The sequence below is a fragment of the Tabrizicola sp. genome (assembly GCF_034366665.1).
Lineage (GTDB): Bacteria > Pseudomonadota > Alphaproteobacteria > Rhodobacterales > Rhodobacteraceae > Tabrizicola.
Genome location: NZ_JAXMMF010000076.1, coordinates 1 through 43,350, shown reverse-complemented (window position 1 = coordinate 43,350; position 43,350 = coordinate 1). Strand labels below are relative to the sequence as shown.

General features: G+C 65.4%; 47 protein-coding genes, 1 tRNA gene and 1 pseudogene. 23 read left to right on the top strand and 26 right to left on the bottom strand.

What is annotated here, in order from left to right:
- The 5 genes from U1E69_RS10430 to U1E69_RS10410 form a co-directional block, all read left to right on the top strand.
- Window positions 1-689: sodium:solute symporter family transporter (locus U1E69_RS10430; protein ID WP_416200271.1), on the top strand; the 689-nt coding region annotated here is incomplete at its 5' end.
- A gap of 62 nt (window positions 690-751) precedes the next feature.
- Window positions 752-2,575 carry a DUF294 nucleotidyltransferase-like domain-containing protein gene (locus tag U1E69_RS10425; protein ID WP_322244314.1) on the top strand — a complete coding sequence of 608 codons (1,824 nt, stop codon included), beginning with the start codon at window positions 752-754 and terminating at the stop codon, window positions 2,573-2,575.
- A 7-nt stretch (window positions 2,576-2,582) separates the two neighbouring features.
- Window positions 2,583-3,101: a hypothetical protein gene (locus U1E69_RS10420; RefSeq protein WP_322244313.1), complete on the top strand. Its 519-nt coding sequence runs from the start codon at window positions 2,583-2,585 to the stop codon at window positions 3,099-3,101.
- Between the two features lie 2 nt (window positions 3,102-3,103).
- Window positions 3,104-3,484, top strand: a complete 381-nt coding sequence (locus tag U1E69_RS10415; protein WP_322244312.1) for a response regulator — start codon at window positions 3,104-3,106, stop codon at window positions 3,482-3,484.
- Window positions 3,485-3,488: 4 nt separating this feature from the next.
- Window positions 3,489-5,546: an exonuclease domain-containing protein gene (locus U1E69_RS10410; protein WP_322244311.1), complete on the top strand. Its 2,058-nt coding sequence runs from the start codon at window positions 3,489-3,491 to the stop codon at window positions 5,544-5,546.
- A 73-nt stretch (window positions 5,547-5,619) separates the two neighbouring features.
- On the opposite strand, the gene truA is transcribed toward U1E69_RS10410, so the two are convergent.
- Entirely contained in the window at window positions 5,620-6,393 is a 774-nt protein-coding gene (truA, locus tag U1E69_RS10405) for a tRNA pseudouridine(38-40) synthase TruA (protein ID WP_322244310.1), read from the bottom strand.
- Window positions 6,394-6,605: 212 nt separating this feature from the next.
- Here truA and U1E69_RS10400 point away from each other — a divergent pair, with 212 nt between their 5' ends.
- Genes U1E69_RS10400 through U1E69_RS10390 form a run of 3 tightly spaced genes read left to right on the top strand, consistent with a single transcriptional unit; the run spans window position 6,606 to window position 9,444 of the window.
- A complete protein-coding gene (locus tag U1E69_RS10400) occupies window positions 6,606-8,021 on the top strand; it encodes a YcjX family protein (RefSeq protein ID WP_322244309.1) in 1,416 nt (471 codons plus the stop codon).
- Window positions 8,018-8,464: a GNAT family N-acetyltransferase gene (locus tag U1E69_RS10395; RefSeq protein WP_322244308.1), complete on the top strand. Its 447-nt coding sequence runs from the start codon at window positions 8,018-8,020 to the stop codon at window positions 8,462-8,464. The genes U1E69_RS10400 and U1E69_RS10395 overlap by 4 nt, the downstream gene beginning before the upstream one ends.
- On the top strand, window positions 8,461-9,444 hold the full coding sequence (locus U1E69_RS10390) for a TIGR01620 family protein (protein ID WP_322244307.1): 984 nt from the start codon (window positions 8,461-8,463) through the stop codon (window positions 9,442-9,444). The genes U1E69_RS10395 and U1E69_RS10390 overlap by 4 nt, the downstream gene beginning before the upstream one ends.
- A gap of 152 nt (window positions 9,445-9,596) precedes the next feature.
- Here the strand turns inward: U1E69_RS10390 and U1E69_RS10385 are convergent, their stop codons facing one another.
- Both U1E69_RS10385 and pth read right to left on the bottom strand, forming a co-directional pair.
- Window positions 9,597-10,592: a DUF2332 domain-containing protein gene (locus tag U1E69_RS10385; protein WP_322244306.1), complete on the bottom strand. Its 996-nt coding sequence runs from the start codon at window positions 10,590-10,592 to the stop codon at window positions 9,597-9,599.
- Between the two features lie 32 nt (window positions 10,593-10,624).
- Window positions 10,625-11,299 carry an aminoacyl-tRNA hydrolase gene (gene pth / locus U1E69_RS10380; protein ID WP_322244305.1) on the bottom strand — a complete coding sequence of 225 codons (675 nt, stop codon included), beginning with the start codon at window positions 11,297-11,299 and terminating at the stop codon, window positions 10,625-10,627.
- 72 nt (window positions 11,300-11,371) lie between these two features.
- On the opposite strand from pth, the gene U1E69_RS10375 reads away from it, so the two are divergent.
- A complete protein-coding gene (locus U1E69_RS10375; protein ID WP_322244304.1) occupies window positions 11,372-12,055 on the top strand; it encodes an FkbM family methyltransferase in 684 nt (227 codons plus the stop codon).
- Here U1E69_RS10375 and U1E69_RS10370 read toward each other — a convergent pair.
- A complete protein-coding gene (locus U1E69_RS10370; protein WP_322244303.1) occupies window positions 12,032-12,619 on the bottom strand; it encodes an NAD(P)H-dependent oxidoreductase in 588 nt (195 codons plus the stop codon). The two genes, U1E69_RS10375 and U1E69_RS10370, sit on opposite strands and share 24 nt — an antisense overlap.
- A 76-nt stretch (window positions 12,620-12,695) precedes the next feature.
- Between U1E69_RS10370 and U1E69_RS10365 the strand changes: the two genes are divergently transcribed.
- On the top strand, window positions 12,696-13,286 hold the full coding sequence (locus tag U1E69_RS10365) for a TetR/AcrR family transcriptional regulator (RefSeq protein ID WP_322244302.1): 591 nt from the start codon (window positions 12,696-12,698) through the stop codon (window positions 13,284-13,286).
- 141 nt (window positions 13,287-13,427) lie between these two features.
- On the opposite strand, the gene U1E69_RS10360 is transcribed toward U1E69_RS10365, so the two are convergent.
- A complete protein-coding gene (locus U1E69_RS10360; RefSeq protein ID WP_322244301.1) occupies window positions 13,428-14,033 on the bottom strand; it encodes a 50S ribosomal protein L25/general stress protein Ctc in 606 nt (201 codons plus the stop codon).
- Between the two features lie 106 nt (window positions 14,034-14,139).
- On the bottom strand, window positions 14,140-14,502 hold the full coding sequence (locus U1E69_RS10355; RefSeq protein WP_322244300.1) for a DUF6404 family protein: 363 nt from the start codon (window positions 14,500-14,502) through the stop codon (window positions 14,140-14,142).
- A 159-nt stretch (window positions 14,503-14,661) separates the two neighbouring features.
- Between U1E69_RS10355 and U1E69_RS10350 the strand changes: the two genes are divergently transcribed.
- Window positions 14,662-15,807, top strand: coding sequence for an MFS transporter (locus tag U1E69_RS10350; RefSeq protein WP_322244299.1), 1,146 nt, complete (start codon window positions 14,662-14,664; stop codon window positions 15,805-15,807).
- Here U1E69_RS10350 and U1E69_RS10345 read toward each other — a convergent pair.
- Genes U1E69_RS10345 through U1E69_RS10325 form a run of 5 tightly spaced genes read right to left on the bottom strand, consistent with a single transcriptional unit; the run spans window position 15,795 to window position 20,716 of the window.
- Window positions 15,795-17,378 carry a 5-guanidino-2-oxopentanoate decarboxylase gene (locus U1E69_RS10345; RefSeq protein WP_322244298.1) on the bottom strand — a complete coding sequence of 528 codons (1,584 nt, stop codon included), beginning with the start codon at window positions 17,376-17,378 and terminating at the stop codon, window positions 15,795-15,797. The genes U1E69_RS10350 and U1E69_RS10345 overlap by 13 nt on opposite strands.
- On the bottom strand, window positions 17,375-18,562 hold the full coding sequence (locus U1E69_RS10340; protein WP_322244297.1) for a pyridoxal phosphate-dependent aminotransferase: 1,188 nt from the start codon (window positions 18,560-18,562) through the stop codon (window positions 17,375-17,377). Before U1E69_RS10340 ends, U1E69_RS10345 begins: the two co-directional genes overlap by 4 nt.
- Window positions 18,559-19,218 carry a TetR/AcrR family transcriptional regulator gene (locus U1E69_RS10335; RefSeq protein WP_322244296.1) on the bottom strand — a complete coding sequence of 220 codons (660 nt, stop codon included), beginning with the start codon at window positions 19,216-19,218 and terminating at the stop codon, window positions 18,559-18,561. Before U1E69_RS10335 ends, U1E69_RS10340 begins: the two co-directional genes overlap by 4 nt.
- 57 nt (window positions 19,219-19,275) lie before the next feature.
- A complete protein-coding gene (locus U1E69_RS10330) occupies window positions 19,276-20,166 on the bottom strand; it encodes a cation diffusion facilitator family transporter (RefSeq protein ID WP_322244295.1) in 891 nt (296 codons plus the stop codon).
- Window positions 20,156-20,716 carry an SH3 domain-containing protein gene (locus tag U1E69_RS10325; protein WP_322244294.1) on the bottom strand — a complete coding sequence of 187 codons (561 nt, stop codon included), beginning with the start codon at window positions 20,714-20,716 and terminating at the stop codon, window positions 20,156-20,158. Before U1E69_RS10325 ends, U1E69_RS10330 begins: the two co-directional genes overlap by 11 nt.
- A 129-nt stretch (window positions 20,717-20,845) precedes the next feature.
- On the opposite strand from U1E69_RS10325, the gene U1E69_RS10320 reads away from it, so the two are divergent.
- From U1E69_RS10320 to U1E69_RS10305, 4 genes are all read left to right on the top strand, one after another.
- Window positions 20,846-21,832, top strand: coding sequence for a D-glycerate dehydrogenase (locus tag U1E69_RS10320; RefSeq protein ID WP_322244293.1), 987 nt, complete (start codon window positions 20,846-20,848; stop codon window positions 21,830-21,832).
- Between the two features lie 151 nt (window positions 21,833-21,983).
- Window positions 21,984-22,220: a hypothetical protein gene (locus U1E69_RS10315; protein WP_322244292.1), complete on the top strand. Its 237-nt coding sequence runs from the start codon at window positions 21,984-21,986 to the stop codon at window positions 22,218-22,220.
- Between the two features lie 272 nt (window positions 22,221-22,492).
- Window positions 22,493-22,672 carry a hypothetical protein gene (locus tag U1E69_RS10310; protein WP_322244291.1) on the top strand — a complete coding sequence of 60 codons (180 nt, stop codon included), beginning with the start codon at window positions 22,493-22,495 and terminating at the stop codon, window positions 22,670-22,672.
- Window positions 22,673-22,898: 226 nt separating this feature from the next.
- A complete protein-coding gene (locus tag U1E69_RS10305) occupies window positions 22,899-23,111 on the top strand; it encodes a hypothetical protein (protein WP_322244290.1) in 213 nt (70 codons plus the stop codon).
- 65 nt (window positions 23,112-23,176) lie between these two features.
- Here U1E69_RS10305 and U1E69_RS10300 read toward each other — a convergent pair whose 3' ends face one another.
- Genes U1E69_RS10300 through U1E69_RS10275 form a run of 6 tightly spaced genes read right to left on the bottom strand, consistent with a single transcriptional unit; the run spans window position 23,177 to window position 28,317 of the window.
- Window positions 23,177-24,061 (bottom strand): MBL fold metallo-hydrolase, encoded by an 885-nt coding sequence (locus U1E69_RS10300; RefSeq protein ID WP_322244289.1) that lies wholly within the window; start codon window positions 24,059-24,061, stop codon window positions 23,177-23,179.
- A gap of 29 nt (window positions 24,062-24,090) precedes the next feature.
- Window positions 24,091-24,522 (bottom strand): DUF6691 family protein, encoded by a 432-nt coding sequence (locus U1E69_RS10295; RefSeq protein ID WP_322244288.1) that lies wholly within the window; start codon window positions 24,520-24,522, stop codon window positions 24,091-24,093.
- A complete protein-coding gene (locus U1E69_RS10290) occupies window positions 24,522-24,956 on the bottom strand; it encodes a YeeE/YedE family protein (protein ID WP_322244287.1) in 435 nt (144 codons plus the stop codon). Before U1E69_RS10290 ends, U1E69_RS10295 begins: the two co-directional genes overlap by 1 nt.
- 7 nt (window positions 24,957-24,963) lie before the next feature.
- A complete protein-coding gene (locus U1E69_RS10285; protein ID WP_322244286.1) occupies window positions 24,964-25,167 on the bottom strand; it encodes a DUF2892 domain-containing protein in 204 nt (67 codons plus the stop codon).
- A gap of 60 nt (window positions 25,168-25,227) precedes the next feature.
- Window positions 25,228-25,884 carry a Crp/Fnr family transcriptional regulator gene (locus U1E69_RS10280; RefSeq protein WP_322244285.1) on the bottom strand — a complete coding sequence of 219 codons (657 nt, stop codon included), beginning with the start codon at window positions 25,882-25,884 and terminating at the stop codon, window positions 25,228-25,230.
- Window positions 25,885-28,317 carry an FAD-dependent oxidoreductase gene (locus U1E69_RS10275; RefSeq protein ID WP_322244284.1) on the bottom strand — a complete coding sequence of 811 codons (2,433 nt, stop codon included), beginning with the start codon at window positions 28,315-28,317 and terminating at the stop codon, window positions 25,885-25,887.
- 167 nt (window positions 28,318-28,484) lie between these two features.
- Here U1E69_RS10275 and U1E69_RS10270 point away from each other — a divergent pair.
- Window positions 28,485-28,574, top strand: a tRNA-Ser gene (locus U1E69_RS10270).
- A 300-nt stretch (window positions 28,575-28,874) separates the two neighbouring features.
- On the opposite strand, the gene U1E69_RS10265 is transcribed toward U1E69_RS10270, so the two are convergent.
- The 8 genes from U1E69_RS10265 to U1E69_RS10230 form a co-directional block, all read right to left on the bottom strand.
- Window positions 28,875-31,679: a BPTD_3080 family restriction endonuclease gene (locus U1E69_RS10265; RefSeq protein WP_322244283.1), complete on the bottom strand. Its 2,805-nt coding sequence runs from the start codon at window positions 31,677-31,679 to the stop codon at window positions 28,875-28,877.
- Between the two features lie 10 nt (window positions 31,680-31,689).
- The gene (locus U1E69_RS10260) at window positions 31,690-32,673 is read right to left on the bottom strand and encodes a hypothetical protein (RefSeq protein ID WP_322244315.1); all 984 of its coding nucleotides are present in this window, start codon (window positions 32,671-32,673) and stop codon (window positions 31,690-31,692) included.
- Window positions 32,670-33,122 carry a DUF2924 domain-containing protein gene (locus tag U1E69_RS10255; RefSeq protein ID WP_322244282.1) on the bottom strand — a complete coding sequence of 151 codons (453 nt, stop codon included), beginning with the start codon at window positions 33,120-33,122 and terminating at the stop codon, window positions 32,670-32,672. The genes U1E69_RS10260 and U1E69_RS10255 overlap by 4 nt, the downstream gene beginning before the upstream one ends.
- Before the next feature lie 187 nt (window positions 33,123-33,309).
- Window positions 33,310-34,161: a phage/plasmid primase, P4 family gene (locus U1E69_RS10250; protein WP_322244281.1), complete on the bottom strand. Its 852-nt coding sequence runs from the start codon at window positions 34,159-34,161 to the stop codon at window positions 33,310-33,312.
- Complete coding sequence (locus U1E69_RS10245) at window positions 34,161-35,612, bottom strand: hypothetical protein (protein WP_322244280.1); 1,452 nt, start codon at window positions 35,610-35,612, stop codon at window positions 34,161-34,163. Before U1E69_RS10245 ends, U1E69_RS10250 begins: the two co-directional genes overlap by 1 nt.
- The gene (locus U1E69_RS10240; protein WP_322244279.1) at window positions 35,612-35,830 is read right to left on the bottom strand and encodes a hypothetical protein; all 219 of its coding nucleotides are present in this window, start codon (window positions 35,828-35,830) and stop codon (window positions 35,612-35,614) included. The genes U1E69_RS10245 and U1E69_RS10240 overlap by 1 nt, the downstream gene beginning before the upstream one ends.
- A 180-nt stretch (window positions 35,831-36,010) precedes the next feature.
- The gene (locus U1E69_RS10235) at window positions 36,011-37,870 is read right to left on the bottom strand and encodes a hypothetical protein (protein WP_322244278.1); all 1,860 of its coding nucleotides are present in this window, start codon (window positions 37,868-37,870) and stop codon (window positions 36,011-36,013) included.
- A complete protein-coding gene (locus tag U1E69_RS10230; protein WP_322244277.1) occupies window positions 37,863-38,645 on the bottom strand; it encodes a hypothetical protein in 783 nt (260 codons plus the stop codon). The genes U1E69_RS10235 and U1E69_RS10230 overlap by 8 nt, the downstream gene beginning before the upstream one ends.
- Before the next feature lie 635 nt (window positions 38,646-39,280).
- On the opposite strand from U1E69_RS10230, the gene U1E69_RS10225 reads away from it, so the two are divergent.
- The 7 genes from U1E69_RS10225 (at window position 39,281) to U1E69_RS10200 (ending at window position 43,242) form a co-directional block, all read left to right on the top strand.
- Window positions 39,281-40,528 (top strand): site-specific DNA-methyltransferase, encoded by a 1,248-nt coding sequence (locus U1E69_RS10225; RefSeq protein WP_322244276.1) that lies wholly within the window; start codon window positions 39,281-39,283, stop codon window positions 40,526-40,528.
- A 240-nt stretch (window positions 40,529-40,768) separates the two neighbouring features.
- Entirely contained in the window at window positions 40,769-40,954 is a 186-nt protein-coding gene (locus U1E69_RS10220) for a hypothetical protein (RefSeq protein WP_322244275.1), read from the top strand.
- Entirely contained in the window at window positions 40,912-41,127 is a 216-nt protein-coding gene (locus U1E69_RS22610) for a P27 family phage terminase small subunit (RefSeq protein WP_416200270.1), read from the top strand. The genes U1E69_RS10220 and U1E69_RS22610 overlap by 43 nt, the downstream gene beginning before the upstream one ends.
- Before the next feature lie 101 nt (window positions 41,128-41,228).
- Window positions 41,229-41,711, top strand: a complete 483-nt coding sequence (locus U1E69_RS10215; RefSeq protein WP_322244274.1) for a hypothetical protein — start codon at window positions 41,229-41,231, stop codon at window positions 41,709-41,711.
- Window positions 41,689-41,916, top strand: a complete 228-nt coding sequence (locus tag U1E69_RS10210; protein WP_322244273.1) for a hypothetical protein — start codon at window positions 41,689-41,691, stop codon at window positions 41,914-41,916. Before U1E69_RS10215 ends, U1E69_RS10210 begins: the two co-directional genes overlap by 23 nt.
- On the top strand, window positions 41,913-42,464 hold the full coding sequence (locus tag U1E69_RS10205; RefSeq protein WP_322244272.1) for a phage terminase small subunit P27 family: 552 nt from the start codon (window positions 41,913-41,915) through the stop codon (window positions 42,462-42,464). Before U1E69_RS10210 ends, U1E69_RS10205 begins: the two co-directional genes overlap by 4 nt.
- A gap of 85 nt (window positions 42,465-42,549) precedes the next feature.
- Complete coding sequence (locus tag U1E69_RS10200; RefSeq protein WP_322244271.1) at window positions 42,550-43,242, top strand: recombinase family protein; 693 nt, start codon at window positions 42,550-42,552, stop codon at window positions 43,240-43,242.
- On the opposite strand, the pseudogene U1E69_RS10195 reads toward U1E69_RS10200, so the two are convergent.
- Window positions 43,237-43,350: pseudogene (locus U1E69_RS10195) on the bottom strand (IS5/IS1182 family transposase); the annotation flags it as partial. The gene U1E69_RS10200 and the pseudogene U1E69_RS10195 overlap by 6 nt on opposite strands.

Sequence of the window (43,350 nt, the reverse complement as noted above, 5' to 3'; positions counted from 1 at the left end):
CTCTGGCAGCACAAGGCATCGTCGGCAACGAGCTGACCACCGTGAACAACGACATCATGGTGCTTGCCAACCCCGAGATCGCCAAGCTTCCGGGCTGGGTGATCGCGCTTGTCGCCGCCGGTGGTCTTGCCGCCGCGCTGTCGACGGCTGCGGGCCTTCTGCTGGCCATCTCTTCGGCCATCAGCCACGACCTGATCAAGGGTGCCTTGAACCCGAACATCAGCGAAAAGGGCGAGCTTCTGGCCGCGCGGATCTCGATGGCCTTCGCCATCGTCCTGGCGACCTGGCTTGGCTACAACCCGCCCGGCTTTGCCGCGCAGGTGGTGGCGCTGGCCTTCGGTCTGGCAGCCGCGACGATCTTCCCGGTGCTGATGATGGGGATCTTCTCGACCCGAGTCGGCAAGGAAGGCGCGATTGCCGGCATGCTGGTCGGTCTGATCACGACCTCGGTCTACATCTTCCTGTTCCTGGGCTGGTTCTTCATCCCCGGCACGAACGTGTACCCGAACACGCCTGACGCCCACTGGTTCGGCATCTCGCCGGCAGCGTTCGGCCCGATCGGTGCGATCCTGAACATTGCGACGGCCTACATCGTCTCGGCGATGACCAAGGCTCCGCCGCAGGAAGTGCAGGACCTGATCCAGTCGATCCGCGTGCCCAAGGGTGCCGGCAAGGCCCAGGCCCACTAAGACCCTTGCGCCCCCGGGACCAACCCGGGGGCGCATCCCTTTTTCACCGGACAACTGGGATCATGGATCAGGACAGCACCGCGCTTCTGGCCTTCCTGGAGACGGTCCACCCCTATGACAGCCTGCCGCGGGACGAGATGGCGCGGGTCGCCGCCTCTTTCAGCCGCAGACATTACGACGACGGCGCCGTGATCTATTCGGCGGGTCAGCCGATGACCGGCATCTTCCTGATCCTGGACGGCTCGGTCGAGGTGCTGGAGCCTTCCGGCGGCCTCGTCTCACTCCTCGGTCCCCGCAACAGTTTCGGCGAACGCGGGCTGATGCGCGACGGGATCGCGGTCACGACGGCGCGGGCGACCGAGGGGGCGGAAATCCTGATGCTGCCCGAGGCAGAGTTCCGCCGCCTGATCGCGACCTACCCGGCCTTTGAACGCTTCTTCCACCGCGGTCGCCAGCATGAAAACCGCGAGGCCGACATTTCGACCCGCAAGGTCGGCGACCTGATCGCGCGCGCGCCTATTGCGGTCGGTCCCGACACCCCGATCCGCGAGGCGGCACAGAAGATGCGGGAGGCGCATATCTCGTGCCTGGCGATCACCGAGGGCGGGCGGCTGGTCGGCATCGTCACCGCGCGGGACTTCGTGAACAAGGTGCTGGCGCTTGGGCTGGACCCTGCGGCCCCTGTCAGCACGGTGATGGCTGCCGACCCGATGGTGCTGACGCCCGAGTCGCTGGGATCGGACGTGCTGAACCGCATGCTGGAGCACCGCATCGGGCATCTGCCGGTGGTGGACGACGGCAAGCTGGTGGGCATGATCACCCAGACCGACCTTGTGCGGTTCCAGGCGGTGTCCTCGGCGCTTTTGGTCCGCGATGCGGCGACGGCCGGGACAGTGGCGGAACTGGCCGAGAACACGGCGCGCATCCCGCGGCTGCTGGTGCAGCTGGTCGGCGGCGGGTCCGCGCATGAGGTGGCGACACGGCTGATCACCGACATCGCCGATACGGTGACCCGTCGCCTGCTGGCGATGGCCGAGGCCGAACTGGGGCCGGCTCCGGTGCCGTACCTCTGGCTCGCTTGCGGAAGCCAAGGGCGGCAGGAACAGACGGGTGTCAGCGATCAGGACAACTGCCTGATGATCGACGATGCCGCGAGCGAGGCCGACATGGCCTATTTCGCGCGCCTGGCGAAGATCGTCTCGGACGGGCTGAACGCCTGCGGCTATGTCTACTGCCCCGGCGACATGATGGCCACGAACCCGCAATGGTGCCAACCGGTCCGGGTCTGGCGCGAGTATTTCCGCAAATGGGTGGCGACCCCCGACCCGATGGCGCAGATGCTGGCCTCGGTGATGTTCGACCTGCGCCCCATCGGCGGAACCGCCAGCCTTTACAGCGATCTGCAGGCCGAAGTGCTGGAGATGGCCGCCAAGAACTCGATCTTCGTGGCGCACATGATTTCCAACAGCCTGAAGCATTACCCGCCGCTCGGGCTGTTGCGCGGCTTTGCCACGATCCGGTCGGGCGAACACAAGAACCACATCGACCTGAAGATGAACGGCGTGGTTCCCGTGGTGGACCTGGGCCGGATCTACGCCCTGATCGGCCAGTTGCCGGCGGTGAACACCCGCGCCCGGCTGGACGCGGCGGCCGAAGCGGGGGTCATCAGCCCCAGCGGTGCGCGTGACCTGATCGAGGCTTACGACCTGATCGCTGAAACCCGCCTGGAACATCAGGCGCGGCGGGTGAAGGCGGGCGAGCGTCCCGACAACTTCATCGCGCCTTCGGAACTGTCGGACTTTGAACGGAGCCACCTGCGCGACGCCTTCGTTGTCGTCCGGACCATGCAATCCGCCGTGGGATCGTCCCGCGGCGCCAGAAGTTGAGACCCAAATGGCCCTTGAACTCCTCGGTTCGTTCTTCGTCGCCCTGACGCTTGGCCTTCTGGTCTGGGCGCTACGCAAAAAGTTTGCCGCGATCCCGGCCTGGGCCACACCCGCCGTGGCCGGCGCCGGGCTGATCGCGACGGCGATCTACATGGAATACAGCTGGTTCAACCGCGTCGCTGCGGCCCTGCCTGCGCAGTTCGTGGTGGCCAACCCCGAAACCGCCACCTCGCCGCTGCGACCCTGGACCTTCGCCGTGCCGGTGGTGAACCGCTTCACCGCGCTGGACGGCTCCAAACTCGCCCGCCACCCCGAGCGGGACGATCTGGTCGTCGCCCCGGTGTTCGGCTTTGCCCGCTGGCAGAACCCGCAAACCGCCCTGATGGTCTTCGACTGCATCGGCAAGCGCCGCGTGCCGGTGACCGAAGGCATGGCGATCGACGCGAACGGCACCCTGACCGGCGCTGACTGGCTGGTGCTGGAAACCCCGGATGGCCTGCAACAGGCCGCCTGCAAGGAGGGCTAGGGATGGACCGCAAGCCGCGTATCCTTGTCGTCGAGGACGAGGACAACATCGCCGTCGCACTTGACTACCTGATGACGCGCGAAGGCTATGACCACGACCGTGTGGCCAGCGGTGCCGACGCGCTGCCGCGCATCCGCGACACCCACCCGGACCTTGTCCTTCTGGACGTCATGCTGCCCGAGGTCTCGGGCTACGAGATCTGCGAAGGCATCCGCACCGACCCCTCGCTGTCGGACGTGAAGGTCCTGATGATGACCGCCCGCGGGTCCACCATCGAACGGCGCAAGGGGCTGGCGCTGGGGGCTGACGGGTTCATCTCGAAACCCTTTGAACTGAAGGACTTGCGCGACGAGGTGCGGCGACTTCTGGCGCCCGGGGTCTAGGGGGATGCTGACCCGCCTTTCCCTTCGCCTGCGGGTCTTCCTGATCTTCGCGGGCCTCGCCGCCGCGATCCTGATGGCCACGGGCCTTGGCCTCTGGCTGGGCTACAGCCGCCTGGGTCAGCCTGGTATCGGCCAAGGCTTCGTCCAGGCCGGGGTCCTGGCGGGCTTTGCGGCCCTGGGGCTGGTGGCCGCGGTCTGGTACCTTTTCGACCTGAACGTGGCCAAGCCCATCGAGACCCTTTCGGGTGCCCTGCGCGCCCGCGCCCATTCCGATGTGACCGCCGGGATGGATGCCGCCATCGCGCGCTATCTGGGCGATCTTGCCCCCGCCGCCCAGGCCGCCGCGCAAAGCCTGGCCGAGACCCGGTCGGCCCTGGCCGAAGCCGTCGCGCGTGAGACGTTGCGTCTGGGTTCGGAGAAGGCCCGGCTGGAGGCGCTTCTGTCCGATGTCCCGGTCGGCGTGGTCCTGTGTTCCGCCGACCATGCGCTGGTCTTCTACAACGGTCCCGCCGCCGATATCATCGGCACCAACCGGGGGCTGGAGGCGGGCCTTGACCGCAAGCTCTTCGACTACCTTCACGCAGCCCCCCTGCGGCTGGCGCACGAACGCCTGATCGCCACCGGCGATCCCGACGCGGTGTCGGACCTTCTCTGCACCACCACGACAGGCGCGCGCGTGCTGGCCGCCCGGATGCGTCTTCTGGGCGACGGGGGCACGCAAGGCTATGTGCTGACGCTGCGCGACATAACCGGCGACATGGTCGCAGATGCCCGGCGCGAGGCGATGCTGGAAGGCGCGCTCGACAGCCTGCGCCGCCCGTCCGCAGCTCTGGCGACGCTGGTCGGCGTGATGCCCGACGACGCCTTGCCCGCACCGATGCAAGGCGCGCTGCGGGAAGAGGTCGCTCGGCTGAGCCAGGCCGTGACCCGCTTCGGCGCTGCCCGGGACGAGGCCCTGTCCGAAACCGGCGCTCTGCCGCAGACCCGCGCCTATGACCTGGCGCAAGGGCTTGTCGCCCGCCTGGGCGCGCAAGGGATCACCATCACGACAGAAACCGCCGACCTGATCCTGCGCTGCAACGGCTATGAGATCCTGACGCTTCTGGAACATCTTGCCCGCCACCTGTCGGACCGCGCGACCCTGCACCTGACCATCGAGGAAGAGGACACCGGTGCCGCGATCCGCCTCTCGTGGACCGGCCCGCGCGTGGGCGTGGGCGAGCTGGACGGCTGGCTGGCCTTCCCCCTGTCCGACGACAGCGACCGCCCGGCGCGCAGCGTCCTTGCCGCACATGCGACCGAGATCTGGCCCGAGACACTGGGCGACGGTCGCCCCGCCCTCTGCCTGCCAATCCGCCAGGCGCGCCGCGCCGTCGCCCGCCCGAAGCCGGTGGCGCGCAAGGTGGTCTACGACTTCGACCTTCTGTCCCCCGCCCGTACCGACAAGCTGGCCGACACCCGCCTCGACCGCCTGACGTACGTGGTCTTCGACAGCGAGACGACGGGCCTCAACCCCCGCCAGGGCGACGAAATCGTGCAGCTTGCCGCCGTCCGCATCGTCAATGGCAGAAGGGTCGAGGGCGAGGTCTTCGACACTTTGGTCAACCCTGGCCGCGCCATTCCCGCTGTCTCGACTGAAGTGCATGGCATCACCGACGCGATGGTCGCCGACGCGCCGCCCGTCGCCGATGTGGTCCGCCGCTTCCACAAGTTCGCGGAAGGCGCGGTGCTGATCGCCCATAATGCGCCCTTCGACATGGAGTTCCTGCGCCGGGTCGAAGGACAGCTTGGCCTGACATTCGACATGCCGGTGCTGGACACGGTCCTTTTGTCGGCGGTGGTCTACGGCCAGCACGAGGTCCACAGTCTTGACGCGCTATCGCACCGGCTGGGGATCACCATCCCCGAAGAGGACCGTCACACCGCGCTGGGCGACACCGTCGCCACGGCGGATGCGTTCCTGAAGCTGATGCCGATGCTGGCAGGCCGCGGTCTTGACACTTTCGGCGCTGTCCTGACCGAGGTGCGCAAGCACGGGCGGCTCCTAAAGGACCTGAACTGACGCCTCCTCGTTCGACTGCGTCGCCTCGTCGGGGCGCGCACCCTGCGAGGAGGGACGAAGTCACCGACGAGCGTTACCCCGCGAAGGGGTCCACCGGATAGCTGACCCCCACCAGATAAAGCCCCTGCGGCGGGCTTACGGGGCCACAGGCGGCCCGGTCCCGCGCCTCCAGCGCCGCGCGAACGTCTTCCGGCGCCCAGGCCCCGGCCCCGACGCGCTCCAGCGTGCCGACGATCGACCGCACCTGGTTGTGCAGAAAGCTGCGGGCGGCAAGGTCGAACCGGTATTCCACGCCACCGGGATAGGGGCGTTCGGTGATCTCGATCCGGTCCAGCGTCTTCACCGGGCTTTTCGCCTGGCACAGGGTCGACCGGAAGGTGGTGAAGTCGTGATGCCCGACCAGCTCTGCAGCACCCGCCCGCATCGCGTCGACGTCCAGCCGGTTCAGCACCTGCCAGACCAGACCCCGGTCATGCGTGACCGGCGCGCGGCGGGCGACAAGGCGGAAGCTATAGCGCCGCCCGATGGCCGAGAAGCGGGCGTGAAAGTCGTCGGGCACCCGCGCGCAGGCCAGCACCGCCACCGGATCGGGCCGCAGATGCGCGTTCAGGGCCGCGGCAAGCCGGAACGGGTCCCAGTCCTTGGTCAGGTCCCCATGCGCCACCTGCGCGGTGGCATGGACGCCCGCATCGGTACGCCCGGCTGCGGCAATGGTGTGGGGGCCGGGTTCAAGTTTTCCCAGCGCGCGCTCCACTGCCGCTTGCACCGAGGGCAACCCCTGCGCCTGCCGCTGCCAGCCCGCAAAGGGGCCGCCGTCATATTCGATCTGCAGGGCATAGCGGGGCATGGCTTTCCCTATCCCGGAATCATGCTTCCGCGCAATCCTCGCCCAATCCCGAATGTGCAAGGCCAAGTAATTGATTTCATGGGCCATCGAATTCTGCCCGCGCCTGGGAAGCGCAAGCGTAGGGTGGGCAATATTGCCCACCCACCCCACCCGCCTTCCATTCCCGCCCGGCCCGCCCTATCTTCGCCCCCACGCAGGAAAGGAACGCGGACGTGGCATTCTCCGGACTGACGGACGGGATCACCCGCGGGATCGAAGGTGCCGGGGCCAGCCTCTCCGAGACCCTCTTCGACACCACGCTTCGCCTTGGCGTGACCGGCCTCTCCCGCGCGGGCAAGACCGTGTTCATCACGGCCCTTGTCGCGAACCTTCTGAACCGGGGCCGGATGCCGCAGCTGAAGGCCCAGGCCCAGGGCCGCATCCAGGCGGTCTACCTGCAGCCCCAGCCCGACGTGACGCTGCCCCGCTTCGACTATGAGGCGCACCTTGCCGCCCTGACCGGCGACAGCCCGCGCTGGCCCGCCTCGACCCGCGCAATCAGCGAGCTTCGTCTCTCCTTTCGCGTCCAGCCGGCCGGGTTCCTTTCCTCGTGGCGCGGGCCCCGGACGCTGCACCTCGACATCGTCGATTACCCCGGTGAGTGGCTGCTGGACCTCTCTCTCCTTGACCAGAGCTATGACGCCTGGTCCGAAGCCACCCTCGCGCGGCTGGAACGGCGCGCCGAGGCCGCCCCCTACCTTGCCCTTGCCCGCGCCGAGGACGGCGCCCTGCGGCTGGACGAGGCCAGGGCCCGCCAACTGGCCGAGACCTTCACCGCCTACCTGACCGCCGCGCGCGACCTGGGCCGGGTCGACGTGACGCCGGGTCGGTTCCTTCTGCCCGGCGATCTTGCCGGGTCCCCTGTCCTGACCTTTGCGCCCCTGCCGAAACCGGCATCGACCGGCCGGAACAGCCTTTGGCGCGAGATGGAAAACCGGTACGAGGCCTACAAGATACGCGTCGTACGCCCCTTTTTCCGTGACCATTTCTCCCGGATCGACCGGCAGGTCGTGCTGGCCGATGTCCTCGGCGCGATCCACCAGGGGCCGCGTGCGGTCGAGGACCTGCGGCGGGTGATGGCCGAGGTTCTGTCAGGCTTCCGGCCTGGGCGGAACACCTGGCTGTCGGGCCTTTTCGGCGCACACCGGGTCGAGCGTATCCTCTTCGCAGCCACCAAGGCCGACCACCTGCACCACGAACAGCATCCCGCCCTGACCGCGATCACCGCCTCGCTTCTGGCCGAGGCGAAGCAGCGCGCCGACTTTTCCGGCGCGCGGACCGAGGCGATGTCGCTGGCCAGCTTGCGGGCAACGGTGGAGGAGGTTGTGACGCGGGACGGGGTGGAGGTGCCTGCCGTGCGTGGAGTGCTGCAGTCGACGGCCAAGCCCGCGCTGATGTATCCCGGCGCGCTTCCGTCCGACCCGTCGCGCCTGTTGTCCCCGGCGCGGGAGGGGGCGGAGGCGTGGCTGGATGCGGACTACCACCTCATGACCTTCGCTCCGGCGCGGCTGACCCTGCGGCCGGGGGAAGGCCCGCCGCATATCCGGCTGGACCGGGCCGTGGAATTTCTGATCGGAGACCAGTTGTGACCGGCTGGAGCATCGCGGATGCCGATGAAAGTGACGTGTGCGCTTTGGCCCGGATCATCGGTGACTGGGTCCACGAAACAGACTGGATGCCGGTTTTGCATACCCCCGAGGATGACGAGGTATTTGTCGCAGCACTGCCTGGTACCCACAAAGTCCGGGTTGCGCGACGCGGCGCAGATCGGCTGGGCTTTCTCGCGCGGCGAAGCGGCCATGTTCAGGCGCTGCATGTTGCGGCCGGATCGCGTGGACTGGGCATCGGAAAGGCCTTGCTGCATGAGGTCATAGAGGTTGAACCCACCGTCGAACTTTGGACGTTTCAGGCGAATCTGCGCGCTTTGACCTTCTACCGCCGCGAAGGGTTTCAGGAGGCGGAAAGGACTGACGGTTCCGGCACCGATGAAGGTCTGCCCGACGTCCGCCTGATCTGGAGACACAAGACATGAGCCGCCCGCCGAAGCCGTTCCTGGAAGAGATGGAGGAGGCGCTCGATCCCTCGCTCGCGCCGCCGGTGCCGGATGCCTTGCCCGAGGGGCAGGCGATGCAGGCGGTGGCGGCCCTGTCCCAGCGCAGGGGGACGGCCCTGACGCGGTTCGCGGTCTGGGCCTTCGGGGCGCTTTTCACCTTCGCGCTGTCGGTCGCGGCCTATGATTTCGTCACCGGGCTTCTGGCGCGGAACGTGGTGCTGGGTTGGGCGGCTTTCGCGCTGGTCGTGGTGGCCGTCGCGGCGGCTTTGGTGCTGGCGTTGCGCGAATGGGGGGCCTTCCTGCGGCTGGGGCGGCTGGACGGCTTGCGGGCGCGGGCGGTCGAGGCGCGGGCCACTTCGGACCTGAAGGAGGCGCGGCGGGTGGTGGCCGGTCTGGTCTCGCTTTACGGCGCGCGGGGCGATACGGCCTGGGGCCGGGCGCGGCTGGCGGAACGCGAGGCCGAGGTGATGGACGCCGACGCCCTTTTGGCGCTGGCAGAGCGGGAATTGCTGGCGACGCTGGATGCCGAGGCGCGGCTGGTGATCGAGGCCGCTGCCCGGCAAGTGGCGACGGTGACGGCACTGGTGCCTCTGGCGCTGGCGGATGTGGCGACGGCGGCGGTGGCGAACCTGCGGATGATCCGGCGGATTGCCGAGATCTATGGCGGGCGGTCGGGGAGCTTTGGCAGCCTGAAGCTCCTCCGCCGGGTGTTTGGGTCGCTGGTGGCGGCGGGGGCTTTGGCGCTGACCGACGACATGATCGGGTCCGTGGCGGGGGGCGGAGTGCTGTCCAAGCTGTCGCGCCGGTTCGGCGAAGGCGTGGTCAATGGCGCGCTGACCGCCCGGGTCGGGGTGGCGGCGATGGAGCTGTGCCGCCCGATGCCGTTTGCAGCGCTGGAACGGCCAGCGGTGTCATCGCTGGTCAGCCGGGCGCTGACGGGACTGGTGTCGCGCGGGTAGGGGCGGTTTTCAAATTGAGCGCCTTGCGGCGCAAGCCTTTTGTCTCGCCCTTTGCGCGTGAAGAACGCGCAAAGGGCTCGGGCGAGCCTCCGGCGGGGATATTTGTGGCCAGGTGAAAGGGCTTTCGCTCCGGACCCTTGCCGTGTCTTGCGTCACGCCGCGGGAGCGGTCCAGTCGACCCAGCGGCCGTGGAAATCGGCGCGGCCAAAGGGGATGGTTTCGCCCCGTGGCCAGAGGGTCAGGGTCAGCCCGGCGCCGGGGGATTGGTCGTCGGCTTCCATCGACAGGCAGGCGATGGGGCTGGTTTCGCCTGAGGACTGCAGTGCGGCGCGTACGCGGGTCCGCGTGGCGGTCGGGAAGTATTGCCAGGCGACGGTGTGGAAGACGAGGTGCAGGGCGCCGTCATGGCGGGTTTGCAGGCGGCTGTCCAGCCAATCGGCGGCATCGGCCTGGTCGACCGGGGGTCGGAGCCGGGCGGCAAGGTCCAGTGCTGTGCGGGTCCGGGCGATGCGGTCGGTCTGGTCGGCCCAGATATAGGCCAGAAGGCGCAGGCGGTCGGTCGTGGGATCGAGGGGGTTCAGGTCGGTGCCCCGGCGGTCGAGGATCGTGGGGGCGGCCCTGGGCGGCAGTGCGCCGGTCCAGTCGGGGGTGAGGGTGAGGACGGCGTCCGCGGGGCCGAAGGTCTGGCCCTCGGCGGTCATGGCGTAGTGGTCCCAAAGCAGATTGAGGCCTGCGCTGGCACCGAGTTCGCTAAGGACCAGCGGCAAGCCATAGCGCGTGGTCAGCCAATGCGCGGCGGCGATCAGAACGGCGGAGCGGCCGACCTCGTTCGTCTGGGGCGCGGATGCGAGCCAGTCGAGGAGAAAGGCGGGGTGGCGGGCGATGGCGGAAAGGGCTGCGGCGGTGGGGTCAGTCAGGGGGGCGGCGTAGGCGGCCGCAAGGTCTGGATCGGTGCCGCTTAGGACAAGAGCGTGCAGCCCGGCGGCAAGCCGGAGAGGGACGGCGTCCCCCATCGACGAGGGGTCGCCGGCCCAGGTCAGCACGCGGTCGGCGACTGGGTCTCCGGGGCGAAGCGCCGCGGCCAGACCGGCCATCAGCTTTGCCATCAGGGGCGAGCCAAGGGCAGCTCCGGCCCGGGCCTGTCCCATGAAAGCGTCGCGGACTGCCTGGTGCGGAGCCGTCAGCGGAACTTGTCCAGCAGCCTTTGCATCGGGCTGCGGGCATCTTCCGACGGTTGCGGGGCGGGCGCGGGCGGTTCGGGCTTTTCCTTTGTTGTCGAGGACCGGGGCGGCGCGGTGCGCAAGGCGACGGCGTTCATGAACTTCTGGCCATCGCCTGCGGCCAGCGCCTCGGCCCCGTCCGAGATGCCGTGGAGGAGGTCCTCCAGCCAGTCGGCGTCGGCCTTGGCGAAGTCGTGCAGCACATAGTCCGCGACGGCGTCCTTGTGGCCGGGGTGGCCGATCCCAAGGCGGACGCGGGCGTAAGCGTCGCCGAGGTGGCCGTGGATCGACCTCAGGCCATTGTGGCCGGCATGGCCTCCGCCCTGCTTCAGGCGCAGTTTGCCGGGGGCGAGGTCAAGCTCGTCATGGAAGACGGTCAGGTCGGCGAGGGGCAGCTTCCAGAAGGCGACGGCGGCTTGCACCGATTGGCCAGAGAGGTTCATGAAGGTCTCGGGTTTCAGGAGGGCGACCTTTTCGGTGCCGAGGCGGCCTTCGCTGACGAGGCCCTGAAAGGCCTTGCGCCAGGGGGTGAAGCCGTGGTCAGCGGCGATGCGGTCCAGCGCCATGAAGCCGATGTTGTGCCGATTCCCTTGATATTTCGCGCCGGGATTGCCGAGGCCGACCCAGAGTTTCATCCTTTGCTCTCCCCATGCGCGTTGGGTGGGGTATAGCTTTCGCGGGGGATCGAGACAACCAATGGGACCCGGATGCGCAGCTTCACCCTTCGCGGCCTGACGCTTTACCTGCCAGAGGCGGCGTTGAAGGGCAATCTGGAGCGGGCGCTGTCGTCGGGCCGCTACGAGAACCACGAGGCGGATGCGCTGCTGTTGCATCTGCGGCCGGGGGACCGGCTTTTGGACCTTGGCGCAGGGCTGGGGTTCATCTGTGCGGTGGCGGCCAGGGTGCTGGGGGACGCGGCGGTTGCGGGCGTCGAGGCGGGGCCGGAGACAGTAAGGCTGGCACGCAAGAACCTGGCGGCGAACGGGTTTCCTGGCGTCAAGGTCATGCGCGGGGCGGTGGTGGGGGTGGGCGAGGGTGAGGTGGAGTTCGGCCAGCGCCCGGCCTTCTGGGCCAGCGCGCTGAAGGGGCCGGAGGGTTGGCCGGAAAATGCCGACGTCATCCAGGTTCCGGCGCGGCCGATCGGGAAGTTGCTGGCGAGGTTCGCCCCCTCGGTGATCTGCTGCGATATCGAGGGGGGCGAGTTGGACGTCCTGGTTCAGCCCCTGCCGGGTGTGCGGCTGGTGGTGGTCGAGACGCATCCTTTGGTCTATGGGGCCGAGGGGGTGGCCCGGATCACCGCAGCGCTTGAAGCTCAGGGCTTTGTGCCGGCCGACGGGGCGAAGAAGGATACGCTGGCCTTCCTTCGATCAGGCGGCACGGGCGCCGAGTAGGCGGGTGTCCTCCAGCCAGCGGGCGCGAATCCGAGGGGTGCTGTGCTCGACCGGGGAGTAATGGGTGTGACGGACCGGCTTCAGGCCGACAAAGGACAGGATCTGGCGCTGCACCTGACGTTTCAGCGCCTGGCCATACATCAGCCAGAAGGCCCAGGACGGGGTGTCGGAGGTCAGCATGAAATGCGCGGTGCGGCCGGACAGGAGCGGTATTGGCAGACCCATGCGGCGCTGGCGCGGGTCAAAGGCGAAGCCCGGCAGGAGAGTGCGGTCGAAAAGACCCTTGGCTTTGGCAGGCAATCCGCCCCACCACATCGGCGTGATCAGCACGACGTGTTCGGCCCAGAGCAGGTCTTCGCGGAAGGCTTCAAGGTCGGGCTCCAGCGCTGGGGCGTTGCGGAAGCCGGCGTGGCCGAAGTCGGGGTCGAAGGACATCTCGGACAGCCGCGCGATGCGGACCTCGTGGCCCGCAGCCTGCGCCCCGTCGCGATAGGCTTGCGCAAGGGCGGCGCTGAGTGACAGTCTGGCAGGGTGCAGATCGACGACAAGGATGCGGCGGGACATGGGGGCTCCATAAAATGACTAAGGTCAGTTTTATGCAAAAAATGACCATAGTCAATAAATTTGGCGAGGGCTCTCGGTGACGCGGAAAGTGCAGGCGCGCAGGCTGGCGACGCGGGACCGGCTGCTGGCAGCGGGGCGGGAGATCGTCCTTTCGTCAGGGCTGTCGGGGCTGCGGACCGAAGACGTGGTGCAGCGCGCGGGGACGGCGAAGGGCACGTTTTTTGCGCATTTCGTCGACCGGGATCATTTTCTGGCAGCGCTTCTGGCGGAAAGCCTGGGGGCAGAGCTTGCGGGTCTGACGGCTCCGCAGGATCGCGAGGAGGTGATGCGCTGCCTCGATCGGGTCTATCGCCTTTTTGCGGCGGATGCCGAAACGGTGGCGCTGCTTGCGCGGTTCAGCGGTCCTGCGGGCGCGGGGATGGGGCTGGACCAGCTGATCTGTCTGGTGGTCGAGCGACTGTCCGAGGGTGTGGCACGAATGCAGGCGCGGGGAGAGGTTGGTTCACGCCGCGCACCAGAGGTCCTGGCCGAGGCGTTGATGGCGCAGATCTTCCACGCGGCGGCTTCGGCACAATGCGGGCTGCAGGGCGATGCCGGGGCGGTCAGGGCCCGAGCGGACCAGTTGCTGGTGGACATGGCCGAGGCTCTGCTCTGGCCGGAAGGCTAGGGACTGCTCCTCGTGCGACTTCGTCTTCTCGTCGCGGGGGAGGCGCCGCAGCGAGGAGTGACGAAGTCATCGACGAGCGGTTCCCCAAAAGCAGACGGGGGGCCCGAAGACCCCCCGTGCAATAGCAATCGTCACGTGCCGTCAGGCGGTGGCGGGTTCGTCTTCGACCGCGGCGAGGCCTGCCGGAGCGGCCACGTTCGCGATCACGAAGTTCCGGGCGATGGTCGGCTTGGCGCCGGCCGGAAGTTCGATGTCGTCGATGTGGATGACGTCGCCGATCTTCTTGCCGGTCAGGTCGACCGTGATGTGATCGGGAATGTCACCGGCGGTGACTTCCAGTTCGACTTCGTGACGCACCACAGTCAGGGTGCCGCCACGCTTGAGGCCAGGCGACGCTTCGTGGTTCACGAATTCCACGTGGATGAACAGCTCGATCCGGCTGTCGTCGTGGATGCGCATGAAGTCGACATGCGTCGGCATGTCCTTGACCACGTCGCGCTGGACGCCCCGGCACACGACGTGAACGTCGGGCTGGCCTTCAACCTTGAGGTTGAAGAGCGTCTGCAGGAAACGACCCTGCCGGAGCTTGGTCAGGAGGTAGTTGAATTTCATCTTGATCGCGACCGGCTCGGTGCCGTCGCCATAGATGATGCCAGGTACGTAGCCGTCACGACGGGCTTGACGGGCGGCCCCCTTGCCTGTCCCCGTCCGTACCTCGGCGGTAAGATCGATGATCTCGCGTGCCATAGGGTCTCTCCAATAAATAAGTCCGCCATCCTCCAAGGGTGCATGGCGCGACCGGGGGGCTATAGCGACGAATCGGTGGGAAGGGAAGCGCGAAGTTCCCGTGCCGTCAGAGGTCGCGCCAGGCAGGCAGATCGGCCCGAAGGGCCTGGAACCGGATCACGATGGCGGTGAGCATTCCCGCCACCACGCCGAAGGCAATGCTGCCCGAGACGCCAAGGTTCTGCAAAAGGCGGACAGGCCGGGCCGCGCTGTCGATGGACATGGCAAGCCAGTGGAAGCACAGGATGACGGCGCTGAGGCCAAGGGTCAGGAAGATCACCAGCCCCGGGACGGACATGTAATGCAGAGGACGCACCGGCAGGCCCAGCTTGGCTAGACTGCGCAGGAAGGGAGGAAAGCTGCCCGAGATCCCCGCCTCGCTTGCCAGGCCAAGCGCGCGCTGAAGCTTCAAACGATGATCTGAATTCATCATGCACCTCTTGTTGTGTCGTGCCGAAGCTATCCATCCTGATGGTGGCATGATTTTGACCCGGAGCTGTCGCTTTCGGTCAGGCACAAGGTCGCGGGTGGACTGGATGTGGGCGGCCCGGCGGGCTAGCTGTCATCTTCCCGTCCCCGGAGCCACGCGATGATCCCCCTCCAGACCCTGTCCGTCGCGCGCCCCGCCATCGGGGCCTTTGCGGCGATGGGCGTGCTGTGGGGGACCTTCGCGGCGGTGCTGCCGGACCTGAAGACGATGCTGGGGGTCGATGAAGCGCAACTGGGGCTTCTGATTTTCATGACGCCCATCGCGGCGATCAGCGCCATGCTGGTGGCCCCGGCCTTCGGCGCGGCGATGGGGCGGGCGGCGCTGCCGCTGGCGGTCCTTTTGATGGCGTTGGCCTTCATGCTGCCGGGGCAGGCCTCGGTCTGGTGGCTCTTTCCGCTGGCGATGGCCTGTGCGGGGGCGGCGACCGGGCTGACGGATGTCCTGATGAACGCGCGAGTGTCGGCGATCGAGACGCAACGCGGCTTGCACCTGATGAACCTGGCCCATGCCGCCTATTCCTTTGGCTATGCGGGCGGTGCGATCCTGACCGGCGTCTTGCGGGGCGCAGGCTGGGGGCCGGACTGGGTCATGGGGACGATGGCGGCCGTGGGGGTCCTCTGCGCCGCGCTGACCATTGAACGGGACGGGCGGATCGACGGGCTGCGCAAGCCCAAGGACGGGACCGCAGTGCCGTTGGGTCTTGTGCCAGTGATCGGCGGAGGGATCGTCCTGATCGCCTTCATGACCGAGAACGCGGCCGAGAACTGGTCGGCCCTGCACATCGAGAAGACCCTGGGTGGCAGCCCCGAGGAAGGCGCGCTGGGCCCGGCGATGCTGGCCCTGACGATGGGCTTTGCGCGGCTGGGCGGGCAGTGGCTGGCCGGGCGGGTGGATGCCTTCACCATCCTGCGGGCGGGTGCGGTCATTGCGGCTGTGGGCGCGCTGGTCGTGGCACAGGCCCCAAGCCCCTTCGTCGCCTATCTGGGCTTCTTCGTCATGGGCATCGGCGCTTCAGTGCTGGCGCCGACAGCGTTCTCGCTGGTCGGGCAGATGAGCGCCGACGAAGCCCGCGCGCGGGCCGTCGCGCGGGCGACGCTTCTGGGGTACTTCGGCTACTTCGTCGGGCCGCCCCTGCTGGGGGTGCTGGCGGGGACCTTCGGCTTGCGCTTCGCCTTCGTCTGGGCGGCCTGCCTTGTCGCGATGGTCTTTGTCCTGGCGCCGATCCTGAAGCGTCAGCGGGCCTGAACCTCCAGGAAGCGCGGGCCGTCGTGCGGCGTGATCAGAAGCTCGCCCAGCTGGTCGGGGTCGGGGGGGACGCTGGCGAAGACCATGTCGCAGGCCATCGCGAAGTGCTCCATGTCAAGGGGCGAGGGGTGGCAGCCGAGGATCGGGTCGACCTTGGCCTGACGCAGCGCATCCTCGATCTCGCGGAAGCCGGCGTTGTTCCAGACGACGTAGGTGATGGGCAGTTTCTCGTCGACGGCGGTGCGCAGTTCGCCGGGGCTGAACTGCAACCCGCCGTCGCCGATCAGGCAGACCACCGGCACGCCGGGCGCGGCAATGGCAGCGCCGATCGCGGCACCCGGGGCATAGCCAAGCGCGCCATAGCCGGTGGCGGCGTTGAACCAGCCGCGCGGGCGGTCGTGATCGTAGTAAAGGTTCGCGGCATAGACCGGCTGGGTGCTGTCGCAGACGATGATCGCGTTCGGCATGGCGTCGCGGATCACCTCGACCATGTCGAGCCGGGCGGGCATGCCTTCGTCCAGCGCCGCAATCTCGGCCCGTGCGGCCTGACGGACCGCCGCGGCCCGGGCGGCACCGTCGCGGTTGGCGCGGATCGTCATCGGCATCAGCGCGGCCATCATCGCGCCGGCGTCGGCCTTGACCGGCATCTTGGCGGGGTGGCGGGCCAGCTGTTCGGCGCAGATGTCGATGCGGATCATGTCCGACAGGTTCGGCACGCGACCGTTGGCATACATGTCATAGTCGGTCGGCCCAAGCTCGGTGCCGATGGCCAGGATCTGGTCGGCGTCGGCGATGAACTTGCGGACCGAGGTCAGGCTGGGCGAGGCGGGGATGGTCAGCCTATGGCCGAACATCGCGCCGCGGGCATTGACGGTCTGGATCACCGGGGCGTCGAGGGATTCGGCCAGCTTCTGCAGGGGTTCCTCGGCCCCGCGGGTGCCGCCACCGGCCAGGATGACCACGCGCTCGGCTGCGTTCAGCGCGGCGGCGATGCTGCGCAGGCGGCCAAGCGGCAGGGGCACGGCGCTGCCCGAGACGACGGGGGGGGGCAATTCCGGGCAGGGCTGGCCCATCATGTTGGTGGAAATCTGGATATGCGCGGGGCCGGGGCGGCCTGCGGTCATCGCGGCGAAGGCACGGTCCAGGACCTCGCCCAGCTTCTTGGGGTCGGTGACGGTTTCGGTATGGCACAGCGTGGCGACCATCGCGCCCTGGTCGGGAAGTTCGTGCAACCGGCCAAGACCCTTGCCCAAAGTGTCGCTGCGGCCAAGGCCGGAGATCACCAGCATCGGCACGCTGTCCGCCTTGGCCTGCGCCATGGCGGTCAGGGTGTTGGTCAGGCCGGGGCCGGTGATGACGAAAGCGGCCGCGGACTTGCCGGACACGCGGGCATAGCCGTCGGCCATGAAGCCCGCGCCCTGTTCGTGGCGGGTGGTGACGTGGCGGATCTTGCCCTGGGCGGCGGCAAGGCCACGGTAAAGCTCGATTGTGTGGACGCCGGGGATGCCGAAGACGGTGTCGATGCCGCGGGCGATCAGGCCCTCGACCAGACGGATGCCGACGGTGGTCATGCTGCGTTCCCCAGGATGCTGGCCGCATGGGCGGCGATGCGATTGGCGGCTTCCCGCGTGCGGTCGTCGGGTTGGGTGAGCGACAGGCGGAGCCAGCCGGACAGTCCCGCGCCGAAGCTTTCGCCAGGCATGACGGCGACCTTCTGCTGGTCGAGAAGGCCGTAGGCGAAGGCTTCGCCGGAGAGGCCCGTGGCGCGGACGTCGATCAGGGCGAACATGCCCGCTTCGGGGCGGTGGACGTAAAGCCCGTTCACCCCGGACAGGGTATCCGCGATGATCCCGGCGCGACGCGAGAAGCGCTCGGCCATGCCAGCGGCGACGGGCGAAGGTTCGGAAACTGCAAGCTGGGTGGCATCCGCAAGAAAGGGCTGCGAGCCAAAAAGCATGGTTTCTGAAAGTGGCAGCATCCGCGCGCAGAACTCGACCGGGCCGACGCACCAGCCGGACCGGAAGCCGGGGGCAGCGTGGGATTTGGAGATCGACGAGGCGACGATGGTGCGGTCGGCCAGGTCGGCATAGTCCAGGGGGGAGGTGAAGGGGACGCCGGGGAAGACCAGATCCTCATAGACCTCGTCGCAGAGAATCCACAGGTCATGCGCCTTGGCGAGGTCGCCCAAGGCGCGGATGTCCTGGGGGCGGAGGACCGCTCCCGTGGGGTTGTGGGGCGAGTTCAGGAACAGGACGCGGCTGCGCGGCGTGATCCGGGAGGCCACATCGGCAGCTTGCATCCGAAACCCGTTCTCAGGCGTCAGCGGCACCGGGACGACCTTTGCCCCCGTCTGGGCAATCAGACCTTCGTAGGTCGCATACATCGGGTCGCCCAGCAGCACCTCGTCCCCGGCTTCCACAAGCGTCCGCAGGATGCCGTAAAGCACGGTCTGGGTGCCGGGCAGGCACATGATCTGGTCGCGCGTGATCTCGCGCCCACGACGGGCGGTGTAGCGGGCGGCAAGCGCGGCGACGAGACCGGGTTCGCCCCGTCCGTTGGAATAGCCGGTGCGTCCGGCCTGCATCGACCGGGAGGCGGCCTCGATGAAGCGGGTGGGGGTGGGGACATCGGGTTCGCCGATGGTGAACTCGATGATCTCTTCCCCCGCGGCCTTCATGGCGCGGGCGCGGGCGTGCAGTGCCCATTTTGCACCGCCAAGTCCGGACAGGCGGTCGGTGACGGAAGCGTATCTCATGGCGTGGTCTTTCCGAAATCGGGGAGCATGGCAGTGTGGTCCAAGAGGTTCACGCCCAGGATGGCGCTGACGGCATTGAGGCCGATGGTGATGACCTCGCCGGGTTCGAAGGTTCCGGGCAGAAGCGAGCCTTCGACCCAGAGCCCGTCGATCAGGGCATTGCAGGCGATGGCCTCGGCGCGGGTCTGGCCGGGCTTCACGTCGCGCGAAAGCGTGTCGATCAGGCGTTGCAGGGTGTCGCGGTAGGCAAGGTAGCTGGCTTCGTGCACGGCCATCAGATCGGGGTCGCTGCGGACCTTGTGCATGTAGCCGGCCCACAGCACCACGGCGCCCGCATCAAGGACCGGGGGCCGCAGCGAGGCGGCGATGAAGGCCGCCAGCCGTTCCTCGGGCCCCGCGCCGACGCCTTCGATGGCGTCCGAGCCCTTGGCGGTCATCCCGTCCATAAGGGCGCGGTAGGCGGCGCGGGTAAGCTCGTCCTTGGACTGGAAGTAGTGGCGGATCAGACCGGGCGTCACCCCGGCCCGTTCGGCGATGGCGCGCACTGTCGCGGCCTCGGGTCCGCCTTCGGCCACCAGTTCCTGAGTGGCAGCGATCAGCGCCGTGCGGCGGCTTTCTTCACTTTCGCGGCGGTAAAGGCGGCGGGCGGGTTGCATGGCATCCGACTGTTATACGTGCGTATAATCGTGCGAAGCCTTTTTGAAGTCAACCGCCTACGTCTCGCGGTAGACGTCCTTGTGGATGATGACATCGGCATGGGGATAGGCGTCAAGGATCGCGCGGCGCAGGCTGGCGCCGATGTCATGCGCCTGGCGCAGGGACTGGTCACCGTCCAGCTCGATGTGCAGGTTGACGAAGACCCGGCTGCCCGCGGTCCGGGTCTTGAGGTCATGGTAGCCGCGCACGCCGGGCCAGTCGGCGGCGATGCGGCCGATGCCTTCGATGATCCGGGGATCGGCGGCGCGATCCATCAGCGCGTCCCAGGCGTCCTTGCCGATGCGCAGGGCTCCGATCGCCATGACGACGGCGGCGGCCAGCGCGACGATAGCGTCGATGGACCCGATGCCATAGCGGCTGGAGGCCCAGAGCGCGCCGATGGCTCCAAGACTGGGCAGAAGGTCGCCCAGGTAGTGCAGCCGGTCGGCGGCGACGACCTTGCTGCCGGTCCGGCGGGCGACGCGGCCCTGCCACCAGACCAGCGCCAGGGTCAGGACGATCGAGATGACCATGACGATCAGCCCCCGCCCTTCGGACGCCAGCTGGTGCGGGGTGTCGGCGGTCAGGCGGGAAACGGCGGTCCAGCCGATCACGCCCGCCGAGACCAGGATGAACGTCGCCTGCCCCAACGCGGCAAGATCCTCGGCCGAGGTGTGGCCAAAGGCGTGGTCCTCGTCCGCGGGAAGGGCGGCGTAGACGATGGCGGCGGCGGCCACCAGCGACATCATCAGATCCATCGCCGAGTCGGCCAGCGAGGCCGCGATGGACAGCGCCCCCGTCTCGGCCAGGGCCCAAAGCTTCAGCGCAACAAGGGTGGCCGCGACCAGGACGGACGCCAGCCCGGCCGAGATCGCCAGGCTGACCCCTGCGTTCGGCTTACTGGACAACTTCGTCTTCCTTCACGCCCCAGATCGAACTCTTCCTGATCCAGCCCCGCGTGCCGTCCAGCGAAACGCGGCACCAGGCCGGGTTGCATTCCAGGATGCGTCCGATCACCCCAAGCTCGGCCTGCGCGACGACAGTTGCGCCATCGTCGGGGGTATCGTGAAGCTCGGCCATGTCGAGGGTGATCAGGGCGCTGCGGACGCCCGAGAGCAGCGAATAATGCACCCAGCCGCCTGCGCCTTCGTAATCCTCGACCCGGCGCCAGTTCTCGAATTCGGCAGTGATCTTCAGCGGCATGCCCGCGCGGGTGAAGACCCAGTCGATGCGGTGGGTCAGGCCAGGCCCGCGCCGCGCGTTGCCCTCGGACCCCTTCAGAGAGACGAAGCGGGGCAGGGGCAGGTTCGTCACGCAGCCGATATCCGGCTGGCACTGCTTTTCCGGTGGCCTGTCGGTCTTCGGCGCCTCGATCTCGGGCACGGCCGTCTCCTGCGCAGCGGCAAGCGTGCCCACCAGAGCGCCCAGAAGTGCCAGAACCGCGACCAACCGTTTCATCTTGCCGCCTTCCGGGATGCCGCACAGGACATCCGTGCCGTTACTGCTCTACCTGGGTCTTGTGCATCGCCCCGCTTGGCTGCACCTTGCCCCAAGGACGCCGGATTTGGAAGTGTCGGGGAGAGTGTCATGCCTGCCAGCCGTTTGACTGTGGTCGTAACGCGACGGCTGCCCGAGGTCGTCGAGACCCGGATGAAAGAGCTGTTCGATGTCGAACTGCGCGATCCCGATGTCGCGATGACCCGCGAAGAGCTTGCCGAGGCAATGCGGCGCGCCGATGTGCTGGTGCCGACCATCACCGACACGATCGACGCGGGCCTGCTGGCGCAGGCGGGCGAGAAGCTGAAGCTGATCGCCAATTATGGGGCCGGGGTCGATCACATCGACGTGGCGACGGCGCGGCAGCGGGGGATTCTGGTATCGAACACCCCCGGCGTCACGACCGAGGACACGGCGGACATGGTGATGGCGCTGATTCTTGCGGTGACGCGGCGGATTCCGCAAGGCTTGCAGGTGATGCAGGCGGGCGGCTGGTCCGGATGGTCGCCGATGGCCAACCTGGGCGGGCGGCTGGGCGGGCGGCGGCTGGGCATCCTTGGGATGGGCCGGATCGGGCAGGCCGTGGCGCGGCGGGCCAAGGCCTTCGGGCTGCAGGTGCATTACCACAACCGCAAACGCGTCCGCCCCGAGATCGAGGCCGAGCTTGAGGCGACCTATTGGGAAAGCCTGGACCAGATGCTGGCGCGGATGGACATCGTCAGCGTGAACTGCCCGCATACGCCCTCGACCTTCCACCTTCTGAACGCGCGGCGGTTGAAGCTGATGAAACCCTCGGCCGTGGTGGTCAATACATCGCGCGGCGAGGTGATCGACCAGAACGCCCTGACCCGCGCGCTGCGGGCGGGGGAGTTGGCGGGGGCGGGGCTGGATGTCTACGAGCATGGCACCGACATCAACCCGCGGCTGGTCGAACTGCCGAATGTCGTGCTTCTGCCGCACATGGGATCGGCCACAGTCGAGGGCCGGATCGAGATGGGCGAAAAGGTCATCATCAACATCAAGACCTTTGCCGACGGGCACCGTCCACCGGATCAGGTTGTGCCGGGCTTGTTCTGAAAACACAACCTATAGGCGATTTTTGGCGGATTCCTGTGGAGAAACCGTTTCCGCTGTTGCGGGTTGATTGCCTGTGGATTCCCGGCGCACTAAGGAACTTGGGCAGCTTTGTGGCATCCACGTCGCATCCCTGCGAGATGAGGAGAAAGACATGTTGAATACCTTCAAGGCGGCGCTGGTCGCAGTGACAGCGCTGTCCGCGTCGGCGGCCTATGCCGGCGGCCCCGTCATCATCGAGGAAGGCAACGACGAGCTGATCGCCGAAAACCCGGGAAGCCGGATCGGCATCCTGCCGGTGCTTGGTGCATTGGTTCTGGTCTGCCTGATCGCTTGCGGCGGCGGGGACAATGATCCGGCGCCCACGGCCCCGCTTCCTGACGAGAAGTGACTCTGGCCGTACCGGTCAGCGATCAGCAATGCGGTTGCACGGGGCGGCCACGGCCGTCCCGTACCCGGTCGCGCTCACGGATGCTGTGCATATCCTTCCGAATCCTGCCGCGCAAAGGGCAAAAGTCATCTGCTGCCCTGTTGCAATAAAGCCAAAGCCCCGGACTCATTCGTCACAGTTCTACACGAATCCGTTGTGTCCCCATCGGCTCTTGCCTTAGCGTCCGGGTGTGAGTTCCCCCGGGATTGCCCGGTAAATAGAAAGGAAATGCCATGAAAAAGTTTCTTGCCCCGATGCTGGCGGCTACGATGATCTCCTCCGCGGCCTTCGCTGGTGGCCCGGTCGTCGTTGAAGAAGAGCCGGTCGTCGAGGCTTCCTCGCCGCGTTCGGGCTGGATCGTTCCGGTCGTCGTCGGCCTGGTCCTGATCTGCGCCGTTGCTTGCAACGACTAATGACTGCTTGATCGACGCGGCATCGTGTCGATTGAACGGCAGCGCTACAAGCGCTGCCGTTTTCATTTGAAGGGCCTGGTCGCGCCCTTCCCGGATGATGCATCTTTGGCACAGGGGCGCGTCCCAGCGCGACGGGCGGAACTTGCCCATTCACATTCCAAGCTGTTGCATGTCATGCAGAAGCAGGGCCGGTAGCCGCCGGTCACGACATCAAGGAATCATCCCCATGACCAAGATCGCAGCCAGCATCCTTGCCCTTACCCTGGCCTTCAGCTCGGCCGTTTCGGCCGGTGGCCCGGTTGTCGTCGTCGAAGAAGGCCAGCCGGAAGTCGTCGCCGAAAGCCCGCGTTCGGGCTGGATCGTTCCGGTCCTCGTCGGCCTGGTGCTGGTTTGCGCCATCGCCTGCGGTGATGACAACGAAACCACCACGCAGCCGTAAGGCCGCCTTTTCGTTTTGCGCGACGGCCCCTGCGTCCCTTTCGGAAGCAGGGGCCGTTTCGCATTTCACAGTCCGTTGATCGGCACCTTTAGATAGCGCTTGCCGTCTTCGTCCGGGGGCGGCAGGTCTCCGCCGCGCATGTTGACCTGCAGCGAGGGGATGATCAGCTTCGGCATCGCAAGCGTCTTGTCCCGCGCGGTGCGCATTGCCACGAACTCTTCCCGCGTCCGGCCCTGTCCGACGTGGATGTTGTGCGCCTTTTCGTCGCCGACCGTCGTCTCCCAGCGGATCTCGCGGCCGTTCGGGCCATAGTCGTGGCACATGAAGAGCCGCATCTCGTCGGGAAGGGACAGCACCTTCTGGATGCTGTCATACAACTGCCCGGCATCGCCGCCGGGAAAGTCCGCCCGGGCCGACCCACCGTCGGGCATGAAGAGCGTATCGCCCACAAAGGCCGCGTCGCCCATGACATGGGTCATGCAGGCGGGAGTGTGGCCCGGGGTGTGCATCGCAAAGCAGGTCATCCCGCCGATCTGGTAGCTGTCGCCGTCGTCAAAGAGCCGGTCGAACTGGCTGCCGTCGCGCTGAAACTCGGTCCCTTCGTTGAAGACCTTGCCGAAGGTGTCCTGCACCACGGTGATGTTCCGGCCGATCCCGATCTTGCCGCCCAGCTGCCGCTGGATGTAGGGGGCGGCCGAAAGGTGGTCGGCGTGGACATGCGTCTCGATCAGCCAGTCCAGCGTCAGGCCCTGGTCGCGGACGTAGGTAATCAGCTGATCGGCGTGGTCATAGGTGATGCGCCCGGCGGCATAGTCGATGTCCATCACGGAATCGACGATGGCACAGGCGTTTGAGGCCGGGTCCTTCACCACGTAGCTGATGGTGTTGGTGGCCGGATCGAAGAAGCCCTTCACCTCGGGCTTGATGGACAGGTCAACGTGGATGGTCATGGACACCTCCTTGGGCAGGCTGGCGTTGGTCAGGCTGGCTTGCGCGCGGGAAAGCGGCCTTGCAGCACGCGCGCCAGAAGAAGTCCGCCGGTGAGGGCGGCAAGGAACAGAAAGACGGTCGGATCGCCGGTGCCAAGCGCGGGCAGCGCCCCACCCGGGCAGAAGCCCGCGATGCCCCAGCCCACCCCGAAGGTGGCCGAGCCAAGGATCAGGCGGCGGTCGATGACGCGGGTGTCGGGCAACTGGAACCCGGCAGCCATCGCCGGGGCAGGGCGGCGGAGGACCAGCCAGTAGCCAGGGATCGCGACGCCAAGCGCGCCCGCCATCACGAAGGCAAGGCTAGGGTCCCAGGTTCCGGCAATGTCGAAGAAGTTCAACACCTTGGCAGGGTTGATCATGCCGGAAATGGTGATGCCAAGACCGAAGATCAGGCCGATGGCAAAGGCACTCAGCAGGCGCATCACCAGCCTCCCAGCACATGTCGGATGACAAAGACAGTGGCGATGGCTGTCGCCATGAACGAGACTGTGGCCACCAGCGACCGGCGCGAGAACCGCGCGTTGCCGCAAACGCCATGTCCGGAGGTGCAGCCGCCGCCGTAGCTGACGCCCAGGCCGACGATCAGCCCGCCCAGGACGACGCCCCAGGTCGGCACCGGCAGGTCGATCACCGGCATCGCGCCCGCGACCAGCAGCCAGACCAGCGGCCCGGCCGCCATCCCGGCGATGATCGCCGCGCGCAGCGACCAGTCGGCCGCGTCATCGAACCGCAACAGGCCTCCCAGAATGCCGGTGGCCCCCAGGATACGGCCGTGCAACGCCATCAGCAGAACCGCCGCGAGGCCGATCAGTGCGCCTCCCCCCAGTGAGGCCCAGGGGGTAAAAGCTGTTTCCATGTAACCCTCAGATCCTGCAGGTATTGATCCCCACCAGCCGGTACAGCGGGCAAAAGCCCATCGCGGCGGTGCCCAGCATGATGACACCAACCGCCGCCGCTGCCCAGTGCGTCCAGCCGGTGAACCAGCCGAAGACAAACACGCCCAACAGCGCAAGGATCCCGATCACGGCGCGCAGGGACCGATCAACGTTTCCAACATTCTTTCCCATGTCCATCTCCTGTGTTCTGGATATGGGAAGTTTGCCACGAAAGCGCGGCCCTGTCGGTGACTAGGTCACAGAGCGCGCAAGATGTTCCAGCCCGGCGCGCTGGTTGATACGGATTTCCCCGCGGGCCGTTTCCACCCAACCGCGGCGCTGGAATTCGCCAAGGGTGCGCGAGATGACTTCGCGGGCAGTGCCAAGCTCGACCGCCAGGGCCTGATGCGTGGCATGGATCACGCCGTTCTGTTCCAGGTCCAGCAGGCGTTCGGCCAGCCGCACGTCGATCCGCTGAAAGACGATGTCATCAATCAGCGCAAAGAGGTCGGCAATGCGGCGGGAATAGGCGCGGAACACAAAGGTGCGGAACTGGACGGATCGCCCGGTCAGGTCGTCGAAGACGGGCCGGGGGATGACGATCGCCTCGATGTCGGTTTCGGCGATGCCTTCGGCGGCATAGTCCTCGTCCGCCAGCATGCAGGCTGTGGTCAGGATACAGCTTTCCCCGGCGTGGACACGGTACAGGAAGACCTCGCGCCCGGTGTCCGAGACCTGCTGGACCCGGACGCTGCCTTGCAGGAGAAGGAGCATGTTCTGCGCGCGCTGGCCCGCCTCGAAGATGCGGGTTCCGGCGGTCAGGCGGACAAGTCGGCTGCGCGTCTCAAGCTCGGCTGCGATGTCCGGGGGCAGCGTGGTCAGGTCGGCGAAGCGGCGGGTCCAGGACATCTAGGCACGGATCCGCGCGCCGGTCGGATCGTAAAGCGGGTCCAGCGTCACTGAGGCAGGGGTCTCTTCGCCGGCGATGACAAGGGCATAGCGGCCCTGGGTCACCCAGTCCGCGGTAACGCCCCGGTCGCTGCGAAGATAGCCGTAACCGATGCCCTTCCCGATGGTGTAGCCGTAGCCGCCCGAGGTCAGGTAGCCCACGGGCTGGCCGTCGCGCAGGATCGTCTCGCGCCCCGAAAGGACCGCCTTCGGGTCGGCAACGCTGAACCCGGCCAGAAGCTTTGGCAACGGCTGGTCCTGCCGCGCGACCAGCGCGTCACGCCCCAGGAAGGGCAGCCCGGATGTCAGCTTGACCGCCCACCCAAGGCCCGCCTCGAAGGGCGTGTCGTTGGGCGTGATGTCCGAGGACCAGGCGCGGTAGCCTTTCTCCAGTCGCAAGGATTCCAGCGCGCGGTAGCCCACCGGTTTCAGCAGCAGGTCAGCGGCGATGAGGGCGTCGTAGACTGTGCCCAGGTCGGCGATGGGGACGTGAAGCTCCCAGCCCAGTTCACCGACGTAGGTCACGCGCAGCGCCCGGACGGGGACGCCTGCGATGACGATCTCGCGGGCCGAACCGAAGGGCAGGGCGGCATTGCCGACATCGGCGGTGGTGACCTTCGACAGGATGTCGCGTGCCTTGGGTCCCATGAGGGAGAGGGTCCCCCAGTCTTCCGTCACGTCCTGGAACGTGGTGCCCCGGGCAGGCAAGTGGTCGGCGATCCAGCCGAAATCATGCGTGCGGAACCCGGTGCCGGTGACGATGTAGAAGCGGTCCTCGGCCAGTCTTGCGACGGTCAGGTCGCACTCGATCCCCCCGCGTGAGTTCAGCAGCTGGGTATATGTCAGCCTTCCAACATCCCGCGCGACGCGGTTGGCGCAGATCGCCTCCAATGCCTCAGCGGCCTTGGGGCCGCAAAGCTCGTACTTGGCGAAGGAGGATTGGTCGAAAACCCCGGCATGGGCGCGGACGTGCCGGTGCTCTTGCCCCACCGCATCAAACCAGTTCTGGCGGCCCATCGAGTAGACGTCCTTCGGCTCCACCCCCGGCGGGGCGAACCAGTTCGGGCGCTCCCACCCCAGTTTGGAACCGAAAACCGCGCCCGACGCCTTCAGCCGGTCATACAGCGGCGAGACGATGCGCGGGCGGCCCGAGGTGTATTCCTCATGCGGGTAGGCCACGGTGTAGTGCTTGCCATAGGCTTCCAGCGTGCGTTCCGCGACCCAATCGCGGTCGCGATGAAGGGTGGAGAAGCGGCGGATGTCAACCGCCCAAAGGTCCAGCGGTGCCTCGCCCCGCATCACCCATTCCGCCAGCACCCAGCCCGCGCCGCCCCCGCTTGCGATCCCGAAGGCGTTGAAACCCGCACCGACATACATGTTGGCGCACTCCGGCGCGGGGCCAAGGATGAAGTTCCCGTCCGGCGTAAAGCTTTCCGCGCCGTTTATCATCTGCTTGACGCCCACGTTGGCCAGGGCGGGAATGCGGGCGATGGCCTCAACCAGATGCTGGCCGAAGTGGTCGTAGTCGTCGTCATAGAGCCGAAACTCCCAGTCTTCCGGGATGTCTCCGGTAACCCAGCCCTGCGGGTTCGGCTCATACCCGCCCATGACGAGGCCGCCGACTTCCTCCTTGAAGTAGGTGCGGCGGTCGGGGTCGCGCAGGGTGGCCGCGTCCGGGAAGAGGCCGGGGATCTTCTCGGTCACGATATACTGGTGCTTCACCGGGTGCAGCGGCACTGCGACACCAGCCATCGCGCCGATCTGCCGCGCCCACATGCCACCGCAGTTCACCACCGTCTCGCAGGCGATCACGCCTTGGTCGGTCTCGACATGCGTGATCCTGCGGCCCTCCATCCGGAAGCCGGTGACGCGGACCCCCTCGACGATCTTCGCCCCATGCATCCGCGCCCCCTTGGCCAGGCTTTGCGTGATGTCCGAGGGGCTGGCCTGCCCGTCCGTGGGCAGCCAGGAGGCACCGATGAGGTCCGAGGTATCCATCAGCGGCCACATCCGCCTGACCTCGTCCGGCCCGACAAGCTCCATCTCCATTCCGAAGCTGCGGGCGGTGGTGGCCAACCGCTTGAACTCGGTCCAGCGGTCGGGCGTCGTGGCCAGGCGCAGACACCCCGTCATCTTCCAGCCGGTATCAAGGCCGGTTTCGGCGGCGAGACCCTTGTAAAGATCCACGGAGTATTTCAGCACCTTGGTGATCGAAGCCGATGAGCGCAGCTGCCCCACCAGCCCCGCCGCATGCCAGGTCGACCCCGAGGTGATCTTCCCCTGCTCCAGCACAAGCACGTCGGCCTTGTGGTTGCGCGCCAGGTGGTAGGCGGTCGAACAGCCGATGATCCCGCCGCCGATGACGATGATCTGGGCCTGGGCAGGAAACGACATTGCTGGGCATCCCGGTGTTGGCGTTCGGCTGTCCGAAGCTTCCCGCATCGTCAGCTGTTACCGGAAGGGTAATGCGGGCTACGGCGGAACAGAAGCCTTCTCTGCGGTCCCGCGCACTGCCACCTTTCCACTTGCCCCCGCCCAAACGCCCCGATAAACGGGCAGGCGGAGACGTGGCCGAGTGGTCGAAGGCACGCCCCTGCTAAGGGCGCAGACCCGAAAGGGTCTCGAGGGTTCGAATCCCTTCGTCTCCGCCACTTGCCCCTGAGGAAGCGTTCTCCCGATCCGGCTGCGGCCGGATTTTTCCGTTGTTTTGGGGGGTTATGAGCGCAACCCTTTCCACCAGTCACGTGAAGCAGTGATCCCAAAGCGTTCTCTACGGGCCATTATTCTCCGAGGCTCTGAACTGCGGGCCACATGGTGTAGAGCCGTAAGAGCCTGTTATCCTTGTATTTTCATGTTTGGGTGAAACAACCGTTTCGCAAAACCATCCGCTGACGACGCGACACTGGCATCGGAAAAAGCGGCGTTTGAACTTGTTTCGCGATGGACCTGGTTCATTGACCAACCGGTTCTGGCACGGCCGCATTTGCGTGCTTGGTGACGATATCCTGCACATCAGACGGTTTGAACGCGACATCCCACGCCCACTGGCCAAACCCGCCGGTTCCGTTGATCGCCTTGACCCATTCACTCAAGGCGTCGCGCTTGGCCTTGTTCTGCGGGCTGTCAGTTCCTTTGATCTCGAGCGCGAGCATCTTGCCGCCGGCCAGCCTGACAAGGAAGTCTGGAACATACCGACGGCGCGAGCCGGCCCACATGTACTGGATCTGAAATCCAAGATGATCGTTCTTCGCGTAGGCGATCACCTCCTCTCGACCCTCAAAGACATTGGCTGCGTGCCCCTCCCACGCGGAATCGCCGACAAGATGGCTGATGTGCGATTTGATCGCCGGGAAGCATGGCTTTGAATTGTACCATGTGCGCATCTGGCCAGTCGCGCCGATGGGGTTTTCTTCGTCAAAGATGGGGGTAAGGCGCTCCGTGTTCTGCTCGGTGATGTGGCGCATGACGTGTTGGACGACGAGGTCGATGTTCAGCGCAATCAGGATCCGCCGGCGCAGCGGGTCGGAGTGAAACAGTGACGGAATGTCGAGAAGCTTGGACGTCAGGAAGGTCTCCACGATGCGGACCAACTGCGCGGCAAGGTACTCTTCGGTTCCGGAAAAGCTGTGGCGCAACTCGGCAAATCCCTTTCGAGCCGCCTGAAAAACGAGCCGCTGCAGCCTGAAGCCGTCGGGAAGTCGCTCTAGATCAATCGCGGAGACCTGACCCATGTCGGTCGCACCACCCAAGCCGGGTGCCAGATCGGCGCTGATCGGCGTGGACGCCGGATCGAGGACCAGAGCGGGTACCTTGTCCCAGGCAATGGCCAGCTGAGGCTTCACCACGGTTTCGACACGCAGCACGTTGGGCCATTTGATTTCAAGACGGGCGCGGTCGAGGATGACTTCAATCTGCGTGGTCGGTTTTGGCGGTGGCGGCGGGTCACCTCCCTCGCCGGTTTCCGAGATGGACAGCGGGACGCCGAAGACGTTCACATACTCGGGCAAGAAAAGGCCGTTTTCATCGGTGTCGTAGGAAACCCGGCGCAGCCCCCGGCCGACAACCTGCTCGCACAGAAGCTGCGAGGTGAACGCACGCAGACCCATAATATGCGTTACGTTCTTTGCGTCCCAGCCTTCGGACAGCATCGCGACAGAGATCACGTTCTGCAAGTCCTGACCTGCAGCGCCGCGCTTGCCGACGTTGTCGACGATTTCGCGCAGCAGTTCTTCCTTCTTCATGCCAAGCAGCTGCTGCTTTCGCGTCGCTGGCAGGTCTGCGGCATCGACGATACCCTTCAGCCGGGCCTCATAGTCCTTGTCCGATGTTGCCGCTTCGCCGATCTCCGCTTTGTCCAGCACCTTGCTGTCAACGCGCAGCGTCCTGTTCGGGGCGTTCAATTCGGGCCAGTGCGAGTCGCCCTTGTTGAAATAGTGCTCGACCCGCGCCGCCGTTTCCGTCCGGTTGCAGACCGTCAACATGACCGGAGGCGAATGATGCCCCGCTTCCTTCCACTGCCTTTGCGTCTCGCGCCAGTCGGCACCCAGCAGCGTGTAGGCATCCTGCACCAGCTTCGGCAGCGCCTCGTGCGGTTCGGCCTTGGCCCTGTTCAGATCCTCCGACACCGATGGATCGCGGTAGATGTGGTAAAGCTTTGACCTCAGGGTCTTGGCATCCGGCAAGGCATCGTCCCGCACCACGACGCGCGGTGTCTTGACCAGCCCCGCCTCGATCGCGTCGTTCAGACCGAAATCTGAGATGATCCAGTCGAACAGCGCAGTGTCCGTGCTCTTCTTCCCCGTCGGCGCAAAGGGCGTGGCGGACAGATCAAAGCAACGCTGGATGCGCCGCGTCTTGTGGATACGGTCCAGCCCTTCGATCCAGCGGGTGGCTTCGTCGAGGTCGATACCCTGTTCCTCAGCCTGCTTCTTCGAAATCTTCACCTCGGGCGGTTTGCGATAGGCGTGGTGGGCCTCATCATTGATGACGATGATGTCCTTGTGGGTTGCTAGCTTGCCCAGCACGCGGCGGATGTAGGCCTCGTCCGACTCCCGGCCCTTTTTCACGACCAAACGGTCCACCTCCTTCAGCGGCATAAGCGTGTGCCAGTTCTCGATCAGCACTTCGGCCTGGTTCAGCTTTTGCCGCAGCGCCTCTGACGGGCAGAGGTTGAATTCGTCGTAATAGCTGCCCTCGCTCGGCAGCAGCACTTGCAGGCGTTCCTTCACGGTCAGCCCCGGCGCCACGATGAACACCGCGCGGCTGAAATCCTTGTTCCGCTTGGGATAGGTCAGCGCATTCAACACCTGCCAGGTAATGATCATCGCCATCACGGTGGTCTTGCCCGCACCGGTTGCCATCTTGTTGCACAGACGCTCCCAGGTGCCGCCGTCGCCGGGAATGGCGATGCCCTGCTTGAACGCCTCCGCCCCCTCGACCCACCAGATCAGGGTTTCGATGGCCTCAAGCTGACAGAAATAGATCGGCAACTGCCGTGCCTCGCGGTCGTGCCAGTGCTCCAGCAGCTTGCGGGTCACGATGGTCACGCCGGGCCAGCCCGCCTCGCGCCAGGCGTCCACGCGGGCTCGGATGGTGTTCACCAGCGCCAGCGCCTCGGTCCGCTTGGTGTTGTTTCGGGCGTCGAACACCTCGTAACTGGCAGGCCGCCGCTCGAGCTTGATCGCCAGCTTGCCACCGGGCGCGTCCACCCAATGCTGGGCTGGGCAGACGTAGGGCGTGTTGATGATCAGCGACATGGATCAGTCCTCAAGCGGCATGATCTTGAGGGACTCGATCCCGCGGTCGTCGACGATCTTCACCGCAATCCGCCGGTTGTCCCCGCCTCGAAAGGCAGCGACACGGTCCGTGAAACTGCTCCAGCAGGTCTTCGTCCAGTTCTGAACGCACCGTCGCCTTCAGTCGGTTCCAGCCGCCCTTGGCGTCGGCCATCGGAAAGAACACCTGATGCGGCATCAGGGACCGCTGGTCGTAATCGGTGTCCAGCGACCACATCGCGATCTGCTTCTTGCCGCCCGACACCAGATCACCCGCCTTGGGGTCGAAATAGTCAAAACCGTTGACCTCGACCTCCCACATCCCGTCCTTTCGTTTGCGCAACTCGACATCGGGCTGGCCCATCAGCCAGAACGACTGGTTCGAGGATCGCGCCTTTTTCAGATCCTCGGTCAGCAGGTCGGTGTTCATCTGCGCCTTGAGCAGCGTGACGCCGGGCCAGTTCACCTCGTCGATGTCCTTGGCGGCCTCGGGGTCGAAGGTGAAGGCGCAGAACAGGATGAACTTCGGCGCGGGGCGCAGGGTTTCCGCCTCGGTCAGGGCCAGTTCCACCTGCCGCTGTTCCAGCGCGGCATGTTCGGGGCCAAAGCTGACGACGACACGTTCGCCGGTGTCGGTCAGCGAGCCAGAGGCGTGCAGGTGGCGCAGGCCCGGCAGGGTTTCAAACTCGGCAAAGGTCAGGCGCGCGCCGCCTTTGGCACGGACGCCGGTTTTTAGCAACTCGTCGCGCCAGAGCGACTGGCGTGAGGTTTCGCCGGTGCGGGCGATGCTGTCGTTTGCCTCTGTCGGCGGAAGGCTGTCATCGAGGGACAGCACGGTGGGCGCGGGCACGGCCTCGCAGGCTTCCCTTTGGGCATGTAGCGAGTTGAATTCCTGCTCCAGCCCTTCCTCAGAGGACTTCCGGGTGTAGACGGCGCAGCGGAGCTTGCGGACGAGGGGTTTGGTCGGCGCGTTCATGCCCGCCCCCGATGGTTCTTCAGCCCGAAGAAGGTCCAGCCGTTCCAGCGGGTGCCGGTGATCGCGCGCGCGATGGCGGAGAGCGATTTGTAGGGCCTCCCCTGCCATTCGAAGCCGCCCTTCGTCACCGTGACCACCTGCTCGACGCCCTGCCATTCGCGCAGGAGCCGGGTACCGGTAATCGGGCGATCTCGGTCGAGCCGCATGCTGCGCTTCTTGTCGCCGCCGTCGAGTTCCTCGCCCAGCTGCTCCAGCCGCCGGATGGTCTCGTGCTTCAGCCCACCATAGGCCAGTTCCTGGATGCGGTAGGCGAGCCTGGACTCCAGGTAGCGCCGGTTGAAGGGCGGTGGCTCCCTGTCGAAGAGGTCGCGCCATTGCTGCTTCAGGTCAGCCGTCGTGGCGGTCTTCAATGCCGCCAGGCGCGCGGGAATGGGGTCAGGTGTGGTCATGCGGGTCTCCGTTTTTCACGGGTTGCATGACCGCTCTGGTCGGCCGGGAAGTGTAGCGAACTTTCTCCGCTGCGGTCGGATAGTTCGCTTGACTGCCGCTGCAGGAGGCGAACCAGGCCGAGGGCGAGGATGCGGCAGAGTTCGGCGCGGCGCTCGGCGGGGGGCATGTGGAACGGGGATAGCGGGTTCATTCATCACCCTCCGACGGGCGGGCCGAACGAAGACCAATGCCGTGCCATCCCCGGTCGCGGCCGACCTTCCCATCACCGAATCCGCGGGAGCGGAGCTGCTCTCCGAGGTACCTGCTAGACTTCGGGTCAATCCCGGCGTCCTGTGCCCATCTTAACCACGATCCGAACAGAGATTTCGACGTCGCCCTGCAAGCCGCGCCAATGTCGCAGCACTCTTCGATCCACTGTCCGAAGCGATCTTCCGTGGAGAAGTACTCCTCCACCGCCGAACTGACGCAAGGCGGAGGGCGCAAGCTGCCGAGCTTTTGCAGATCGTGGCAGCCTCCGAGCATCCAACCGAGGATTCCGTTGGCCTCCAACTTGAGCTTCTCGGCCAAGTCGGGGTCGCGCTGATCTTCCTGGATGGTAACATTGAAGGGGATGAGGTGAAGACGCCGCCGCATCGCCTCGCCGACCTCGCCGAGCGCTGGACGATGGTTCGTTCCCACGAGCAGTTTGAACTGCGGGGCGAACTCGAAGTGGTCTTTGTACATGAAGTTCGCGCGGAGCTTTTCGCCGCCGGTCACCATCTTAATCCGCGCCTCGGCCCACTGTGCGTCAGCCTCGGTTTCGGACATCAGCACCATGCGGGCGCCCCGCAGCCCGGCAATCTCCGACAGATGACGAGTACCGCCGCGGCTGATGAACGTGTCGCTCGCGGCGGTCGCCGCATAGTCGCCGAGGACATGCGCAAGGGTCTGCAGGAAGACCGATTTGCCGTTCGCCCCCAACCCGTGAAGCAGGAAGAATGCCTGCTCGTTCGTCTGGCCTGTCAGACAGTATCCTGCGACCCGCGCCAGGTACGCCATCAACTCGCATCGCCCGCAGTGATGGTCTGAAGGAAGCTCATCCAGGTGGGGCATCCGCCGCCCGGGCTGGCGTGGGTGATCTGCGTCAGAAGCAGGCGGCGTTCGTGTGGACCAACCGAGCCAGTATCGAGATCGACAACACCCTCGGGGGTGTTCAGCAGCATGACGTGCTGATCGAGTTGATCGATGTCAGTCGCGATGGAAGGGTCAGAACCAGCAAGCTTCGCGACCGCCAGGATCGTCTTCGCACTGGCAAGGCGGCGCTGATCCGCGGGCTTGTTATTCTTGTTGGCCACGGCCCGACAGGCGAGCCGAACGGCTTGGACTACTGCCCCGACAGCGTCGCGCCTCCAGACGGTGCCCGTCCAGCGGAACCACTGCCCCCAGACCGCAACATAGATCCAGTCCCGGCCGCACTCGCGCACAAACAGCTGGACCAAGGCGTCGTCACTAAACTCGGGTGCGGCGTCTTCTCCCTCATCGGTCTTCTGACCTGGCATCGGGCCGTGGTTTTCGCAATCGACGCGAAGAAGCGCCTTGAATTCGCGCAGCAACCTATCCTCGGGCCATGGGGGCCGGATCGTTGCCGCGTTCTGCTGCTGAATGGCAATCCAGGCTTCTTGCAGCGTTGCATGCCCCGTCCTGACCATCCGGAGCCAGTGACCAATGATCTTGGACAAAGCGAGATAGCGGGTCTCGCCGTCCTGCCCGCCTTCCCGAATGGAGGCGGTCATCAATTCTTCCGTTGACCTGCTCTGCCGCTTCGCATTGTTGTCGTAGTGCTTGGCGTTCGGCGTGGCGATTGAGGGCATCGCTTCGACGGCGGTGGCCAGATCAGCGAGGTGGTATTCGACCTGCGTGTGGCTCAGCAGACGAACCGATGCAAGAATGCCGTGCTTGCCATGGATCGTGCCCGCCACCCGGATCGGCTGGGTGACATTGTCGAAGCTGTCATCTCCCCCAACCTTGCTGGCCATCAGAGACCGAAGGTGGACGGCCAGTTTCAGGTCGGCGCCTTCTGCCGCTTCGCTCAAGCGCCAATACAGGTGAAACTTGGTGTTCCCTTCGTCGGTGATGCCGCCCGAGGCGACGATCATCGTGGGCGTCCCCAGGTAGCGGATCAGGTGATCGCGCTTGGCGTCAGTGTCACCGTTGTCGATATCGATCACCAGGACGCCCGTAGCGACGATGTCCTGCTCTTTCGCGCGCCCAGGCTGGGCAACCGTGCACGGCACGACATAGACGGCTTCCTGCCTTGCCGCGGCCTGCGGCGCGATCCTGGCAATCTTCTTAGCAATGTCTTCGGGATGGTGGAACTCCTGGCTCGCTTTGGAGTTTGGGGTCCCTTTTTCACCGATCAGGCGGAGCGGCGCGTAGCCATCGAGGTAACCGAACAGCGCCTCGCAGTAGGTGTTAATCGCCTCGAAATCGATCTGGGGAAGGTCGTCCATCATTGCGCCTCCCCGCCTTGGCGCATACGGCTCTCGAACGCCTCGATGTCCTCCATCCGGTAGAAGATCGACCCTCCGATCCGCATGAAGGTCGGCCCGTAGCCTTTGGATCGCCAGCGCTGAAGCGCTCGGACCGTTTTGCCGTATCGCGCTGCAAGGGCGAATTCAGGCACGAGCCCATCCTCGGCCCCTGCACTCTGATCGTTGTCCTTGGACATGGCTGCACCCCGCGCCTTGATTTCCCAAGAATAACGGGGCTTTGGGGATGAGAGGATCGTGGAGGCGTTACACTTGGCAGTGCCAAGTTGCACCCGAAGAGCTTCGTTCTTCGGCTCTGGCAGAATGCAATAACTGAGGCGTTACACTTTTCAGGAAAGGCGTTGCACTTTTCCTGGAGCCTACCGTCCGCCAGGGCTGGGTCGGATCCGTGTGTGGGGGTTGAATCGGTAGCCCTTGCTCTGCTTCGTCTGGAACAAGAGGCTCTTGTCGGGCTCGACGCCATGCAATTGGCGGTAAGCTTTGGCCAGGGTCGTCCGCCCCCGAAAAATCAGGACGCGTATCTCGTTCTTCGGGACTGCAAGGGTTTCTGCGTTGGCAAGGTGATTGAAACTGAACTGGTCTGGCGGGAGCTGGTTAAGCCTATCGGTCTCGTGGTGCTTCTTGAGCTCGAACGTGACCTTCGCAACCATTTTCGTGAAGCGGCAGAGGCCAAGAACGCGAACAACCTGGTCTGCGCCGTTCTCTTCAAAGACGAGTGTCAACGGTTCGCCAGGTTGCGGCACGACATCATCTCCGTCGTCTAGACAAAGGTGGGCCAACGTCACGGGCATTGTAGGAAGGGGAACCGCGGGCGCGTGGTTTGACGGTCCGAGATGCATAACCAACAGACAGTTTGTGGGAAGTCTTTTGCCGGCCAAGGCTTCGGCGTACTGTTCGACCTGGGCTTTGAGAACTTGAAGCACGATCTTCGCCTGGCGGCGATGAAGATCGAGGACACGCCCAAAGATTTCCTGCCTGCTGTCCTCCGGATAGGCTTCAAGGATGCGGCTGATCTCATTACCGAAGCGCGCGAAGACCTCCGTTTCGCTGAGCTGGCCGACTTGCAGGTGATGCTTGGTCCACTCTACCGGCAGCACCGCGGAGGTTTTGATCCTGGCGCCCAGCAGGACATCCGTCTCGTAGCGGGAGGATGGGTCTGCTTCAGCCAACCTTGCATTAAGGATCGCAAACCGGCGATCAAGGCACTGCGAACATGACCCGCAGTGTGTGTGAAGGACAGTCTGATCTCTGACCCTGGTACAACTGACCGCCGTAGAGATCATCTGCTCGCCAGCGTGTCGACTGATCCGATCAATCACCTCGGACTTCGTCATCCACTCGTAGGGGTTTCGGATGCGGAGCGCATCCGGAAGGACCAGGTCCATCAACATCTGCAGACGGAAGAGGGATTGAGGATGCGTCGTCCTGCTCGCCATCGTCCCGACGATCTGCGGACTGACTGGCAGATTATGGCTCACGATGCCATTCTCGAAAAACGAAACCGTTGTAGCGCCGAAGGTGCGGGCAATCGCACTGCCCATCGCTGCGAATAGCAGCGAGCGGGACCTTTGGGTGGTGTCACGTGACTCTGTGCCCGCTCGATGCGCGGGGACCATTATATGGCGGATTCGACCCCGGAACCGATTTTCCAGATACTCGGCAAGCTCGTTCTGGCGCGCAGCGACTTTTGGCGCAGACTGGTGCGATACAAGGATCACGTTCCCCGGCGCAGTTGCGAGCGTCTCCAGAGCGCCAGCGAAGGAGTCGAGGCCGCCGGAGAACATGATCACCTGCTCGGCCTTAAACGCCCCTTCGCTGGGGTCAAGGTTAAGGAAGCCTGCCACTCCCGCCGGGTAGTCAGCCTGGATGAACTCGAACTCGAAGTAGTCCCCCGTCAGGAAACCCACAGCCGAGGTCAGTGCCTGCAGAACCTCCGGCTGGCGCCAGATTTGCGGGCAACGGACTGGAATGGTCAAATGCAGGTGTCGGTGCCAATCGGCACCCATGTCCGAACGTATGTCACCTCCGCGCGAGATTTCGCTGTCCGAATAGAACACCGCTGCCGCGACGTCGAGCAGGTCCAGAACCTCATCATCGAGATCACGGACTGCAGCCGAAGCTATGCGCTCGGTCCGCAGTCGGAAGGAAGGATTGGGACCGTTCACACTGAACTGCAGGGTGCGGCGGCGCTTGCGATCAACTAGACTGCACTCAGGCATCCTGGCCTCGCTTCGCGCGAAGCTCCTCAACCACCTTGCGCAGGCACACATGGCCAAAGTCACGCGCATCAGCGGGAGAGATGGAGCCTTTGGTGTAGAAGGTCTTTCCAACCCAACCAGATGAAAACTCCTGGATGATCCTGGTTGCCTCTGACACGTGGAAGTCCAGCGACCGGTCGAACCCCGCCTTATCGGAAATGGTCTGAAAGCGCCTGCCTTCACCGATCGCGCCCGGGAGCACCCGGTCGAGCCAGTAAGACAAGGACGATCCCACCAGGGCAGAAAAGTATCTCCGGCAGAGGACCGACATTCCCGTGCCGCGCGAAAACTTTTCGAAGCTGAGCCGGACGTCCTCAGCGCTTGGTGAAAACAGACCGGGGAGATCTCCACCGATGCAGTCCGTCAGCGCCTTCGACAAAGCCCTGGATGCAAGGTCCGTGAAGTCTGTTCGGGCCCCACTCTTTTCCGACAAGCGGTCCAAGTGCCTCGATGCACTCAGCATTACATCCAGGAAGCCGGGACTTGTGCCGACGTCCAAATCCAGTCGTCTCAGAGCGTCGCCAAAATCTTCTGATCGCGCCGCGATCGGTATACTGATTAGGAGGCGGACAGCCTCGACGAAGACGGGGTCAACCGAAGCAGAAAGGAGGGCACGTTCGGCTGCTCGAGCGCTCGCTTCGGCAACCTCTTCGACGTCAGCCCCGACCTCCAGAAGTCCGACGACTTCATTCCATGGCTTGCTCCGGGGAATTGCGCCGAGATGAATATGACACATGGCCGTCCTGCTCTCCGCGGTTCAAACGGAAGTTCAGCGCAACGCAAGTCGAATCGTCAATGGGACAGATGGGACATATTGGACCGAGGATTTAAAAACTTACTCCACACGCGCGCACGTGAAGGAGGTTTCTATTTGGTCTGTCCAATGTGTCCCATCTGTCCCGCAAGAAGACCCTACCGTCGGTTTCGCGAGTAAACGCAGAACCGGATGATGTTGCCTTCGATCATGGGGGCCGTCGTCAACGGGGCCGGCGGTCCGAACTCAGAGCGAGCGCCGCTGGTTTGCTGCACAACAGCAGCGGCGCTAGTGACCGCGCTTGCGCCTTCGTGCAGTCCGGTTGCCGACAAGCGCTTTGCGATGTCATTCAGTGCTGGGACTGCCCAGTCGTGTATAGACGGAGAGTTCATGGAAGAGTGCCTCACTTCAATGTGGGAACAGCTAACCCTTCCATTGTTACCTCCCGGTTAAGCCCAGCATTCGTCGCCACCGCGGCGGTAGCGAATGTCGCCGCATGGCACGCATCGTCGCGATACGTCATTAAATTACATAATTACAAGGAGTTAGCCATCGGCTATACTGCTCCTGACAGCCCGAGAGACACCGCTTGTAGCGGCCGGGTGGTGGAGGTGCAGATGGACGGAACGCTGGCAATCGATTACCGCCCGATCGGCGATCTCATTCCCTATGCCCGGAACGCCCGAACGCATTCGGAAGCGCAGGTGGTGCTGATCGCGGGCTCGATCCGCGAGTATGGCTTCACGAACCCTGTGCTGGTCGACGGCGAGAACGGCATCATTGCGGGGCATGGCCGTGTGATGGCCGCGCGGAAGCTGGGACTGCCGCAGGTGCCGGTGATCGAACTCTCGCACCTGACCGAGGCACAGAAGCGGGCCTACATACTCGCGGACAACAAGCTGGCCGAGCAGGCGGGGTGGGACAAGGCGCTCCTCGCTCTGGAGCTTGGCGACCTGCAGGACATGGCGGTCGACCTCGCGAGCCTCGGCTTCGATGCCGCGGAGCTGGACGCGCTCCTGCGGTCAGGCGAGGCGGACGAGCGCGAGGACGACATCCCTCCACTCCCTGCGAACCCTGCCTCCCGGCCGGGCGATCTCTGGGTCCTGGGCAGCCACCGGCTGGTCTGCGGCGATGCGACGGATCCGTCCACGGTCGCGAAGGTGCTGAATGGAGTTCGGCCGCATCTCATGGTCAGCGATCCGCCCTATGGCGTGGAGTATGACCCTGCTTGGCGCAACCAGGTGGGCGCGGCCAAGACCAAGCGCGTGGGCAAGGTCCTGAACGACCACCGGGCCGACTGGCGCGAGGCTTGGGCGCTCTTTCCCGGCGACGTGGCCTATGTTTGGCACGGGGCACTGCACGCCAGCACGGTGGCTGAGAGCCTCCTTGCCTGTGGCTTTGCTATTCGCAGCCAGATCATCTGGGCGAAGGAACGGCTGGTCCTTTCCCGCGGAGACTATCATTGGCAGCACGAGCCCTGCTGGTATGCCGTCCGCCAGAAGTCCACCGGCCACTGGTCGGGCGATCGCAAGCAGACCACGCTCTGGACCATCCCCAGCAGGGATCAGGATGCCGCCACAGTGCACGGGACGCAGAAGCCGGTGGACTGCATGCGCCGCCCGATGCTGAACAACTCCAGCCCCGGGCAGGCGGTTTACGAACCCTTCTCCGGATCCGGGAACGCCATCATCGCGGCCGAGACCTGCGGGCGGCACTGCTACGCGGTTGAACTCGATCCCGCCTATGTTGATGTCGCCGTCGAGCGTTGGCAGGCCTTCACGGGAAAGGACTCGGTGTTGGACGGCGATGGCCGCAGCTTCCGCGAGGTGCAGGTGGCAAGGCAGAGCGCAGAGGTCGCGACATGAGCCGGATCACCATGCCCCCGGGGGGGGCGGTCAGTCTATGGGCCATTCGGGTTCGGGACAGGCGGGGGAGGCCGCTTCCCACAACCGCGATATTCGCCAGGGGGTATCGCAGGGGACAAGCGAGGACCTTCCCGCGCATATTCAAACGCTTGGTGACCACATGACTCGAAACATGGCCGCAAACCAGTCAACAAACTACGCAATCGAATGGCGCTCCATGATTGTTCACCGGAGGCTGCCATGAGAGGCCGCAAACCCAAGCCCACCCATCTGAAACTGCTCGAGGGCAATCCGGGCCGCAGACCGATCAACGGTGCAGAGCCCAAACCCACCGCAGGCCTGCCGACCTGTCCCGCGCATCTCAATCCGTCGGCCAAGGCGGAGTGGAAACGCCTGGTCCAGGACTTGACGCCATCGGCATTCTGACCCGCATCGATCGTGCAGCACTGGCGGGCTACTGCCAATCCTGGGGCCGCTGGGTCGAGGCTGAGCGCAAGCTCGTGGAGAGCCCGCCGCTCCTGCGGACTCCTGCGGGCTACGTGCAACTGTCCCCCTGGCTCAAGATCGCGAACCGCGAGCGGGAGTTCATGCTGCGCTAAATGACGGAACTGGGCCTTACGCCGTTATCCCGCAGCCGTCTTGACGTGAAACCGAAGGGCCCGAAGCCCTTGGAATTCCAGTTTGCGGACGAGGCTGCCAGATGAGCGCCCTAGAGCACACTGGCCCGAAGCGCTTAGGGGGACGCCCGCTTGTGCAGCTGACGGATGCCCTACGGGCCGAGGTGGAGACCCTGTCGGCCGTGCTGAACGCCGAGCAGATCGCAGACTTCATCGGCATTGGTCGCACCACCTTCTTCGCGCTTCTGAACCGCGATGAAGACCTATCTGAACGCTATAAACGTGGCAAAGCCCGCGCGATCGGCGCCGTGGCCCAGAGCCTGGTCACGAAGGCCCGGGCTGGCAACGTGACGGCGATGATCTTCTTCTTGAAGACGCAAGCGGGCTGGCGCGAGAGCGTCGATCTCGCGGTGAAGCAGGACCCCGTCGAAGAGCTGGATCTCAGCCAGTTGAGCGACGAGGAGCTCAACGCTCTCATGGAATATGGGCAGATGCTGGAAAACGCCAAGAAGGCCATAATCGACGCGCGGAAGGAGAAGACCAATGATTGCTGGTCAGTCGCGTAGCGCCTCCTTCTTCGAGACGCTGACCAGTACCGTCCTCGGCTTCATCCTCTCAGTTGCGGTGCAGCGGTCTCTCTTCCCGGCGATGGGACATGACTTCGGCCTAGCGGAGAACCCGGTTGTGGCCTCGGTGTTCACGGCCGTCTCGATCCTGCGCGGCTACACCGTACGGCGCGTTTTCAACGCACTCAGGGACCAATTGCCATGAGAGGACGGCCGAAGAAGCCCACCGCCTGGCGTCGGATGGAAGGCAACCGCGGCAAACGGGCCTGGAACCATGCAGAGCCGCAGCCGCCGAAGGGTACGCCGGACTGCCCGAAACACCTCAGCGAGGAAGCAAGGGCTGAATGGTATCGGCTGGTCGACACGCTGGTCAGCATGGGGGCCATCACCATCGTTGATCGGGCAGTGCTCGCAGCCTATTGCCAGGCCTATGGTCGGTGGGTCGAGGCCGAGCAGAAGCTCGAAGAAACGCCGGTCCTCTTCAAGACACCGTCGGGTTACGTCCAGCAGTCGCCCTGGCTCGGGATCGCCAACCGGCAGATGAAGCTGATGGGGCGCTACATGGCGGAGATCGGGCTGCCCCCTGCCTCTCGCTCCCGCATTGCAATCATCAACGTTCCTGCCGCGAACGAACCGATCACCATACAGCGGATCATTATCGAAGCTGCTGATCGATCTGGCACGTCCAGCGACACACCACAGCTGCAAACGGACGGAACTCTCGTGATCAGCGGATCGTACGCGAACCTTTGAGCAATTCCTGTTGACTAGGCCCCAACTGATCCGGCTGTACACACCTGCGCAACGAACGTTAGGCAGTTGTGTACAGGGGATAGAGATGACGGCAGGACAGCGGTTGGTGGCCTACGAGCGGGTCTCTACAGCGCGGCAGGGGGCAAGCGGGCTTGGGCTCGAGGCGCAGCGCAAGGTGATCGAAGACTTTGCCGTCTCGCGCGGTGCCGAGGTCCTGGCGCGGTTCACCGAGGTCGAGAGTGGGCGCAAGGCGGACCGGCCGGAACTGGCCAAAGCGCTGCACCTCGCGAAGGTCACCGGGGCAACGCTGGTGATCGCGAAGTTGGACCGGCTCTCTCGCAACGCCGCGTTCCTTTTGGCCCTGCGGGACAGTGGGGTGCGGTTCGTTGCTGTGGACATGCCAGAGGCGAACGATCTGACCGTGGGGATCATGGCGCTGGTAGCTCAGGCCGAACGGGAGGCGATCTCCCGCCGGACGAAAGAGGCGCTGGCGGTGGCTAAGGCACGTGGGGTGAAGCTCGGGAACCCGAATGGGGCTGAGAGCCTGCGGCGGGCCGGGAAAGGTGGGGCGGCGCTCAGGGCGGCCGTGTCGGCCAATGCGGCAGCGTATGCCGCGGACCTGGCGCCGGTGCTCGCAGACATTCGGGCTAAGGGGCACAGTTCGCTACGGGCTATTGCGGCAGAATTGACCGCGCGTGGGATCAGGACCAGGCGTGGAGGGAGGTGGGACGTCGGGAATGTGACAAGCCTAGGGTCAGGACTCGTTCTTCGGTCATAGCCAGAACATGACGGTTGCGGCGAGGGCGACGGCGGAGATGAAGACCTTCGGGCATCTGTCGTAGCGGGTTGCGACGCGTCGCCAGTCCTTCAGTCGGCCGAACATGAT

Coding starts and splice junctions, on each gene's coding strand:
- U1E69_RS10425 (WP_322244314.1), top strand. CDS start 752: ATGGATCAGGACAGCACCGCGCTTCTGGCCTTCCTGGAGACGGTCCAC.
- U1E69_RS10420 (WP_322244313.1), top strand. CDS start 2,583: ATGGCCCTTGAACTCCTCGGTTCGTTCTTCGTCGCCCTGACGCTTGGC.
- U1E69_RS10415 (WP_322244312.1), top strand. CDS start 3,104: ATGGACCGCAAGCCGCGTATCCTTGTCGTCGAGGACGAGGACAACATC.
- U1E69_RS10410 (WP_322244311.1), top strand. CDS start 3,489: ATGCTGACCCGCCTTTCCCTTCGCCTGCGGGTCTTCCTGATCTTCGCG.
- truA (WP_322244310.1), bottom strand. CDS start 6,393: ATGCCCCGCTATGCCCTGCAGATCGAATATGACGGCGGCCCCTTTGCG.
- U1E69_RS10390 (WP_322244307.1), top strand. CDS start 8,461: ATGAGCCGCCCGCCGAAGCCGTTCCTGGAAGAGATGGAGGAGGCGCTC.
- U1E69_RS10385 (WP_322244306.1), bottom strand. CDS start 10,592: ATGGGACAGGCCCGGGCCGGAGCTGCCCTTGGCTCGCCCCTGATGGCA.
- pth (WP_322244305.1), bottom strand. CDS start 11,299: ATGAAACTCTGGGTCGGCCTCGGCAATCCCGGCGCGAAATATCAAGGG.
- U1E69_RS10375 (WP_322244304.1), top strand. CDS start 11,372: ATGCGCAGCTTCACCCTTCGCGGCCTGACGCTTTACCTGCCAGAGGCG.
- U1E69_RS10370 (WP_322244303.1), bottom strand. CDS start 12,619: ATGTCCCGCCGCATCCTTGTCGTCGATCTGCACCCTGCCAGACTGTCA.
- U1E69_RS10360 (WP_322244301.1), bottom strand. CDS start 14,033: ATGGCACGCGAGATCATCGATCTTACCGCCGAGGTACGGACGGGGACA.
- U1E69_RS10355 (WP_322244300.1), bottom strand. CDS start 14,502: ATGAATTCAGATCATCGTTTGAAGCTTCAGCGCGCGCTTGGCCTGGCA.
- U1E69_RS10350 (WP_322244299.1), top strand. CDS start 14,662: ATGATCCCCCTCCAGACCCTGTCCGTCGCGCGCCCCGCCATCGGGGCC.
- U1E69_RS10345 (WP_322244298.1), bottom strand. CDS start 17,378: ATGACCACCGTCGGCATCCGTCTGGTCGAGGGCCTGATCGCCCGCGGC.
- U1E69_RS10340 (WP_322244297.1), bottom strand. CDS start 18,562: ATGAGATACGCTTCCGTCACCGACCGCCTGTCCGGACTTGGCGGTGCA.
- U1E69_RS10335 (WP_322244296.1), bottom strand. CDS start 19,218: ATGCAACCCGCCCGCCGCCTTTACCGCCGCGAAAGTGAAGAAAGCCGC.
- U1E69_RS10325 (WP_322244294.1), bottom strand. CDS start 20,716: ATGAAACGGTTGGTCGCGGTTCTGGCACTTCTGGGCGCTCTGGTGGGC.
- U1E69_RS10320 (WP_322244293.1), top strand. CDS start 20,846: ATGCCTGCCAGCCGTTTGACTGTGGTCGTAACGCGACGGCTGCCCGAG.
- U1E69_RS10315 (WP_322244292.1), top strand. CDS start 21,984: ATGTTGAATACCTTCAAGGCGGCGCTGGTCGCAGTGACAGCGCTGTCC.
- U1E69_RS10310 (WP_322244291.1), top strand. CDS start 22,493: ATGAAAAAGTTTCTTGCCCCGATGCTGGCGGCTACGATGATCTCCTCC.
- U1E69_RS10305 (WP_322244290.1), top strand. CDS start 22,899: ATGACCAAGATCGCAGCCAGCATCCTTGCCCTTACCCTGGCCTTCAGC.
- U1E69_RS10300 (WP_322244289.1), bottom strand. CDS start 24,061: ATGACCATCCACGTTGACCTGTCCATCAAGCCCGAGGTGAAGGGCTTC.
- U1E69_RS10295 (WP_322244288.1), bottom strand. CDS start 24,522: ATGCGCCTGCTGAGTGCCTTTGCCATCGGCCTGATCTTCGGTCTTGGC.
- U1E69_RS10290 (WP_322244287.1), bottom strand. CDS start 24,956: ATGGAAACAGCTTTTACCCCCTGGGCCTCACTGGGGGGAGGCGCACTG.
- U1E69_RS10285 (WP_322244286.1), bottom strand. CDS start 25,167: ATGGGAAAGAATGTTGGAAACGTTGATCGGTCCCTGCGCGCCGTGATC.
- U1E69_RS10280 (WP_322244285.1), bottom strand. CDS start 25,884: ATGTCCTGGACCCGCCGCTTCGCCGACCTGACCACGCTGCCCCCGGAC.
- U1E69_RS10275 (WP_322244284.1), bottom strand. CDS start 28,317: ATGTCGTTTCCTGCCCAGGCCCAGATCATCGTCATCGGCGGCGGGATC.
- U1E69_RS10265 (WP_322244283.1), bottom strand. CDS start 31,679: ATGTCGCTGATCATCAACACGCCCTACGTCTGCCCAGCCCAGCATTGG.
- U1E69_RS10260 (WP_322244315.1), bottom strand. CDS start 32,673: ATGAACGCGCCGACCAAACCCCTCGTCCGCAAGCTCCGCTGCGCCGTC.
- U1E69_RS10255 (WP_322244282.1), bottom strand. CDS start 33,122: ATGACCACACCTGACCCCATTCCCGCGCGCCTGGCGGCATTGAAGACC.
- U1E69_RS10250 (WP_322244281.1), bottom strand. CDS start 34,161: ATGGCGTACCTGGCGCGGGTCGCAGGATACTGTCTGACAGGCCAGACG.
- U1E69_RS10245 (WP_322244280.1), bottom strand. CDS start 35,612: ATGGACGACCTTCCCCAGATCGATTTCGAGGCGATTAACACCTACTGC.
- U1E69_RS10240 (WP_322244279.1), bottom strand. CDS start 35,830: ATGTCCAAGGACAACGATCAGAGTGCAGGGGCCGAGGATGGGCTCGTG.
- U1E69_RS10235 (WP_322244278.1), bottom strand. CDS start 37,870: ATGCCTGAGTGCAGTCTAGTTGATCGCAAGCGCCGCCGCACCCTGCAG.
- U1E69_RS10230 (WP_322244277.1), bottom strand. CDS start 38,645: ATGTGTCATATTCATCTCGGCGCAATTCCCCGGAGCAAGCCATGGAAT.
- U1E69_RS10225 (WP_322244276.1), top strand. CDS start 39,281: ATGGACGGAACGCTGGCAATCGATTACCGCCCGATCGGCGATCTCATT.
- U1E69_RS10220 (WP_322244275.1), top strand. CDS start 40,769: ATGAGAGGCCGCAAACCCAAGCCCACCCATCTGAAACTGCTCGAGGGC.
- U1E69_RS10215 (WP_322244274.1), top strand. CDS start 41,229: ATGAGCGCCCTAGAGCACACTGGCCCGAAGCGCTTAGGGGGACGCCCG.
- U1E69_RS10210 (WP_322244273.1), top strand. CDS start 41,689: ATGATTGCTGGTCAGTCGCGTAGCGCCTCCTTCTTCGAGACGCTGACC.
- U1E69_RS10205 (WP_322244272.1), top strand. CDS start 41,913: ATGAGAGGACGGCCGAAGAAGCCCACCGCCTGGCGTCGGATGGAAGGC.
- U1E69_RS10200 (WP_322244271.1), top strand. CDS start 42,550: ATGACGGCAGGACAGCGGTTGGTGGCCTACGAGCGGGTCTCTACAGCG.